Source organism: Vibrio sp. 1CM2L, from assembly GCF_023161695.1.
GTDB lineage: Bacteria > Pseudomonadota > Gammaproteobacteria > Enterobacterales > Vibrionaceae > Vibrio > Vibrio coralliirubri.
Window position 1 is genome coordinate 115343 of record NZ_JALNTT010000001.1, and the last position, 57671, is coordinate 173013.

37 protein-coding genes and 1 pseudogene (2 of these 38 running past the window's edge) are annotated in these 57671 nt (G+C 45.0%); 13 read left to right on the top strand and 25 right to left on the bottom strand.

Annotation, left to right across the window (positions count from 1 at the left end):
* Positions 1-93, top strand: partial view of a hypothetical protein gene (locus MSG34_RS00545; protein ID WP_081230397.1) — the 3' portion only. The gene continues 165 nt to the left of window position 1, outside the view; the window shows 93 of its 258 coding nt (coding positions 166-258); its start codon lies off the left edge, out of view; it ends in the stop codon at positions 91-93.
* Positions 94-254: 161 nt separating this feature from the next.
* On the opposite strand, the gene MSG34_RS00550 is transcribed toward MSG34_RS00545, so the two are convergent.
* The 9 genes from MSG34_RS00550 to MSG34_RS00590 form a co-directional block, all read right to left on the bottom strand.
* Positions 255-740 carry a hypothetical protein gene (locus MSG34_RS00550; RefSeq protein WP_248335971.1) on the bottom strand — a complete coding sequence of 162 codons (486 nt, stop codon included), beginning with the start codon at positions 738-740 and terminating at the stop codon, positions 255-257.
* A 112-nt stretch (positions 741-852) separates the two neighbouring features.
* Complete coding sequence (locus MSG34_RS00555) at positions 853-1347, bottom strand: cupredoxin family protein (RefSeq protein WP_248335972.1); 495 nt, start codon at positions 1345-1347, stop codon at positions 853-855.
* A 106-nt stretch (positions 1348-1453) separates the two neighbouring features.
* Positions 1454-4597: an efflux RND transporter permease subunit gene (locus MSG34_RS00560; protein ID WP_248335973.1), complete on the bottom strand. Its 3144-nt coding sequence runs from the start codon at positions 4595-4597 to the stop codon at positions 1454-1456.
* Positions 4594-6318 carry an efflux RND transporter periplasmic adaptor subunit gene (locus MSG34_RS00565; RefSeq protein WP_248335974.1) on the bottom strand — a complete coding sequence of 575 codons (1725 nt, stop codon included), beginning with the start codon at positions 6316-6318 and terminating at the stop codon, positions 4594-4596. The genes MSG34_RS00560 and MSG34_RS00565 overlap by 4 nt, the downstream gene beginning before the upstream one ends.
* A 10-nt stretch (positions 6319-6328) precedes the next feature.
* Positions 6329-7756, bottom strand: coding sequence for a TolC family protein (locus MSG34_RS00570; protein WP_050620637.1), 1428 nt, complete (start codon positions 7754-7756; stop codon positions 6329-6331).
* 99 nt (positions 7757-7855) lie between these two features.
* Positions 7856-8392 (bottom strand): hypothetical protein, encoded by a 537-nt coding sequence (locus MSG34_RS00575; RefSeq protein ID WP_248335975.1) that lies wholly within the window; start codon positions 8390-8392, stop codon positions 7856-7858.
* A gap of 284 nt (positions 8393-8676) precedes the next feature.
* Positions 8677-9837, bottom strand: a complete 1161-nt coding sequence (gene fadA / locus MSG34_RS00580) for an acetyl-CoA C-acyltransferase FadA (protein WP_248335976.1) — start codon at positions 9835-9837, stop codon at positions 8677-8679.
* 15 nt (positions 9838-9852) lie between these two features.
* Positions 9853-12006 carry a fatty acid oxidation complex subunit alpha FadB gene (gene fadB, locus MSG34_RS00585; RefSeq protein WP_248335977.1) on the bottom strand — a complete coding sequence of 718 codons (2154 nt, stop codon included), beginning with the start codon at positions 12004-12006 and terminating at the stop codon, positions 9853-9855.
* A gap of 9 nt (positions 12007-12015) precedes the next feature.
* A complete protein-coding gene (locus MSG34_RS00590) occupies positions 12016-13323 on the bottom strand; it encodes an acetyl-CoA hydrolase/transferase C-terminal domain-containing protein (RefSeq protein WP_086968245.1) in 1308 nt (435 codons plus the stop codon).
* A gap of 237 nt (positions 13324-13560) precedes the next feature.
* On the opposite strand from MSG34_RS00590, the gene MSG34_RS00595 reads away from it, so the two are divergent.
* The 3 genes from MSG34_RS00595 (at position 13561) to MSG34_RS00605 (ending at position 27190) form a co-directional block, all read left to right on the top strand.
* A complete protein-coding gene (locus MSG34_RS00595; protein ID WP_248335978.1) occupies positions 13561-14589 on the top strand; it encodes an AraC family transcriptional regulator in 1029 nt (342 codons plus the stop codon).
* A 153-nt stretch (positions 14590-14742) separates the two neighbouring features.
* The gene (locus MSG34_RS00600) at positions 14743-16764 is read left to right on the top strand and encodes an FAD-dependent oxidoreductase (RefSeq protein ID WP_248335979.1); all 2022 of its coding nucleotides are present in this window, start codon (positions 14743-14745) and stop codon (positions 16762-16764) included.
* 280 nt (positions 16765-17044) lie between these two features.
* Entirely contained in the window at positions 17045-27190 is a 10146-nt protein-coding gene (locus MSG34_RS00605; RefSeq protein WP_248335980.1) for a VCBS domain-containing protein, read from the top strand.
* 96 nt (positions 27191-27286) lie between these two features.
* On the opposite strand, the gene MSG34_RS00610 is transcribed toward MSG34_RS00605, so the two are convergent.
* The 6 genes from MSG34_RS00610 to MSG34_RS00635 all read right to left on the bottom strand — a co-directional run bounded on the left by MSG34_RS00610 (position 27287) and on the right by MSG34_RS00635 (position 35640).
* Complete coding sequence (locus tag MSG34_RS00610) at positions 27287-28600, bottom strand: HlyD family type I secretion periplasmic adaptor subunit (protein WP_048615391.1); 1314 nt, start codon at positions 28598-28600, stop codon at positions 27287-27289.
* Entirely contained in the window at positions 28593-30758 is a 2166-nt protein-coding gene (locus tag MSG34_RS00615; protein ID WP_248335981.1) for an ABC transporter transmembrane domain-containing protein, read from the bottom strand. Before MSG34_RS00615 ends, MSG34_RS00610 begins: the two co-directional genes overlap by 8 nt.
* Complete coding sequence (locus MSG34_RS00620) at positions 30755-32401, bottom strand: ABC transporter transmembrane domain-containing protein (protein WP_248335982.1); 1647 nt, start codon at positions 32399-32401, stop codon at positions 30755-30757. The genes MSG34_RS00615 and MSG34_RS00620 overlap by 4 nt, the downstream gene beginning before the upstream one ends.
* A 165-nt stretch (positions 32402-32566) precedes the next feature.
* The gene (locus tag MSG34_RS00625) at positions 32567-33202 is read right to left on the bottom strand and encodes a CatB-related O-acetyltransferase (protein ID WP_086774807.1); all 636 of its coding nucleotides are present in this window, start codon (positions 33200-33202) and stop codon (positions 32567-32569) included.
* A 421-nt stretch (positions 33203-33623) separates the two neighbouring features.
* Positions 33624-34736 (bottom strand): NADH:flavin oxidoreductase, encoded by a 1113-nt coding sequence (locus tag MSG34_RS00630; protein WP_050620719.1) that lies wholly within the window; start codon positions 34734-34736, stop codon positions 33624-33626.
* Positions 34737-35004: 268 nt separating this feature from the next.
* On the bottom strand, positions 35005-35640 hold the full coding sequence (locus MSG34_RS00635; protein ID WP_248335983.1) for an SDR family oxidoreductase: 636 nt from the start codon (positions 35638-35640) through the stop codon (positions 35005-35007).
* Positions 35641-35871: 231 nt separating this feature from the next.
* Between MSG34_RS00635 and MSG34_RS00640 the strand changes: the two genes are divergently transcribed.
* Positions 35872-37707 (top strand): winged helix-turn-helix domain-containing protein, encoded by a 1836-nt coding sequence (locus MSG34_RS00640; protein WP_248335984.1) that lies wholly within the window; start codon positions 35872-35874, stop codon positions 37705-37707.
* A gap of 105 nt (positions 37708-37812) precedes the next feature.
* Here MSG34_RS00640 and MSG34_RS00645 read toward each other — a convergent pair whose 3' ends face one another.
* The 4 genes from MSG34_RS00645 to MSG34_RS00660 all read right to left on the bottom strand — a co-directional run bounded on the left by MSG34_RS00645 (position 37813) and on the right by MSG34_RS00660 (position 43954).
* Positions 37813-38934: a phospholipase A gene (locus MSG34_RS00645; RefSeq protein WP_248335985.1), complete on the bottom strand. Its 1122-nt coding sequence runs from the start codon at positions 38932-38934 to the stop codon at positions 37813-37815.
* Between the two features lie 4 nt (positions 38935-38938).
* Complete coding sequence (locus tag MSG34_RS00650) at positions 38939-39619, bottom strand: DUF3313 family protein (protein WP_248335986.1); 681 nt, start codon at positions 39617-39619, stop codon at positions 38939-38941.
* 126 nt (positions 39620-39745) lie between these two features.
* Positions 39746-42793, bottom strand: a complete 3048-nt coding sequence (locus MSG34_RS00655; protein ID WP_248335987.1) for an efflux RND transporter permease subunit — start codon at positions 42791-42793, stop codon at positions 39746-39748.
* A 9-nt stretch (positions 42794-42802) separates the two neighbouring features.
* The gene (locus tag MSG34_RS00660; RefSeq protein WP_248335988.1) at positions 42803-43954 is read right to left on the bottom strand and encodes an efflux RND transporter periplasmic adaptor subunit; all 1152 of its coding nucleotides are present in this window, start codon (positions 43952-43954) and stop codon (positions 42803-42805) included.
* A gap of 243 nt (positions 43955-44197) precedes the next feature.
* Between MSG34_RS00660 and MSG34_RS00665 the strand changes: the two genes are divergently transcribed.
* The 3 genes from MSG34_RS00665 to MSG34_RS00675 all read left to right on the top strand — a co-directional run bounded on the left by MSG34_RS00665 (position 44198) and on the right by MSG34_RS00675 (position 48070).
* Positions 44198-44458 (top strand): hypothetical protein, encoded by a 261-nt coding sequence (locus MSG34_RS00665; RefSeq protein WP_050645612.1) that lies wholly within the window; start codon positions 44198-44200, stop codon positions 44456-44458.
* A gap of 146 nt (positions 44459-44604) precedes the next feature.
* Positions 44605-46323 (top strand): aspartate-alanine antiporter, encoded by a 1719-nt coding sequence (gene aspT, locus MSG34_RS00670; protein ID WP_248335989.1) that lies wholly within the window; start codon positions 44605-44607, stop codon positions 46321-46323.
* A 148-nt stretch (positions 46324-46471) separates the two neighbouring features.
* The gene (locus MSG34_RS00675; RefSeq protein WP_017091283.1) at positions 46472-48070 is read left to right on the top strand and encodes a bifunctional aspartate transaminase/aspartate 4-decarboxylase; all 1599 of its coding nucleotides are present in this window, start codon (positions 46472-46474) and stop codon (positions 48068-48070) included.
* A gap of 113 nt (positions 48071-48183) precedes the next feature.
* On the opposite strand, the gene MSG34_RS00680 is transcribed toward MSG34_RS00675, so the two are convergent.
* The 5 genes and pseudogenes from MSG34_RS00680 to MSG34_RS00695 form a co-directional block, all read right to left on the bottom strand.
* Positions 48184-48873 (bottom strand): hypothetical protein, encoded by a 690-nt coding sequence (locus tag MSG34_RS00680; RefSeq protein ID WP_248335990.1) that lies wholly within the window; start codon positions 48871-48873, stop codon positions 48184-48186.
* Positions 48873-50063 (bottom strand): outer membrane protein transport protein, encoded by a 1191-nt coding sequence (locus tag MSG34_RS00685; protein ID WP_248335991.1) that lies wholly within the window; start codon positions 50061-50063, stop codon positions 48873-48875. The genes MSG34_RS00680 and MSG34_RS00685 overlap by 1 nt, the downstream gene beginning before the upstream one ends.
* A 93-nt stretch (positions 50064-50156) precedes the next feature.
* A complete protein-coding gene (locus MSG34_RS00690) occupies positions 50157-50969 on the bottom strand; it encodes a crotonase/enoyl-CoA hydratase family protein (RefSeq protein WP_048615406.1) in 813 nt (270 codons plus the stop codon).
* Between the two features lie 238 nt (positions 50970-51207).
* Positions 51208-51333, bottom strand: a pseudogene (locus MSG34_RS24150) (hypothetical protein); the annotation flags it as partial.
* Positions 51334-51448: 115 nt separating this feature from the next.
* Positions 51449-52642, bottom strand: a complete 1194-nt coding sequence (locus tag MSG34_RS00695; protein WP_248335992.1) for a multidrug effflux MFS transporter — start codon at positions 52640-52642, stop codon at positions 51449-51451.
* Positions 52643-52912: 270 nt separating this feature from the next.
* Here MSG34_RS00695 and MSG34_RS00700 point away from each other — a divergent pair, with 270 nt between their 5' ends.
* From MSG34_RS00700 to MSG34_RS00715, 4 genes are all read left to right on the top strand, one after another.
* The gene (locus tag MSG34_RS00700) at positions 52913-53998 is read left to right on the top strand and encodes a PQQ-dependent sugar dehydrogenase (RefSeq protein WP_248335993.1); all 1086 of its coding nucleotides are present in this window, start codon (positions 52913-52915) and stop codon (positions 53996-53998) included.
* A 448-nt stretch (positions 53999-54446) separates the two neighbouring features.
* On the top strand, positions 54447-54656 hold the full coding sequence (locus MSG34_RS00705; protein WP_010430417.1) for a cold-shock protein: 210 nt from the start codon (positions 54447-54449) through the stop codon (positions 54654-54656).
* Between the two features lie 117 nt (positions 54657-54773).
* Entirely contained in the window at positions 54774-55313 is a 540-nt protein-coding gene (locus tag MSG34_RS00710; protein ID WP_017061727.1) for a YaeQ family protein, read from the top strand.
* Positions 55306-55959: a hypothetical protein gene (locus MSG34_RS00715; RefSeq protein WP_248335994.1), complete on the top strand. Its 654-nt coding sequence runs from the start codon at positions 55306-55308 to the stop codon at positions 55957-55959. Before MSG34_RS00710 ends, MSG34_RS00715 begins: the two co-directional genes overlap by 8 nt.
* Before the next feature lie 446 nt (positions 55960-56405).
* On the opposite strand, the gene folE is transcribed toward MSG34_RS00715, so the two are convergent.
* Positions 56406-57059: a GTP cyclohydrolase I FolE gene (gene folE, locus MSG34_RS00720; protein WP_017061725.1), complete on the bottom strand. Its 654-nt coding sequence runs from the start codon at positions 57057-57059 to the stop codon at positions 56406-56408.
* 216 nt (positions 57060-57275) lie between these two features.
* On the opposite strand from folE, the gene moeA reads away from it, so the two are divergent.
* Positions 57276-57671 carry the beginning of a molybdopterin molybdotransferase MoeA gene (gene moeA / locus MSG34_RS00725; RefSeq protein WP_102571377.1) on the top strand. Its footprint extends 840 nt past the window's final position, so the window shows 396 of its 1236 coding nt (coding positions 1-396); its start codon is at positions 57276-57278; its stop codon lies beyond the right edge, outside the window.

Below are 57671 nucleotides of genomic sequence, written 5' to 3' on the forward strand. Positions count from 1 at the left end.
ATCGACGACAAGTTTAAAAAGATCATGTCAGAGCTACCGCACCTAAGCGGCGAGGCACACCACCTGCTTGAAACTTCTATCTTACTACAGTGATTCTAACTACAGATAAGCCTCAGCCAATACAAGTTAGTTCATGTATTCCTGAACAGGTTGAGACTTATCTTTAACTGGTCACAATGTTTAACCAATGACTTAGCTGCCACACAAAGCTGTGCTGATAGGTTGAAATGAGTTGGTGATGTAACGCCCTCGTATTACTCCCAGAAGTTCCACCACTTTTTGCTGTTTTCTTCACGCTGCTGTTGGCCTTTCTCTGACCCTTTTCCTTCTTCTGTACGCTCTTGTTCCGCTTTCTTGTCTTTCTGCTTTTCTAATCCCGACTTTTCTTCGTCATTATCCATACCATCTTCAAGCTTTTCTTTCTTATCTTTGAGCTTCTCTTTACTCTCTTCGAGGGCTTCTTTCTCGTCTTCCAAATCGTCGAGTTCTTTATCTAGTTTCTGCTTATCTTTTTTGTTCTTACTTTTTTTCGCTTTCTTATTTTTCTCTTCGATCATTGAATCAAGCTGCTTCTCACGATCATCAATTTCGCCTTCAACTTTTTTAGCCTCAGCGAGCGTTTTCACTTCTTCTAAATCGGGCTTACCTTTACCAGCCCACTCAGGTTTAGCAGCAATGCTGTGGGTCGACCACGTTATTAAAGCACCCGTTACTGCAAGTACTAGAACTGTCTTATTCATCCTTAAGCTCCTATTCCTATAGTCTTTTAAAGCTAATACCTAAATAGCACTAAAACAAGGTAGCCATACCTAGCACTCATCCCTTTGAACTAGATATGGCTTGTGTATCACCTTATAGCGTTAACGACTTCACCATACCCGCTTCAGCGTGACCAGGAATATTGCACGCGAACTCTACGTTATTATCACCATGGAAATGCCAAAGCATCTGTTTCGCTTTGCCCGGCTTAACTGTAACTGTGCTGCCCGAGTCATGAGCGTGATTACCCATGTTTTTCATCATTTCACGGTGCTCTAACTGCTCTGAAGCAGAACCAATCGAGAATTCGTGATCAATCTTGCCTGTGTTCATCACAACAAACTGCACCACGTCGTTCGGCTCAATATCAACCTTGTTCTTAAATGTGATTTTCATATCGTCACTTAACAGAACATGAACCACTTTATCCGGCTTTGCGCCTGTCGCAGGCATACCCACTTCAGACATGCCTTCCATATTCATCATCGAATGGTCCATCTTTCCATCCTTCATCATGCTGTGGTCCATTTCAGCAAAAGCCGTTGCGGTAGTTAACGTCAGTGCAATCGCAATAAGTGTCTTTTTCATGATAGTTCCTTAGATAAATTCAGTTATTTATTTGTTAGTTTCACATGTTCATGTGGTACTCCCTTACCCACTCTGTTTTGGTCAGTAAGGGCTAATAATCAATACGTTATTTGTTTGTCTCGTTTTGGCTATGCGTAATCTCACGCTGTTTCCAGAGCTTAAAGATTGCAGGCAAAACCAGTAGGGTAAGCAACAGTGCCGACGCCATTCCGCCTATCATCGGCGCGGCAATTCGCTGCATCACTTCAGAACCCGTTCCCTCGCCATACATAATTGGAATGAGGCCAATGATCACCGTAAGTACCGTCATCATCACTGGGCGAACACGCAGTCCTGCGCCCTCACGAATCGCATCCGTTAAGTCTTCACTCTGAAGTGCTTGCTGGTTCTGCTCCGCATCCAATTTCTTGTAGTGCCATGCTTGGTTTAGGTAGACCAACATGATTACACCTATCTCAACAGCAACCCCGGCAAGGGCGATAAAGCCCACCCCCACCGCAATGGAGAAGTTGTAATTGAGGACATGCATCAGCCATAGGCCACCAACCATTGCGAGTGGCAATGTCAGCATGATCATCATCACCTCACCGACGCGGCGGAAGCTGAGGTAGAGCAACAACATGATGATGGCGATGGTGATTGGCACTACGACACTCAAACGCTCTTTCGCACGCTCCATGTATTCGTATTGACCAGACCACGCCAGTGAATAACCCGCAGGTAAGACGATTTGATCGGTAACGACTTTTTGCGCCTCTGCCACATAAGAACCAAGGTCGCGACCTTCGATATCAACAAACACCCAACCATTAGGACGCGCGTTCTCCGTCTTAATCATTGGTGGTCCATCTTCATAGCGAATGTCTGCAACATCAGACAAAGCAATTCGCGCTCCATTTGGTGTCACTAACGGCAGGTTCTGCAGCTTAACTACAGAATCACGATAGCTTTGTGGGTAACGGACATTGATTGGGTAACGCTCTAGCCCCTCAACGGTTTCACCCACGTTCATGCCACCAACCGCAGTCGAGATAACCTGTTGCACTTCTTTAATGCTCAAGCCATATCGCGCAGCAGAGCGGCGTTTAATGTCTATCGTCACGTAACGACCGCCCGCAACACGCTCGGCGTAGACAGAAGCCGTACCGCTCACGCTGTTGAGAATGGGTTCAAGTTGCGAACCAATATCTTCAATCACGCTCAGCTCTGGGCCAGCGATTTTGATACCGATTGGAGTTTTGATACCGGTCGCTAACATATCGATACGAGTTTTAATTGGCATAACCCACGCATTGGTTAAACCTGGGAATTGAATCAGATCATCAAACTCTTTACGCAGAGACTCAGTGGTGACACCGTCACGCCACTCATCTCGCGGTTTAAGCTGAATCACGGTTTCAATCATGGTTAACGGTGCAGGATCGGTTGCTGTCTCTGCTCGACCAATTTTGCCCCATGTAGTTTCGACTTCTGGAATGGTTTTGATGAGTTTGTTGGTTTGTTGCAACAACTCACGAGCTTTACCTATTGAGATGCCCGGATACGTGGTTGGCATGTACATCAAATCCCCTTCGTCCAAAGGAGGGATGAACTCGCTGCCAAGTTTACTGGTTGGGTAATAAGCAGACGCCATTAAGCCAAGTGCGATAACAATCATCACCTTTGGATATTTTAGGCTGAGGTTCAGAAGCGGCTTGTACATCGCCACTAGGCTGCGGTTGACTGGGTTTTTGTGTTCAGGTAGCACGTTGCCGCGAATGAAGTAACCCATTAGCACAGGTACAAGCGTGATAGCCAAACCAGCGGCTGCGGCCATCGCATACGTCTTGGTAAACGCAAGTGGCGAGAACATCTTGCCCTCTTGCCCTTCTAGCGCGAACACAGGCACAAAACTCAAGGTAATGATAATCAGAGAGAAGAACAGCGGTGCGCCGACTTCTTCTGCTGCCTTACCAATCACTTGCCAACGGTTTTTATCAGTGAGCGGAGTCCGTTCAATGTGTTTATGAACATTCTCGATCATCACGATGGCACCATCCACCATGGCGCCAATCGCAATCGCGATCCCGCCAAGAGACATGATGTTGGCGTTAATACCCTGCCAATGCATCACAATGAATGCGCCTAAGATACCAACAGGCAGACTTAGCGCGATAACCAGTGATGATCGGATATGGAACAAGAACAGCGCACACACTACGGCGACCACGATGAACTCTTCAGCCAGCTTCTTCCAAAGGTTTTCAACGGCTGAATCTATCAAAGTAGAGCGGTCATAAGTCGCGACAATCTCGACACCATCAGGTAAGCCGGCTTGCAACTCAGCGAGTTTGGATTTCACTGAGTCGATCACTTCACTGGCATTTTCACCAAAGCGCATCACGATAACGCCGCCAACCGCTTCCCCCTCACCATTGAATTCCGAGATACCACGACGCATTTGCGGTCCAAGGTTAATATCGGCAATGTCGCCCAATAACAAAGGAGTACCCTTGTCGGTCACTTTTAGCGGCAGAGATTGAATGTCTTCGATGCTTGTCAGGTAACCGGTGGTACGAACCATATGTTCGGCTTCCGCAATTTCGACAACAGACGCACCGGTTTCTTGGTTACCATCTTGGATTGCCTTGTTGACTTGCTGAAGCGTTAGGTCATATGCACGTAACTTGGCAGGATCAATCTGTACTTGATACTGCTTCACCATGCCGCCAACGGTCGCCACTTCAGACACGCCTTCTACGGTTTGCAATTCATACTTCAAGAACCAATCTTGCAAACTACGAAGTTCCGCTAAGTCGTGCTGACCGGTTTTATCTTGCAACACGTAGCTGTAAACCCAGCCCACACCGGTTGCATCAGGTCCTAGTGTTGGCTTAGCACTCGAAGGCAAGTTAGGTGCAACTTGGCTTAAGTACTCCAACACTCGTGAACGTGCCCAGTACATATCAGTATCGTCATTGAAGATGATATAGACATAGGAATCACCAAAGAACGAGTAGCCACGAACCGTTTCAGCACCCGGTACAGCTAACATGGCGGTGGTCAATGGATAAGTCACCTGATCCTCAACCACTTGTGGCGCTTGTCCCGGATAACTGGTTTTGATAATTACCTGAACATCTGATAAATCTGGAATGGCATCGACCGGTGTATTTTTAACGCTGTATAAGCCGCCAAATACGATGGCTACAGTGGCAACCAGCACTAAGAAGCGGTTGCTAATAGACCAGCGAATGATTGCATTGATCATAGTTCGCCCTCACCCGTGCTATTCGTCGGTTCGAGAGATTTGAGCACATAATCAGAACCCTGCTTCGCCACTAGAAACCGAATGGTTTGACCCTCGGCAAACTCAGATAAATCAAGGTCATCACTGGCTTGGAAATTCATTTCACCCGCTTTCCAATTCCACTCAGGGACAGGCTGATGTTTTACGGTGATCATGCCAAAATCTGCCATCAACATGGTGATGTCACCCGTCACCCAAACTTCGCCAGCCATCTTGTGTTTGTTGACCTTGTAATCAACAACCTCGTACTGCCCTGACTCTGTCTTTCGCATCTCAAAGTCAATTGCCTTACCACGTTGAACGTCACTCATGTCCAAGCCTTCCGCAAAGGTGAAATTCATCACCATGCCCGGCCAATCCCATTCAGGAACTGGCTGATGGTTGATCGTCACCATGCGACTGCCTTGCATAACATCGGAAATTTCGCCGTTTGCCCATACAGTTTCAGCTTCTTCTTCAACACCATTGATGCGTGACAGATCAGCAGATTGGCTCGATTCAGAATCCAACATGAAGTGCGCAGAAGTGACAATGTTCTCACCTTGCTCTAGCCCTTGAAGCACCTCTATTTTTTCGCCAGCTTCACGACCAACCTCTATACGAGCAGAGCGATACTTGCCAGAACCTTCTGACATCACCACTCGAGTCATGCCACCGGAATGAATCACCGAAGATCTTGGGATAGTAAGAACGGCTTCATCGCTGATGGGTTTCAGCGCAATATTGGCGAACATATTTGGCTTAAGCTCGCCATTTGGATTGGAGAACTTCAAACGAACGCGCAAGGTTCGAGTTTTTGGGTCAAGGATTGGGTAAACGTAATCGACATTACCCAACCACTCTTTGCCGGGAATGGCATCTAGCGTCATCACCGCATTGCTGCCTGATGAGATCCAGTGCGCTTGACGCTCAAACACCTCAGCATCAACCCATACTTCACCTAATGGGCCTGCACTGATCACCGCTTGTGCAGGTGAAAGGTAACCACCTTCTCGGATATTCAGGCTTGCGATGACACCATCGGCTGGCGCTTTGACTTCAATGGTTTGCGAGGCTTTACCTTGGCGCGTAATAGCGCGGATTTGCGTCTTATCAACACCCAAGGTAATCAAGCGTTCAGTCGAGCCCTTGATCAAACCTTTACGACCCGTTTTATAAGCACTGATCAACTCTTCTTGTGCTTTAACAAGCTCTGGAGAATAGAGTGTGAAAAGCACATCACCTTTGTTTACCTTCTCACCCACTGCGTTGATGGAGAGTTTTTCCACCCAACCAGAAACACGGACGTTGGTTTGCCATAGCGCACTTTCATCAAATGCCACGTAGCCAACCGTTTCAATGCGCGGTGACAGCGGTTCTCGTGTGACTTGTGCGGTTTTCACGCCAAGGTTATTTTCCACAGAAGAATCAATAAACACGGTTCCGGGCTTATCTTTGGCTCCGCCGTTCACATCGTCTGCATACACAGGGATAAGATCCATCCCCATTGGCGACTGGCCCGGCTTATCACGCTGATAATTTGGATCCATCGGAGCTACCCAATACAGAGGCTCATCGCTGGCTTCTGTACTCGTTGTCATTGCTGACATGTCGTGTGCTGGATTAATTAGAAAATGGTTCACACCAAAACCCAATGCACCACCGACCAATAAAGCGATTGTTGCTACTTTTACTGAACTCATTATGTATCCCTTACTGATTCTCTGTGGTTGCAAGTTGTGGTTGGTTTACTTGGTATTCAAAGCCACTGACTAACGCCGCCAGTTTGCTATTAACGATGTTGAGATCGGTGATCAAACGTTGTTGCTCTAACTGAAGCGCCAGCTCATCGGTCGTTGCTGAAATGACATCGTTAAACTGGGCGGTGTTGTTTTGATAGCCCCTCTCAACCGCGCTGATTCGTGCTGCGGTTTGAGGAAGCAAGGACGTTTGATAGCGATCTAATCGCTGGATCAGATTTGATCTGTCCACCAGCAATGCATTCACTTGCGCGTTCATTTGGGAAAGTAAGGTGTCTTTTTGAGATTTAGCCGCACCAACTTGATACTGAGCAGCCGATAAGTTCTTATCTTGTCGATTCCCCGTAAACAGGGGGATGTCGACAGTCAGATAGGCACTCACCAGATCAGAAGCAGGTTCACCTGCCATGTTATTGGCTTGACGGTGTGCATACATCACTTCCACCCCAAACTGCGGGGTATAAGCTTGCTCGGCTAACTCAACCTGAGTTTGATTGGAGGAAATACTGACATCGGAGATCTTAACCAAAGGATGGTCAGTCAGTAGCTGGTAGTGCTTGGTTGAATCGATATTGGTCGCTAATTTGCTTTCCAACAACGACCAATCGATTTGGTTAGTTGCATTCAGTGTGCCCTGAGAATCAAGAACCTGAGAGCCTAGCCAATCAGAACCCAACCATTCAGAAAGCTGAGAGATTAAGCGGCGCTGAACCTGCTGGTTTGCCTGAAGTTTCTCATCAAGCTTGCTCACTTGAAGCTGAGCATTAAGCAGATCTTGCGCTTCACTTTTACCAATTGAGTAATTGGTTTGTACATAGTTTTCAAGCTCAACCAACAAGCGACGATTTTGACGAATCACCGACTCAGCCTTTTGCTGATAACCTAACTCAAGCCAAAGCTGCGTCATGCTATTCGCAACCGTCAATTCTCTTGCTTGCACCTGCAAAGCTAAAGCATCAGCCTGCTGGCCTGCCTTTTTCTGTTGAAGGTTAAGCGTATCGCCACGCTCAAACTGCTGCATCAGCCCTACCGATATATTGGTCATCGGGTCTTCGTCGAATTGAAAGCTATCGACAGGCAAACCGCCAAATCCAACTTTTAATTTAGGATCCATTAAGGTCGAGCTGGCAATGCCCGTTTCTCGCATCGCTTGAGACTGAGCAAAGTACTGTTTGCGATTTCCATCTTCGCTTAACGCAATCTCAATCAGTGTATTGAGTTGCTGCGTCGAGCTTGCTTGGTCATGTGCTGAAATGTGTTGAGCATTTGAAGCTGACGCCGTGGTAGCTGCGAGCGTAGCACTTGAAAACAAGGCCATAGGCAAGGTAGCAGCAACCACTAAGCTCGTGTTCATGACAAACACAGAGGTTGTTGGTTTCATATTCACAATGAATGTCCATATCTAGCGCTAATTAGCGCATAAAAAAGAATGGCTTATCAGATTTATCTAACTGATATAGCAGTATTTTTAGATATAGATTTATGCGGAAGGTGGGCGTAGCAAAGATTGTGCACGAGTCACTTTTTGACCGATAGTCACAGAGTAATGAGGTGCGAATGAAGAGGAAATTTGGTAGTTGGCTTGAAGCGCCTGAATTGTGTGTGATGCTGTAGAACAAACAGAATAGCAACAGATATGAGCAGAATCCGAACCGCCACAACAGTTGTTGCCCATCACATGCTCACCGTGAGCATCCATTGATTCTTGATGCGAAGCCATCTTGTCATCAGCAGACAGCTCAACATAAATAGCGTGGTCATCATGGACAGAGTGATCACCATGAACATGATCGCTCATGTCTGAATCGGTAACGGTCACATGGCAACCGGCAGCAAATTGATTTGCGGCATCAGGATCGCTCGGCGAATCGTTGTGCTGGCAGATAGACTTATTCGACATCATCTGCGTTGCCATGATATTAGCCATCATGGCTGAAGAGCTTGAGGCAAAGCTAGACATCAACATCGCAATGATGCTGAAAACAATAATCCAAGTTTTTCGGAATGTGTTTGTCATAGCTTACCTTTGAATTTACACCGCAACTATAAACGTTACCCTTAGGGTAAGGTCAATGCCATTGTGCCGATATTTGCCTGACCGTTGAAAAAACATTCATTCATAACCATGGTTTGTCGATTATTTGAACTTAAGGCATGTGTGTCCTTCAATGATAGTTCTGGATAAGCAAAAAGTGCAACTCACTAAAAAAGCCTTCAACACAGGTTGAAGGCTTGAATCGTTACCCTAATTTATTGTCTTGGTCACCTAGATGACGAGCTCATCTCGAACCATTAAGTGACTCACTCCACTCTTTCGATAATCGTCGCAATACCTTGCCCCATACCAATACACATAGTTGCTAGCCCGTATTGACCACCACGCTGTTCCATAATATTGATAAGGCTACCGACGATGCGAGCACCCGAACATCCTAAAGGATGACCCAGTGAAATCGCACCACCGTGCAGGTTCACTTTGTCTTCACGCTGCTCCCACAATCCTAAATCTTTTAAACACGGGATTGCTTGCGCTGCAAAGGCTTCATTCACTTCAGCAAAATCGATATCGGCGATCGTTAGGTCAGTCTTCGCTAACGCTTTTTGGGTTGCCGGTACGGGTCCATAACCCATAAGCGCCGCTGGCACTCCCGCAGAGGCAGACGAGATAACCCTAGCTCTCGGTTTGATGCCAAGCTCGATAGCTTTATCTTCACTCATCACCAGCAAACAAGATGCGCCATCAGACAAGGCTGAAGACGTACCTGCCGTTACGGTTCCTCGCGGGTCAAACGCAGGGCGAAGCTTAGACAAAGATTCAGCGGTGGTTTCAGGACGAATCACCTCATCGTGCTTAACCAAGGTTGGCGCACCGTTTTCGTCATGGCCCATGGTTGGGGCAATCTCGTTATCAAAGCGACCTTCAAGTGTCGCTTCGTGCGCGAGTCGGTGTGAACGAGCGCCCAATTCATCTTGCTCTTCACGAGACACGTTATAAAGTTGACCAAGTGCTTCCGCCGTTAACCCCATCATCGCAGAAGCTTGTGCCATATTGCGGTTGTATGGGTTTAGGTTGATGCCTTTTGTCATCGGGATATGACCCATATGCTCAACACCACCAACGAGGACAACATCGGCATCACCCGCTTTTATCGAACGCGTTGCCATGTGCAAAGCATCCATCGACGATCCACACAAACGGTTCACCGTTGTTGCTGGTACTTCTTCAGATAGCCCAGCTTGCAGTGCTGCGACCTTTGCAAGGTTAACGCCCTGCTCTTCTGTTTGCTGCACACAACCCCAGATCACATCATCAATCAGAGTGGATTCAACCTTTGGCTGACGCTTTAGCATGGCACTCATTAAATGAGACGAAAGATCATCGGCTCGAACATGTCGAAATACACCATTTTTTGAACGCCCCATTGGAGTTCGAATCGCATCTACAATCACTACGTTTTTCATATTTCTTGCTCCAAGTTACGCGTAAAAATTACGGTTCAGTTCAACACGGTCACGAAGACCTTGAGGGATAGCATATAAAGAACCTAAGTCTTCATATTGTTGGGCAATCTCTAACAACTTATCTAGACCCATGCTATCCATGTAGTAGAAGATTCCGCCACGGAATGCCGGGAATCCAGTGCCGTAGATAAACGCAATATCACCCTCAGCAGCTGAAGAAATAATGCCGTCATCTAAACAGCGAATCGCTTCATACATCATCGGTAACATCATTCGCATTGTGATGTCTTGAGGCTCCATTGAGATTGGTGCATCACAAAGGCGTTCAATAAGCGCAGTGGTTTCCAAGTGGCTTTCTGGCAGCAAGCGACCTTTGCGATCCGCTTTATACAGATAGAAACCCTCTTTTGTTTTTTGTCCTAAACGTCCTTTCGCCACAGATTCCGCAATCAGATTCGCTTCAGGCTTGGCTAAACGCGTTGGGAACGCTTCGCTCATCACATCAATGCAGTGGTCTGCGGTATCGAGTCCAATCACATCAAGCAGATGCGCTGGCCCCATTGGCCAACCAAACCCTTTGCTCATCACTTTGTCGATTTGAGCAATATCACCGCCCGCAACCAACAGTTGGTTGAACGCCAAGAAGTAAGGCGTTAAACAGCGATTAACCAAGAAGCCAGCACAGTCGTTCACCACGATAGGCGTCTTGCCAAGTGCCAGAACGTAGTTGACTGCGGTTGCAATGGTTTCTGGTGATGTTTGTTCACCTTTAATCACTTCAACCAACGGCATGCGATGCACCGGGTTAAAGAAGTGAATGCCACAGAAGTTCTCTGGGTTCTTTAATGAGTGCGCTAAGCCACTGATCATCAAAGTAGAGGTATTGGAGGCAATCATTGCATTTGGCGCAACCTGTTCAAGCTCAGCTAGCACCTTTTCTTTTACGATTGGATTCTCAACGACCGCTTCTATCACCAAATCACAGCTGTCTAACGCTGCATTGTGCAAAGTCGGCACGATACGATTGAGCACTTCACCCATCGCCTCTGGGCTCTTACGACCGCGAGTCACTTGCTTTGAAAGCAGTTGATTGGCTTCATTTAGCCCTAACGCTAAGCCCTGTTTGTTGATGTCTTTGAGTACCACATCCAGCTTTTTATCCGCGGTAACATAAGCGATACCACCGCCCATAATACCCGCGCCGACCACACCCACTTCTTCGGTTTTCTTGCCGCCTTTAGCGTGTTTCTTTGCTGTCGCTTTTACTGCCATGTCGCTCAGGAAAACATTCACCAAAGCGTCTGCTACACCACTTGCGACACATTTGATGATTCCCGCTTGCTCTAGCTTTAAGGCTTCATCGCGAGAACAACGAGCGCTTTTAGAAATCGTGTTCAGAATAACGCCCGGTGCCGGATAATGCGGACCAGCTGCTTTCGCGACCATGCCTTTAGCCACATTAATCGACATCGCCAGTTCCGCGTCATTCAGAGTCAGTGGCGCTTGTTTTTCTGCATAACGCTGCTGCCAATCAAAGTCACCAGAGATGCACGACTCAAGCATGGTTAACGCGCTTTCGATTGGGTTTGTCTTACTCGCATCGATCACACCGTCAACAACGTGATGTTCTAACGCTTGCTGCGCCTTAAAAGTTTTACCCGTTGTTAGCCATTGCAGAGCCGTATCCACACCTGTGATGCGCGGTAATCGAGTCACCCCACCCCATGCTGGCATAATGCCAAGCTTAACTTCAGGCAGGCTCATTTTTAGATCAGTCGTCGCAATACGATAATCCGCAAGCAGTGAAAGCTCGACTCCACCACCAGCCGCGACACCATTAACGATCGCGACTTTAGGAAGGTTAAGATCTTCGATTCGGTTATAAATGGAGTGCGCCCATGATAAGTAATCGGTAATGGCCGCATCACCGTCACTAAACAGAGAGCGAAAGGCTTTTACATCCGCACCCGCGCTAAATAACGCTTTGCCTGAACGGATGATCAGACCGGCAGCATCACTGTTTTCAAGTTGCTCGACACAGCTTTCAAGTTCAATTAATGCCGACTTAGTGAGTGTGTTTACTGAATCAGATTCTGAGTTGAAAACTAATTCAACAATACGGTTAGAATCTTCGATAAATGCGAGTTTGAAAAATTGTCCTGTAAACATAATTATCTCCTACTTCACTAAGCCATGTTGTTTTGCTTCAGCCAGTAACGACTCACGAAAGTCTGGGTGTGCGATGTTCGCTAACGCATGAACGCGTTCAGAGACCGTCATACCACGCAGGTTTACTGAGCCGTATTCCGTCGCCACGATATGTACATCGTTACGAGGTGTGGTAATCGGCGTGCCCACTGGCAATGACAAACGAATATTCGACTCTAAGCCATCTTTGCCTTCACGCGTTGCTGCCAAGGCTAAGATGCTGACGCCGTTTTTCGCCATGTTCGCTGCTCGTACAAAATCTAACTGACCACCCGATCCTGAAATCTGGCTAAAACCCGCGCCTTCAGATGCAACTTGACCCACAAGGTCGATCATCAAACACGTATTAATGGAGACAAAATTATCGTTCTTAGCGACTTCATACGGGTCAACGACTTCGCTCATTGAGCCCATCTCGATGTCTGGGTTGTTGTGCAGAAAGTCCATCACTTCTTGAGGACCCGCCGCGAATGCCGCGACGATCTTGTTTGGCATGTGATTCTTTTTAGTGCCAGACACCGCACCGGCTTTACACATCTCCATGAGAGATTCCGTAAACATCTCTGTATGAACACCTAGATCTTTACGGTCTCGAAGCGCCATACCCATCGCATTTGAGATGGTTCCAATACCAATTTGTACCGTCATTCCATCCTTAATGTATGGGCTAACGTGTTTTGCAATTTCGGTCTCTAGCTCTGAAGGCTGGCCAGCTTTAGGTGACGCGATACTATGATGGCCTTCGACTAATGCGTCCGCACAATCAACATGCACGATATTGTCTTCATTGCCGATAAAAGGTTGCTGTTCATTAACAACAAAAATTACTTTAGAAGCATGTTTCAGCGCCACCTTCGTTGCTACGCCGCCACACGCGCCTAAGCTCACAAAACCGTCTGCATTCGGTGGTGTCACTTCAACGACAACCGTATTCGGCTGCAGTTTTTCAAAAATATTTTCGAAATTAGAGAAATGAAAGTTCGTCACTTCTACGTTGCCTGTGCTTTGCAGCTTTCTTTCAATTGGCCCCATGAAGAGACTGATATGCTTGAAGTTATCTCTATATTGAGGCTTCAAAAATTCGAAGGGAGTCGTCATCAAACCTGTGTAGATTTCACAATCACTGAATAGGTCGAGGTGTTTATCCAACTCCTTTAGAAAAACAACTGGAATGGACAGTAAGCCACCTGCCCAGATTTTGTCACCTGATGCGAGTTTGCCTACCGCAGACTCTAACGAGAGTAGTTTTTCGCTATGGATCTCTTGCCAATTATTCATTATGTAGTTCTCATTATACTTTGCATAACAGGCTAAATTTTGAATATTACTTTTCCATTAAAACCAAAACTTGTATGTTATGCATGAACGTAGGGTACAGGTAAATATCCTTTTCACGGCATTCAGAATACAATTTCCCTAGGCTTTAACTTTGCAATTCAGGACAAGAAATTCACTATTCTGGACAATTAATCACTTTGTGTTTTTGATCACATCTCCGATTTATAAGGTCATAAAATGGCATTGGAACAACGCTTTCATAACTCCCTTTCGGTTCACGCAGGCTGGCAAGCCTTGCTCGCTTTAACAGCAAAAGAGCATCAAGTGGAAAGCCAATTGTTTCCGCCAAAGCGTAAGAATTCAGATGGCCGATTGCATTTCCACGACCTTCGTGAAGAGTTAGTAAAACTGTGTGAATATACCGATGATGAGCTGATCCCCGTAAGAGCCGCGAAGCACGTTACTCCCTTAACCTTTGGTAGTTACTCCTTAGCACTATGGACCGCTCCAAACCTCGAGGCGATGCTAAAAACTGCGGCTGAATTCTCGTTCATTATTGCGTCACCTATCCGGCTTCAATATCGAGAAAATAAGCAAGGTAGCGCCGAGTTATGGGTACTCAACAGCGAACCTTTTAGCCAAGAAAGCCACGTCACCTACCTTGGCGTAACAATGCTGATCGCCACACTCATTTACATCATCAAGCATGTGATCCTCAGCGAAGACATCGAAGTGAGCGTCAAACTGATTGAGCACAAATTCTCTCCAGAGCGCACCGAACAACTCGAGCAGTTAACGGGAACAAAAATTACCGCCGGACACCCTATAAGAAAGATCGCTATCGACAAAAAGCATCTTCATAAACCTTTAGATAATTACGATGAAGGGATCTATTTTTCGGCACTGAACCTACTGAGAAAAGACGCAGAGTCCCTAAAGAAAGGCGACCTAATTCTCCAGATCTACAATTCGCTCAATCAAGCGAATAACTTGGAGAATGTTTCGGGTGAGAGCCTTGCTCAGTCGCTCAACATGAACATCCGAACGTTGAATAGAAGGCTTGCTGAACTCAACACAAACTATCGAGGCGTAGTCGAAAAATACAAGCTAGAAAAAGCACTGCACTTGTTAGAAGACCAACACATCAACATGACCGAGATTGCCTACCAACTCGGCTTTGCTGACTTGAGCACTTTCTCACGTGCTTTTAAGAGATGGACAGGGCTAAGTCCAATAAAATTAAGGCGAAGTCAGAATATCACCTAGGTAAAGACTGATCTAAATCAACGTTACTTTCGATGGCATATTCGGCAAAACTTTTGTCCTAAAATGCAAAGTTAGCACGTTCGTCCCTTGTTTTAATATCACCAGTACTTGCTTGGTTAACACCCAATGCATTCAATTATTGGAGATTAGATTATGTTAAAACAAGAGCATAACGTGCTTTTTGAACCGATGAAGATCGGCTCTTTAGAGCTAAAGAATCGTTACTCTATGGCCCCGATGGGTACCTTAGGTTGTGTCGATGGCGATGGTGCGTATAACAGCCGTGGCGTTGAGTATTACGTTGCTCGTGCACGTGGTGGTGTTGGCCTGATCATTACCGGTGTGCAAATGGTAGAAAATGAACTTGAACAGTTCCCTATGCCTTCCCTTCCATGCCCAACCAACCATCCAACCGCTTATATACGCAGCGCAAAAGAGATGACCGAACGTGTTCATACCTACGGTACTAAAATATTCGCACAGCTTACCGCTGGTTGGGGACGCTCTTGCATTCCGGGCTTCACTCCTGAAGACAAATCCATTGCGCCTTCTGAAGCGCCGAACCGCTTCGACCCTTCAATCACACACCGTGAACTGACCACTGAAGAAGTAAAATACTTCATCTCTAAGTTTGTTGAGTCGGCTGCTATTGCTCAAAAATCAGGTTTTGATGGTGTAGAAATACACGCGGTTCATGAAGGCTACTTGCTTGACCAATTCACAATGGAATTTTTCAACCAACGTACAGACCAATACGGTGGCAGCTTCGAAAATCGTTATCGCTTTGCGGTAGAGATTGTTGAAGGTATCAAAGCTGTTTGTGGCAAAGACTTCCCAGTATCACTGCGCTACTCCGTAAAAGGCAACATGAAAGGTTTCGGCCAAGGTATCCTTCCGGGCGAACGCGCTGAAGAAGTGGGTCGCGATATGGAAGAAGGCCTCAAAGCGGCTGAATACCTGCAAAGTGCAGGGTTCGATGCCTTGAACGTTGATGCCGGCACCTATGATTCATGGTACTGGAATCACCCGCCAAACTACTTCCAACCGGGCATGTACAAACCCTACTGCAAAGCCGTTTCAGAAGTGGTCGATATTCCCGTATTAATGGCTGGCCGTATGGAGAACCCAGACCTCGCTTCGCATGCTGTTCAAAATGGCATTTGTGATGGCGTGTCACTGGGTAGACCCCTGCTCGCCGATCCAGACACGGTGAATAAGATCCGAAGAGGTCGTTTTGAAGAAGTTCGTCCTTGCTTATCTTGTCACCTTGGTTGCCTAGGTCGTATGGCTGAAGTGGGTAACCTATCTTGCGCGGTTAACCCAAGCTGTGGACGAGAAGAAGAGTTCAGATTACTACCAACGCACAAAACCAAAAAGGTCGTCGTTGTCGGTGGTGGTGTTGCGGGAATGGAAGCCGCTAGAATTGCTTCTGAGCGCGGACATGATGTAGTCCTTTTCGAAAAAGGCAGCCAACTGGGTGGCAATGTCATCCCGGGAAGCCAACCTCCATTCAAGCATGATGATAAAGCCTTGATTGCGTGGTTCAGCGGTGAAATGACTCGACACAAGGTAGACGTAAAACTCAATTCAGCGGCAGACAAAGCATCGATTGAAAGCGAAAAGCCAGACAGTGTTATTTTCGCTACCGGCTCTCGCCCAACTCAACCTAACTGGTTGGAAGGAAAAGATAAGCCGCACGTTTTAGTTGCCGAAAATATGTTGATGAACCCTGAACTAATTACAGGCGACAAAGTCTGTGTAATTGGCGCGGGTTTAGTTGGCGCAGAAGCGGCTCTATGGATGGCTCAACAAGGCAAAGCAGTCACATTAGTTGAAGCATCAGACGATATCATTGGCGGCCCTCACGGCACGTGTTTTGCTAACTACCAGATGTTGAAAGAGCTTCTAGCCAAAGAACAAGTGAACGTTCTTACTTCAACACGATTAGAGCGAATCACCGATACGGGCGTTTGTCTAAACATTGAAAACAGCAGTGTTGAAATGCTTTCCGACCACGTTGTGCTAGCGCTTGGCTACAAGGCTGAAGATCACTTGCATGAAGAACTGGCGAATCAACTGGACGTTGATGAAGTATTCAATATCGGTGACAGCCAAAAAGCGAGAACGATCATGGCCGCTATCTGGGATGGCTTTGAAGTAGGTCGTACACTTTAAGATAATCTTACGCTTTAAGTTAGCTGTACGCTTTTAGTTAGTTGTACTAGGTAATTTAGTCCCGTTCAGTTAAAACACCGAAACCAAACATGGACGTTTGGTTCCTGCCTCTCACTGTATCTTTCCTTAAGTGCCCTCCCCACTTTCGTCTCGTTACATCAAAACGAGATAATTCTTCGACTTTACAGTTTTTTCTTTAAAAATTATCCAATTAGCTAGCGAAACCTCTATCTGTGTATTTTACTTAAAATAGTGCAACCACGATTCACGGATGAGAAAAATGGCTAACAAAAAAAACGTCGAAGCAAACAAGAAAAATACAGAAATCAAAAATAAGAAAAGTAACGAGCTAGAACAAAAGAAGCCAACCAAAAAAAAGAAGCTCAGACTGCATTCACACCTAAAAGTTAATATCCCGCTTTTTCAATCACTCATGATGATACTGCCATCATTGGCTAAACACGCGGCTGCCGAGGATATAGACAGCTCCGGTGATACCGCAGATCAACTAGCCGCAAATAGCGTGACAGAAAAAGATGTCAGCGACGACCATGGAAGAACGGACTCATCAGCGGTTACTCATCAAGAGGCTCAAACGAGCGACAGCGACGTAAACTCGACCTTAAGTGCAAGTCATGCCGCCCATGGTTCGAGCTCTCACTTGGTTCCTTCTCATCATTTATCGACGCTTTCTCACCCGCAAGTCCATTACATTCCTTCGGTATCGATGCCGACTATCTCATCAGGAAGTAACGGTCAGCCGACTCATTCGAATGCGCCTACAACGCCCGCTTTACCCGTCACTTTCATGCCAGAAGTCATAAAAGGTACCTACGGAGAGCTTCATGTCGATGCAAATGGTCAATACACATTTGTATTAAACCCAAAATCGCCTCAATACATCCTGTTGAATCAGCACCAACAAGGCACTGATCATTTCTTGTTGCATCTATCTAACGGCTCGAGTGTCATTGTTCAAGTTCCGGTCACAGGTAAACAAGATACGCCAAGTATTTCAGGAGACTTAACTGGTGTCGTCACAGAAGATCATAATATTGATTCACAAGGCTTGTTACATGCCAACGGTAAAATTGATGTCATAGACCCTGATCAAAATGAAAGTTCGGTGAAGCCGGAAGTTATCTCTGGGAAGTATGGTTCATTAACTATCGATGCTGATGGACACTGGCAGTATCAAGTTGATAACTCTCTTTCTAACGTTCAAGCGTTAACCGCAGCCACTTCACTTCACGAAAGTTTCACTATTCACACCAAAGATGGCACACCGCAAACGATCGATATGACGATAGGTGGCAACGATGACAATGCTGTTATCACAGGCGTGGATGCTGGCACGTTAACTGAAGATTTAACGACACAAGTCCAAGGACAGCTTTCAGTAACGGACTCTGATCTTGGGGAGGACCACTTTCAAGCCTCACAAGTGACTAGTAATTTCGGTACGCTCAGCATCACCAAAGACGGTGCGTGGACATACAGTTTAGACAACAATAACCCAGTAGTTCAAAGGCTTGGCCAAGGTTCAACTGCGACAGACACCGTCACTGTTCACTCAGCTGATGGTACAGCGCATCAAGTTATGGTTACGATAAATGGCACTAACGACAAAGCAATTATTGGTGGAACAAGCTCAGGATCTGTCACCGAAGAATCTCAGCTTCAAACATCCGGTACGTTGACTGTCACTGACGTAGATACTGGCGAGGCACATTTCTCCAACACAGATATCGTAGGCAACTTAGGGACTCTACATCTGACCGACTCAGGTGCTTGGACTTACGACCTCGATAACACAAATCCTATCGTTCAAGCGTTAGGCGTGAATAAAACAGCCACTGATATTATTGCTGTCCATTCTGCTGACGGCACGCCGCATCAAGTTACGATCACGGTGAATGGCACTAACGACAAAGCAATTATTGGTGGAACAAGCTCAGGATCTGTCACCGAAGAATCTCAGCTTCAAACCTCTGGTACGTTGACTGTCACTGACGTAGATACTGGCGAAGCACACTTTTCCAACACAGATGTTGCAGGCAGCTTAGGGACTCTACATCTGACCGATTCTGGTACTTGGACGTACGACCTCGATAACACAAACCCTACAGTTCAAGCATTAAGAAAAGGAGTAACCGCCACCGATACTATTACGATTCATTCTGCTGATGGCACGCCTCATCAAGTGACTATCACGGTGAATGGCACCAATGATGCTGCTTTAATCGGTGGGACAAACTCAGGTGCGGTGACTGAAGAATCTCAATTACAAACATCCGGTACGTTGACTGTCACTGATATCGATACTGGCGAGGCACATTTCTCCAACACAGATATAGTAGGCAACTTGGGGACTCTACATCTGACCGACTCAGGTGCTTGGACTTACGACCTCGATAACACAAATCCTATCGTTCAAGCGTTAGGCGTGAATAAAACAGCCACTGATACTATTACTGTCCATTCTGCTGACGGCACGCCGCATCAAGTTACGATTACGGTAAATGGCACCAATGATACTGCTGTGATTGGTGGCACCAACTCAGGTGCGGTAACCGAAGAATCTCAATTGCAAACATCCGGTACGTTGACTGTCACTGATGTAGATACTGGCGAGGCACACTTCTCAAACACAGATGTTGCAGGCAGCTTAGGGACTCTACATCTGACCGATTCTGGTGCTTGGACTTACGACCTCGATAACACAAATCCTACAGTTCAAGCGTTAGGAAAAGGAGCAACCGCCACCGATACTATTACCGTTCATTCTGCTGATGGGACGTCACATCAAGTAACGATCACAGTGAATGGCACCAATGATACTGCGGTGATAATGGGGACATCGACAGGCGATGTCCATGAAGGACACACTTTTACCGCGCCAGACGGCAGTATGACTGGCGGTTATGTTGATGACCGTTCACCTGATCATCAGCACGGAAACATAGGGAAATTGTGGAACGATGAAATCCATACCGATGGCCACCTATCGGTAGTGGATGCTGATGCCGGTGAAAGCTATGCCCAAACAGGCACTTATTACGGCACTCATGGTCGTGTCATACTTCAAACTAACGGGGACTGGACCTACTATGCTTCCATCGGCCAAGATGCAACCGGCAGAGCTATTGATCATCTGGGTAAAGGTGAATCACTAACCGATACTGTCACCGTTAGATCTGCAGATGGCACCACACACGATATCGTTGTCACCATTCATGGCGATAACGACCGCCCATACTGTTCTTCAGAAGTGCAGCTCAACAGCGGAAAAGAAGATCTTGCCCAAACCCTCACTGCAACTGAGCTATTGGCAAACACCATAGATGTAGATACCAATGACCTAGGCAAACTGACGATTACGAATCTTCATGCCGATCATGGATCTATTCTAGATAATCAAGACGGTACCTTCACTTTCACACCAACCAAAGACTACAACGGCCAAGTGCACTTCACTTATGACGTGACAGATGCGCATGGTGGTATCACTGCAACAGGCGCGAATTTACACTTACAAGCAACTGGCGATGCTGCGACTATTACTGGAATTGATCAAGGGAATGTGACAGAAGATCGTGGTTATATTGATACACAATATAATCTTCATTTTGATGGAAAATTAGATATTGTTGACCCCGACCAAGGTGAAGCTCAGTTTGATATTCAAAGAGGCCACACCTATCACGGAATTGGCTATGATACAAAAATGGGTGGGTGGGTACTTTTACAACAAGATGGCACTTATACTTATACAATTGATAATCGTAAACCAGAAATTCAAAATCTTGGGTCAACAGAGACTCTTGTCGATAAGGTGACAATCCACAGTGTCGATGGAACAAGTCATGAAATTCAGATCACAATCCACGGTACAAATGATGACCCTAAGGTTTCTTCGGTAACAACTCTTCCTGCAGGAACTGAAGATACAGATGTCGTTCTACACGCTTCTGATTTACTCGCCAACGCTACAGACATCGACCACAATGATGCAGGGCAACTCTCAGTGGCCAACCTCACCGCCGACCATGGTAAAATCACCGATAATCATGACGGTACTTTTACCTTTCATCCTGCCCGAGATTATAATGGCAAAGTCTCTTTTACCTATGATGTAAAAGATGCACATGCTGGCAGTACAGCGACTTCAGCGAGTATGACGTTAGCACCAACCAGTGATGCGGCGGTTATTACAGGCTCAGGTTCTGGGGTTAAAGAGGATATCAATGTGGATATCTCAGGAGGGTATCTCCTTGGAGCTTCTGGTGTATTCCATGTTGTTGACCCTGATGGTCCTGCACAGTCGCAATTCCCAGATGTGCTCTATGGTGGTATTTATCAAGGGTCTCATGGGGGAGATCTTCAGGTGAATAGTAATGGTAACTATTACTACCATATAAGTAATTATTTAGTACAACATCTCTCAGAGGGTGAAACACTCAAAGAGGAGTATACCATTCACAGCGTTGATGGAACTCAACACAAAGTGGAGTTTACCGTTGAGGGGACCAATGATAAACCAGTCCTCTCTGCCCAATCACAATCGGTAACTGAAGGTGGAACTCTTTTATCTGGTCAGATGCATGCCACGGATGTGGATACAAAAGACACGCATACCTTCACTATCAATAAACCTGTAGATGGCTTAACCTTTAACAATGATGGTAGTTACACTTTTGACCCCTCCCATGCCAGTTATCAAAACTTGGGAGCAAACAATGACCAAGTTATACATGTTCAGGTAAAAGTGGATGACCATAATGGTGGTACGGATACGAAGACTCTAATGTTAGTTGTACACGGAACGAATGACGGTGCAACAATTGGCGGACAAGACACCTTTACTGTTCAAGAGGATCATAACCTTACCCTAAACTCCGGTAATACGATCATATACAACGGCCAATTGACCATTACTGACGCCGATGCTGGAGAAGATCATTTTGATGGGAATCTTCATCAAAACCAACAAACAGGCACATGGAATACCGGATATACGACTCAGGAAGGTGGAAAACTCATTCTTCAATCCAATGGTTCATATCGCTATGAGATTGATAATAGCCTCGCAAAGATTCAATCTCTCGGTAGTAATGAAACGTTAATTGATACTGTTACTGTGCGTTCTGCTGATGGTACACCTCATCAAATTCAAGTCACTATCCAAGGTGACAATGATGCTCCCGTTGTTAGCTCCGCAATTACACTTGCGGCTGGTACTGAAGATACGGATGTTGTACTACACGCGTCTGATTTGTTAGCCAATGCGACAGATATTGATCATAATGATGCAGGGCAACTCTCTGTGGCCAATCTCACCGCCGACCATGGCAATATCACCGATAACCATGACGGAACCTTCAGCTTTCATCCTACACAAGATTACAACGGCAAAGTCTCCTTTACCTATGATGTGCAGGATACACATGGTGGAAGTGTCGCTACATCAGCCTCAATAACTCTCACTCCCACCCGTGATTCTGCTGTGATTTCTGGCAATGATGCAGGAACGATTATTGAAGATCATAATGTCGGGCACAGCTCAGCTCAAAAGATTGCAATATCAGGCTCTTTGTCTGTAACTGATCCTGACACAGGCGAAGATCATTTCCGGTTTAACCAATTTGGTGAGAAAGCGATACATGACCCCTTTGGTGGAGATCTAAGAATAACTCCAGCTGGAAGTTGGGGGTATGAGGTTTCAAACAGTCGCTTGCAATCATTAGCTGAAGGTGAAGTAGAAAAGGTTGTATATCGTGTTTATTCTGCAGACCACACTGCCCACGATATAACAATAACGGTGACAGGCACCAATGATCAGCCGACCATCATTGCGACAACACTTGCACATGGCACTGAAGACACGCACTACCAAATGCAAGCCAGCCAATTTGGATTCAATGATATCGACTCCGGCGATACGCTACATTCCATAGCAATCACAGATCTTCCGCCAGCAACACAAGGTAAGTTTTTACTTGATGGACACGATGTTACAGCGGGACAACAGATCCCTACAGCTGACATCAGTAAACTTCAGTTAGTCCCTGCGCAAGATTTCAATGGCGATGTTCAGTTTAAATATACTGTTAACGATGGGCATACCGACTCTCAAGAGGCTACTAACACACTTCATATTGATGCGGTGGGAGATAAAGCCGTTATATCAGGTGTGGATACTGGCGATGTTTATGAAAACAGAAACCCTGATATGTCGCCAGACTTTGCCCAGCCAGGTATGGCACATTTAACTAATAGTATGATTCATGTTGAGGGGCAACTAACAATCATCGATCCAGATACCGGCGAGAATAGTTTTGATTCTAAAGGTATTGGTTATACCTATCATGGAAAATATGGCCATTTGATTCTTAATACAGATGGTAAATGGTTTTATGGTGTTGCAACCGGCACTGCTGATGTAAATGGTGGATTAACAACAAATGTAGGATCGACGATTGATCAACTTGGTGCAAATGAGACACTCACTGATACGATAACGATACAAAGTAAAGACGGTACTACTCATGATATTGTTATCACGATACATGGTGACAACGATAGGCCTTATTGCAATAGTGAAGTACAACTTAATAGTGGTAAAGAAGACACGCAAGTATCGTTGACTACTCAAGAGCTTCTTGCCAATACTGTCGACGTAGATGCGAATGACTTAGGCAAGCTGACGATTGCGAACCTTCATGCCGATCATGGTTCTATTCAAGATAACAAAGACGGCACCTACACTTTTACCCCAACCAAAGACTATAACGGCCAAGTTCATTTTAGTTACGATGTAAAAGATGCGCATGGTGGTGTTGCGCATACTGGAGCGAGTACGACACTTGCTGCTGTCGATGACAAAACCATTATTTCTGGCATTGATCATGGTGTTGCAACTGAAGATATCGCCACTCATATGTCTACGAATGCCAATATTATGGATGCTGTAGATTGGCAAGCGCTACAAGTTACTGATGTAGACAGCCCTAACACTCAAGTCACGGTTAAATTTGCAGGCAAACAATACACATGGAATATAGGCAGTGACCTAGATGTTACGACTCCTTATGGCAAATTCCAGTTCCACACTATCGCAAGTGGATCTCACAAAGGTGAGCATTCTTGGAGTTATATTGGCGACAATAATAATGTTCATGTTCAAGAATTAAAGCATGGCGAATCATTAACCGAATCTATAAAACTAATAGCAACCGATGGTACTGAATTTCCTATTACGGTTAAGGTTAACGGCACAGAGGATGGGGTCGTCATCGATTCCAATTCAGAACTCGGTCATGTCGTAGAAAATGCCCAAATAGGTGCTTCAGTTTCCGGCAATGTAGTCGCACACGATGTTGATCTCCACGATACGGTGAGCTGGACACAAACACCAACAGGTGGCATTAGCGGTCAGTATGGAACGTTCCATCTAAGTGCAGATGGGCAATGGCATTATGACGTTGATCAGAGCAAAGCGACAAAACTAGGAGACGGCGACGAATATTGGGAGCACTTTACGGTTGAGGCCGTGTCTACTGATGGTAGCCACGTTTCGAAAAGTGTATCGGTTGTTGTGCATGGCAATAATGATGTACCAACAGTTAGCGGTGAGGTCACTTTACCTTCAGGTAAGGAAGATACTTCAATACATATTACCCAAGCTGAATTAATCGCCAATGCTACCGATGTTGATGCAAACGATAGAGGTTGGTTACACGTTCAAAACTTGACGGCCGACCACGGTAGTTTGGTATCAAATTCAGATGGCAGTTTCACCTTTAATCCCAACCCTAATTACAACGGGGCAGTCCACTTCACTTATGATGTTGCTGATAGACACTGTGGTATTGCTCATACAGGAGCAAACACAACGCTTGCTGCTGTTAATGATGCTGCTGTTTTTGGTGGTGTCGATACAGGAAATGTCACCGAAGATCACAACGCCCATGTTTCCGTACAAGGAAACTATGCTTATATGCTCGAGGCACGCGGAACACTAGCTGCAACAGATACGGATGCCGGTGAATCAGGCTTCGATTTTAAAACATTAATGACGGCTTCGGCTCATCCTGAATGGGCACCTTACCAATCAACATTGGGGGGCCAGCTGGAAATAGATCAGCATGGCAACTGGAACTATTACATTGATAACCGCAAACCTGAAGTTCAGAGCTTAGGCGTAAGTGAAACTCTAACTGACACTGTTACTGTTAATTCTAAAGATGGGACTTCACATATTATTACGGTCACCATTCATGGTACCAACGATGCACCAATTTTAAATGTGCAGCAATCGAGTAATGTATCTGGCACCTTGATAGAAACAGATTTAGACACTAATGACACTCATACCTTCTCTATTGTCAGTTCAATAGGGCAATTCGGTTCATTGTCGGTAGATCCAAACACTGGTGACTACGTCTACACACCAAATACGTCTATCACAGGGATGAGTTATAACTCTGCCACCAACTCCTATCATGGTGTCGATGTATTCGAAGTAAAAGTCAGTGACGGCCATACGGATGATTCGAAATTCATCACCTTTGATGCCTCGGGGCATGTCACCATGTCACCAACGGGTGGCCTAGTCATATCAACCACAGTGCCTCAACAACCTACGGTTACAACGACACTACCAACTGTGCAAATGGTCACCAACGTAGCGACAACAAACTCGGTGACATTGGATTTGGCATCAACGAGTGACTCGGGTTCGTCGAACACTGACAACCTTACCAACGACACTACGCCAACGATTACCGGACACACTGATATTCCATTCTCGAAAGTCACGATTTACGATGGTTCCACACCCGTTGGACACGTGGTATCTGATGCCTCTGGCCAATATAGTGTTTCAGTAAGCAGCTTGTCGAATGGCGATCATAATCTATCCGCCAAAGCATTGGCTCCTTCATCAGTGATGCCTGCAACTTCTTCGCTTCTGTCTGTCCATATAGATACGCAAGTACACGTCGGTATTCAATCAGACCCGATTACCGCCGACAATGTGATTAATGCTCAAGAATCCAACAGCTCCATTGACATCACCGGATCCGTTTCTGGCGATTTTAATACAGGCGACATTGTGACTTTAGATGTAAATGGGACACAGCATACTGGCGTGGTCGATGCAAAAGGACACTATTCAATTGCCGTACCTGGCAGTGAACTCATCGCTGATGCTGACCAAAAAATAGAGGCATCAGTAGCGGTAACAGATACCGCAGGTAATAGCGCTCATGCCACTGCAGATGTTACTTACCAAGTCGATACACAGGTTAGCGTTCCTACGATTACTTTTGAAAACGCAGGGGCAGACAACTTATACAGTAAAGCTGAAATCGCCCGAGGACAGGCAAACACGATCACAGCAACCGTTACGCCTCCCGGTGATGCAAAAATCGGTGAGCATCTTGTCGTTAACGGTCAGGATCATGTATTAGATGCTCATACTCTTCAGCATGGAATACAAATTGAAGTTCATCCCGGTTCTAATGTACAAGCAACAATGACTGACGAACACGGTAATACCGCAGGTAGCCAAGGTTTCGCTGCAAGCGCTATTCCTGAACCTATCATTGTCAGACCACCATCCGGAAGCCACCAAGTATCTGGCACGCTTGGGGTTCCACCACTATTACCTTCATTAACTCCGGTACCAACAGCACAAAGCGGTTGGCGAATCCATTTACCTAACGGACAGTACGTCACTAGCCATCATGGCCAATACGGTACATTAACCATTGACCCTCAGACTGGTCATTTACATTATCAAGAGCAAGCCCAAGTTCACACGGGCCCTCATGGCAGCGCTTCTGGTATAGGTCAACATGAAGATAAATTTGAAGTAGCATTGCAAGGGACAAATCAAGATGAAGTTGTCGCCCATGTGAATATCCAGATACTCAGTCATGGACCTGGACATAGTGGAAAGCTGACAGTTGGAACTGAAGTGGTTGATATGACAATCACACCTTTGGTCCATACATCACACCCAGCTCCCCCACCACCGCCTCCTGTACAACATGACGAGCCAGACATGGCTTCGCAAGCCGACTTTACGGTCACACTAAGCGATGATAGTAATCTAGATTTAACCCAGCAGATCCATCAAGAACCCGATCAGAAAACCAGTCACCATGGTGCAGCCGCTTATCTGGATGCATTGGGCATTAAACCCGATGCGACATCGACAACGGTTCATGATCAACCTGCGGATATGGATATCGTACTTGCACAAGTCGACCAACCAGATGCAGTAACACATGACCAAGCGCACTTGGATATGTCAGACGCGCTGGAACACCATGATGCAAACATCAACCATAACCAAGATGATGAGCACCATCATCACAACGACGTAGACGGGCTACCAGACATTGATCCAAATAGTTAACCGATAACGAGACTAAACAGAAGGGAGCACATAATGTGCTCCCTTTTTATTATTTGCTGTTGTTATTCGTTTACTCTCAGCGACTCTATATAACGATCACCTTTCACCAAATGCGACACTCACATTGGTGTAGATCGGTTTCCATAAATACTGGAACACAGATTTTTCACCGGTTGTGATGTCTACCTCACCCGTCATACCTGGCAAAATAGAAAAGCTCTCTGGGTTATCGCGGAAGTATGGCGTATCAACCGACACGACGACTTCATAATAGATCTCGCCACGCTCGCTTTGACTGGTGGTCGGTGAAATACTCTCAACCGCCCCTTTTAGTGCACCAAAGCGGCTGTAATCAAACGCATCAATCTTGATACGAGTCGGCTGCCCTACACTCACAAAACCAATATCTCTTGGCGACAAACGAGCTTTAAAGTCGGCTTTCCCGCCAACAGGAACGATTTCGACCACAGTGCCACCCGGCTGAATAACACCACCGTTTTGCGTGCTTGGCAGGCTTTGCACCAAGCCTTGTAGCGGTGACACTAACATAGTGTTCGTCAATTTAGCTTGGCTTGAACGAACTCTGGCATTCAGTGCTGATAAGTCAGATACGGCTTTAGAACGATCGTCACTGACCTTCGCCTTTGCCTCTGCTAAAAGCTGTTCAATTTTTTGCTCTGTGCTGTCTGCTTGCTTGATTAACACAGCTTTCTTACCACGAGCTTCTTCGATTTTCTGTTCGATACTGGCCAGTTTTTGTCGCATTTCAAGCACACGTAAACGTGAAATGTTACCCGCTTTATAACCCTTCTCCAGTATGTTCAACTCTTGCTTGGTCGCATTCAGCTCTTTCTCGTAGCTAGGCAATGACTTGTCTACACTGCGAAGCTGCTCTGCAATCTGCTCGCTCTCTTTCTCAAGTACCACACGCTTTTGAAAATAGAGGGCTTTTTGTGCGTTCAGCTGCGCTTTTTGTTGGCTAACGATCTCTGGGTAATCGACCTCGAACTCAGCAAGGTTTGGCTCACGCTGTTCTAGCAGAGCATTCATACGCTCTACACTGGCTAGAAGCGTCACTTGTTGGGATTTCAATTCTTCAAGAGCGGTACGTTGGAAGGTCGCATCAAACTCAACAAGCGGCTGGCCTTTCTCGACCAGCTGACCTTCTTTAACCAGAATTTGCTTTAATTTACCGCCAATCGCGCTTTGAAGTACCTGCTTCTCGCCTTCTGGAATAACTGCGCCTTTGGCTTTAGCAATTTCATCAACTTGGGTGACGACAGACCAAGTGGCAAAAGCGATAACACACAAAGCAACTGACCACGTCGCCAATGCCAATGTACGAGCCGTATTTTGTGATTCAACAAGTTCACCGTAGCGCTTGCCCTTCTCGATAGATTGTTTAGCCATTAGCGACTCCTTGCTTAGACTCTGATTGTTCTTGGGAAGCTTGAGGCTCTGAAGGCTGTTCCTGCTTCGAAGACTGCTCCGGCTCTAATGGACCGGCATAAACCACTGTACCTTCATTTAATACCACCACTTTATCGGCAAGCTTGATTAAATCCGGATCGTGGGACGTGTAAATCACCGTTGCTTTTCCTTTTTTCGACTGCACAAACTCACCAAATATACGTTTAGCATTTGGGTGAGCATCAGGCACAGGATTATCCATTAAGAACATTGGGTAGTCATAAACCAGCGCTTTTGCATCAATGAGGATCTGCGCGACGCTGCCAGACAACATGTCAAAAAGGCTGTCCGGCTGAATACTGCTGATGGAAGTATCGAGCCCACCTGATAATGTCTCGAACCAACGCTTTCCGCCGACCATTTCAATTGCAGAGATCATTTTCTGATCTTCGACTTTGTGACCGTCGTTTAGCCACTCTCGAATACTCAGCGTAAGCAAATCAGGATATGCAGCTCGAATGAAACACCAGTGGCGATAAAGCTGCGGATCATATTGAACGAGGTTAACGCCTTCAAGCTCGACCATCCCGTTTTGGATAGGCTGCAAGCCAGACAGCACTTCAATTAATGTTGATTTACCGCTCCCAGAAGGGCCGGTAATCGCGACAATTTCACCGGCTTCAATATCAAAACTCACACCATTCAAGGCAGGGCGACTCTGTTTGGGATAGCGCAGTGTCACTTGATCTAATTTCAAGTTAGGCGCTACCACAGGTAACGGGTGATGCTGGTAACTGAATTCACGCTCAGACGGCTGAGACAAAATACGGTTCACTTGCAGCTTGGATTGATTAAAGCTATTAAAACGCATCGCACTGTTTGCCAACACCTGAGCAGGACCCGTTACTTTAGATATCAACATCATTGAAGCAATCAAACCACCAGGGGTCATCACTTGTTCAAAAATAAGTCCTATTCCTAACCCCATCACGGCGAGTGTCGAACCCACACCAATGAAATAGTAAATCGAGGTGTACCGGCTCTGGAGAACCGATTGATTAAAGGTCACTGTTGAAGCAAGAAGATTGGCCTTTTTGAAACGTTGAATCCAGTGCTCTGAGAATCCAGCACTGCGAATAAAGGCAAGCTTGGATGACAGCTCATTAGTCATGTTTTGACGATTCGTACCTGCCACTGTCGATTGCATCGAGCGCTTGCTGCTAGAGCGTATCGAACGTTTTGCTAGCAAGTAATAAAGGATTAAAGAGACGACTGGAACCAGTACCAACCATCCACCTAAAACACCTATCGCAAGTACAAAAATAAGAATGAATGGTAAGTCAAACAGAGCATTTCCTAATGGCCCCGATAGCACACCTGAAATACGTTCTGACAGCATCACTTGGTTTTGCTGACTAGAAGAAGCTGTTTGCTGATTTTGAGCATAGCTATTACGAAGCAGACGCTGCACGAGGGATTGAGAAATCTCACGACTTACTCGGTTCGAAACTGAAGCAAACACTCGGCTACGTAATGTTCTCAACCAACCCATCATCACAAACAACAACGCCGCGCCAATGGCGATACCTTGCAGCTCATGTCCTGCGTCACCGCCAATCACATGGTCATAAATCGACATCGTGATGAAGGGGACAGCAAGTGCAAACAAGTTGGTGATAAAACTGACCAACAACAATTTAGGAATGATGGAACGAAACGCATGTAACCTTTCGCCAACCCAATCAGGAGAAGCCTTCTCCAATGGTGGACCTTCGATAACGATGCAAAACTGCGGGACATCGGTGATGTCGTCATTGGCGTTAAAAGCAACAAATTGTTTGGATTCTAAATGACCAGAGACCAGCTCATTTTCACCAAGCACCAGTAAGACTAATTTATGCTCGCCAACTTCATCTAGGTTGGCAACCAAGCGATAGGGCAATGCAAGCCTATCGAACAAGGCAAACATATCGTCGATTAATTCAATCCCATTTTCATCGACCCATTGATGTGCGAACAACTGGATATTCGCATTCACTTCCAACTGTTTAAGAACCGAAAGGCTTTCATGTTCTAAATGATTCATCACCTCTTGTCGACCATTCGTATCTGTACGGTTGTTCGTATCTGAAGGGTTACCAGTATCTAAACGATTCATACGACGGCCTCCTGGTTGTTCTCGCTGTCGACAGCAATAGTTCGACTTTCCACTGTAATGATTCGATTAGCCAATTCGCGAAGTTTAGAATGGTAGCTCACCATCAGTATCGTCCGTCCTGCCGCCACTTCTTCTTCCAACACCTTCGCTAGGTTTCCAAGGGCATCTAAATCAAGCGAGGAATCTGGCCTTTCTAACATGATAATGGGCTTATCACTTGCCAATTGAGCCGCGATATTGAGCATTTTCACGTTACCCATACTCAACAAAGAAGCACTCGTATGGCCAATTTGTGTCTCTAGCCCATCGGGTAATCGAGTGATTTCCTTGGTTAAACCCAAACGCTTAGCATAGTCACTGGCGCTATGTGTTCTCTCAGGATCAAACCCGCACAAGTTGTCGAGAATAGTACCTGACACCAACTGCCCTTTAACGCCACAGTAGGCCGCAATATTGGTTACGGATGCGATTGAAACTGCAGCTCCGTTAATGAAGCACTCACCCGCTTTCAGATCATCAATACCTGCAATCGACGACAATAAATGACTGTTGGTGTGGCGGTCTTCACTCTCTAACAATACCAACTCACCTTTATTCAATGTGACATCTGCATGAGCGAGTTCACCGTATCTTTCAACGGTCGCTTGCTTGATTTCCAACGTCTCAAAGTCAGATAAGTGGTTCTCAACTTGCTCAGAATCTGAAGATTCCGATAATGATAAGTCACTCAATTTTTCTATTGCCTGATTGGCACTGTGTATTGAATTAAGCTTGATTCGAACTCCCACTAAAGCACTCAACGGCGCAACTGCTCGACCAGATAAGATAGAACATGCCGCCAATCCACCTGTGGTTAACTGGCCATCCAACACCCACAAACTGCCAGTAATCACGAGTAAAACTGACGTCGCTAATGCTGCAAGCTGAATACACTCTTGGGCAAAGGCATTCTGTTCCTCTTCTCTCGCTTTAGACTGAGAACGGACGTTGTTGAGGGATTTAAACTGATTGAAGATTCGAGACTCAACAGCCTGACGTTTGATTCCTTGAATGGTTTGGCTTAGCAAAATCAAAAACGCTTTTCGCTCCTGCTCATCTTGGGAAGCTTCTTCACTTAGGCTTTTAACGCGAATAGAAGATAACCAGACAATTCCGAGAGTAATCAGCCAAACTGCCAAAGGTATCGCCACCAGCTCACCGCCGATGTAAGCCACCAAACCCAAGAAGATCAATGCGAAAGGCAAATCAATAAAGCCTGCAATCACACCACCGGAATACCAATCTTTGACTTTGGATACAGAGCCGAGTCCTTCTTCTACACCGCCAACACCTAAATGACGAAGATGACTTGATGAAGCATTAGTCACCCTTTCAACCATAGTTTGATAGGTCGCTTTCTCGGTGTTACTGGCCGCAGCAGACAAAAGCCAAGTTCGCACAAAGCGGATTAGCGCTTCCATAGCGACAGCCAACGTCGCACCCGCTAATAGCAGAGTAGCAGTCCCATAACTCTGGTTAGGTAAGATACGATCGTAAATTTGTAAAACCGTTAGCGGAACGGCGAGAGAAAGAAGATTTATGAGCAAAGAAGGCAGTAGGACTTTCCCTACCACCCCTTTGTTTTTTATTGAACTTGCGGGCATACACAATCCTTATCCATGCTTATGAAATAAGATTGGTACACCATATTGGGTATTGCAAGGTAACGAACTGATTTAACGTGTTTTTCAAGATAAATATGACACAGGTCTTTTTACACAAATCTGTGGCTATACCCGTACCTTAAAAACGCTCGTTACAAACGCTCCTTACAAACAGTTATCGTAATCCGTTATCGCCTGCTTTAACTTTGAAAAATCTGAGTCACATAAATGCTTCCTCAACGCTTCAAACTTCGCTTCTGGCCACTCGTATATTTTGAATGAAATGAGCTCATCAATAACGGACTTATCAAAGCGGTATTTGACGACTTTAGCTGGAGAGCCACCGACGATGCTGTAGGGAGCGACGTCTTTAGTCACCACACTATTCGCTGCAACTACGGCGCCTTCGCCAATCGTCACACCGGGCATCACCATCGCTCGCATGCCTAACCACACCCCATCTTCAATGTGAGTGTCGCCTTTGCCAATGTAGGCGTCATCGATGACATCCATAAATGGATACAGTGAAAACCAATCTACTCTGTGGGTATGGTTGCCGCCCATTAAAATCACAACCTCTGCGCCTATACAGACATAATCGCCGATATAGAGTTCGTCGATTTTCCATCTAGGCTGCCACTGGCGGCTGACTTCGTCACCGTGTAAATAGCGAACTACCGATTGTTCAAAACCGTTGTCCCAGCAATCGCTGTAATAACTGTGTTGACCTTTTACGTGAATATTGGGGTTAGTTACGACTTCATGCAGCAACTCGAATTTGGACCAATGCTTCTTTTGCATTTTTACCTCTGAATGATCTATTTAGTTTTATTCGTTTCAATATCAAAGTGTTCGACGATGCAAATCCAAGGTGCGCGAACTAACGCCCTATCAACACAGGGTTCACTGGGATGAATAGTGAGTATCACGCTTAAATCATAGCAAAGTCGCTAAAACTAAAGAGTCGTCAGTGGATTCGAGGTTGCTTAAGAAGAGGAAGTAATTTCACAGTTTGCTCAGTTTGTTATCGATAACTTGGTTGGATAATTTACAGGCATAGTGTATCTGTTTAATCGCGCCAATTTGACAGGAAGATGTGATTAATAAGGTTTCAAATTTCGTTTCGTGGAATACGGAATAAACAAGAGCCTGCGCGATTACACAGGCTCAAACTTAGACTCGGCTATAAACTTCGGCTCTCGCTTGAAGCTGGGTTCAGCGACTACATGCGAGCAAGCTGTACTTTTCTGTCTTTATTCACCACGCAGAAGTTACCGCGCTTAGTGCGACATTTAGAGCATCGTTCGCATTCAACTGGGCTTCGGTCACCCTCTTTCCAACGCTTCACTAAATGCGGTTCAGACAGCAGCGGTCTTGAAAGCGCGAAGTATTCAATGCCTGTGTTGTTTGCAATCGCTTCGATAGCATCAAAATCTGTCAGGCCACCAACCGTGATCACAGGGATATTAACGTCTTGGCTGATCGCGTGACCATACTCATGGAAGTAGCCTTCAGCTTGAATGGTAAAACCATCGTGCGACTCGCCAATCATAGTGTCTGCTTTGCCATGAATATTACCTGACACGACAATACCATCCACGCCCACTTGTTCAAGCTTTTTACACACAATACGTGTTTCGTCGAAGGTCACGCCACCTTCAAAAAACTCCGAAGCTGTAAGCTTAACCAAGATAGGGAAATCATCACCCACCAGCTTACGCGTTGCGGTATAGATCTCTAACAAGAATCTCATACGGTTTTCTAAGCTACCGCCGTATTCATCTTCACGTTGGTTGTAGTAAGGGCTTAAGAACTGATTAATCAGGTAAGTGTGAGCGGCATGAATTTCAACGCCATCAAAGCCTGACTTTTGCGCTCTCAAAGACGCTTGAGCAAACGCATCAACAATGTAGTCGATCTCGTCTTTAGTCATCGCTTTGCCTAGTGTTTGAGTTCCTTTTTCTGGAACCTCACTTGGTGCGTAGATCACTCGTTCGCCAAGATCATGCGTGGTTTTCGTGCCACCATAAGCCAATTGCATCACGATTTTAGAGTCGTTGTCATGAACAAGTTGAGTCAGCTTTTGATACTCTTCAATGAATGAGTCGTTATACATCCCCATCATGCCCGCATTCGGCTTTTCTTCTTCAACGATGTTCGCGTAACCCGTCACGATCAGGCCAACTTCACCTTGAGCCAACTCTTCGTAGATAGCGTAAAGTTTATCTGTCATATGCCCATCTTCGGTGGCCATATTTTCCCACGTTGCACTTCTCATGAAGCGGTTCTTTAGTGTCATCTTGCCAATGTGGGTTTCTGTAAACAAAGTGCTCAAGTGTCTTCCTCTCAAAATCGTATTACGCGAGTTACCCATTAAGCATGGGCACTGATTCAGGCGGATACTACAGAGAATAAGACAGGGAAAACTTAATCTAGATTAAGAGAGCGGCACTCTCATATGGAAAAAGACAGAAAGAGACAGCAAAAGATGAGAAAAGAGAAATTAGAGGAAGTAAACAGAAGCCGCTTAATTTCACTAAACGGCTTCACAGATTTATAGGCTTATCGCTTGAAGGCTTTACTAAAAATTAGACTTAACAGCGTTATCCATATTTAACCGTAGGATCAACACACTGATAGATCTGCCCAATGCTCGCTTCATTGGTTAACAAGGCTTCGATAAGGCGCGCCACTTCTTGTCTGTAAATCACACCATGAACTTCGACCTGCTGGGACAGCTCACCATTGCCAGTTACCTCGCCGTCTAACAAGCCACCCGGGCGTAAGATGGTGTAATCCAGAGAACTCGAGGCTAACCAAGCTTCAGCCAACGACTTTTCACGAACCGCTGCGCCAAACCCTTTTCTAGATCGCTCCGACAAATACTGCCAAGAGTCACCACAACCCAACGACGTTACCAGTACAAATCGAGCGATACCATTGGCTTCAAGCGCATCTGTTAGATGTCGGTGCCCAATGTAATCAACAGGAATGTCAGCTCTGAAGCTGCCCATGCTAGAAACGATAAGTGCCGATTTAGGTAACTGAGCGACCACAGATTCAACTTGTTCTTTTTCGGTAGCATCACAGCGTAGTGTGGTGATACCAAGTTCAGCTAAACGCGTGTTCTTCTCTGGGTTTCTCGCAACGGCTATCACTTGATAATCTTGTTTGTGAAAATGCTCAACGATTGCAGCACCTAGACCACTTCCTGCTCCCCATACAACGACCGTACTCATAAAAAACCTCATAATATTCATGTTGTAGTGATACTAACCAGACAATCTAAACCGTTCCTTTATTGAGATCAATAAATGAGAATAAGTCTCAATATTATTTTTAAGTTTTTGCTGGTTCTCACTAATCTACTCAAAAGCACGACCACGTATCATAATTAGACATTGGTTAATTGAATTGCCCCAACATGTCTACTAAAGTAATTTTAATACAATGACTTAGTCTCGGTGGTTATGAAAAAAGAACGCATTCAATATTCTTTCGACGTGTGGTTGTTTATTCCTGATGAAGACAAACTCATCATGAACGAAGAAGACGTGATTATCGACAATCGCTTGTCTAAGTTACTCAACTTTTTCTGCCAAAATCCTAAGATCGTATTCTCACGAGATGAGCTCATTAATGAAGTCTGGAATGGCTCAATCTTGACGGATCAGGTGATCACGCAAGCCATTTTTGAACTGCGAAAAATACTCAAAGCGGCTGAACGACACTCCATGGGACACATCATCACCGTGCCCAAACGCGGTTATAAATTGGATGTTGATGTTCACAAAACCATCTTGGTGCCAGCAAGTGTCACCACAAATACCGTGTCCGTTGCAGATGCAGAGCCCTCTCCTTCAATTCAGTCAGACGCACCAGATACGTCGCCAGTTTTGGATGAGGATAAAAAACAACAAGTCGAAGAATCTAAAGAGAGTTCAGTCGAACCCACCTCAGAACAACCTGCTTCGCAAGAGTCAACTCAGCCTGTTGATTCGAAATCTAGCGATTCGAACCAAGGTGCCTCGAGCCATGTCCATTCAAGCCATACCGATTCGAGTACAGTTCCGCCCATTCAACAATCCCCTGTAAATAAAACTGCTAACCACAAACAAGCGCCTATCGCAGCAAATAAACCTCAGAAAACACCTTCACGTGCATTAATCCTCGGGGGCGTTTTAGTTATCGCGCTTGGACTTATTTGGGGGATGTTAAAGCCGTCCAGCTTTACATCAAACGACTTGAATTTAAGTAGTTTAAATACCGCAGCTAATGAATCAAACCAACCACTCGCTGGCTCAAATCAGTTAACTGAACAAAGCCGATCTAACAAGACTGCAAGCAGTCAAAATATAGAAGCCCATAAAGCTCACGAATCTGTTCACTACTTGTCTTTAGAACCTAGATATATCTACGTAAGTATCGATGACAGCTTGAAGACGGATGCCTTTAAGCGTGGGATTATCCATAAATTAATGAGCTACTTGACCACCTATCGCGATTTTCGTGTCGTAGTCGATGAAACCTTGGTGCCGAATTCAGCCAATGTGATCAGTTTCAAGAGTGAAATTGATGGTGACAGAGAATACCTTGATATCACCTACTTCAACCGAATTTCTAACTTCAGACACCTAGGTCGAGATTACCTGATTGACCCAGCTTCACTCCACACGACCATGCGCTCAATGCTTGATGACCTGTTGGATTCATTTAATTTGGATATTCAAAAATCGATATTGAAGCAGCAAATCTCTGAGTTACCCAAACAAGAAGAAGCCTTAACACTCACTCTTGAAGCGCTCGGGCTCACCTTCATGACGTTAGACAGAACCGACACCTTATCTAAGATCGCCCAAGCCAATGAGCTAGAACCCGATAACCATTTTGTTATGTCGAGTCGCTACATGTATGAGCTTGCTGATATTTTTATATTGAGATCGAAACATAAGAATAAGCAGGTTGAAGCGCTCAACAAGAAATTTAAAAAACAGTTACTAAACGCTCAGAACAATGCCAACTCCTACCGAGTCTATGACGCGTTAGCTGCCTACTTTCTCACTGAAGATGATCCAGACCAAGCCGATTACTACCTGAACTTGATACCGAGAAATGAGTACAGTGTGATGTCTATGATTATCTTGGCAAAAATTGAAGAGTCTCAAGGTAACCCTTCAATGGCGGAAGAGTACTACTATGAAGCGATATTGGAATCTGGTCACTCTGTGGTTTTGAAAGTCGCCCAAACCATGTTTTTCAAAAGTAACGTCACCGAGATTGAATCCAAATTGGGTATCAACCAATAACTATTAATACGGCAAACACACCGCATACTCAGGCGGTGTGTTTTTTGCTCTCACAGAAATCAGTAATCGTTAATCGCTAAATCTTTGATAAAAAGCCGATAACAGCTACAACGCATTGGTTAGCAGAATACCCAGACCAATCCTTTCACTGTTGTAGTCATAATCAATCAAGCTCTCTCCATAGCCTTTGTAGTACTGGACATACCCTTGTAACCGACCATACAGAGGAAAGCTGAGTGATGTCTGTATTCCACCATAACCAGTTTGAAAGTTATAACGACCCAATGCTGAAACCTCAAAACCATCCCACTTGTAAGCGCCAGACAATTCGTAGTGACCGAGATAATCTTGAATATCAGGGTTGTCATCGCTACTGCTCGACTCAGGAATTCTGTACCAAGGCTGGAAATAAACCGCAAAGTCATCTTCAGTATACCCTAGCCCAACATAAGCGCGGTTCCAGCTACGACTAAGCTCTGCCGTTCGTCCGTTAGATTCATGCTCTAAACCCAAACGCGAAAACCAAACACCATCAGCTGACTCGATGTTCAAAGGCGTTTCGTAAAAGATCTCTGGGCGATAGTTAGTCTCTCTAAATGGTGCTGAGATATCAGAAGAGTACGCCTGCCAAAATGATTTGAGCGTAAAACCAAAATAGATTTTGTCCGCTTGATTAAACACACCATCATCAACCACTGGAATTTTTAAACTTAACTGCAGTTTGATCTCTTCATCGCTGAGGTCATCCGCTTTACCTCCGAATCGCTCATCCCCATAGGGCTGTGTATTCACGTTAGTCATGTGAGTCACTGGCAAAATGTAGTTCAAGCGATAAGGCGTTATTACAAACGGATTATCTTCGGTTGTGTACTCCATCTTCAATCGCGGGACTTTAGACTCAAGTGCACTTTCGCTGATTGAGTCTAAACCGTCTTCGCTGGTTTCACCCGAGAACTTATTTTTGGGTGTTTTGTTTGATGCAACAGCTTCTTGGGATGAACATTGCTGCTTTAACCACTCGATACTTTGTTGATTGGTCGCTTTGGCCAATGAAGACAAGATACATTGCTCATAGCTTGCTCGTTCATCAACACCGCCAGTATTGGCATACGCTGAAGCATTCACAGCGAGGCCAATAGCCAGTAGAGCAAGCGTGTTTTTGTGTCTAGCTAGACTTTCACCAATCCCGATGCGTTGACTAGCGCTGTTCTGTTTACGAGCTTGCATCACACTACCCTTGTTTTTTATCGAGATAAGTCACTTCAAAAGCAAAGTCGACCGCTTGTTGGGTAATTTGATCCAGGTTTTTATCGAGCATATCTATGGTGATTTCTGATTTTTCATTCTCAAGTACGCCATTATCGTTCACAACGAAAATACGGCGACCAATGAGCTGAGATGAATCATGATCTTTCAAATCCACACTCGCCAATATACGAATCGAACGGTCACGAGTACCTGCCGCATATTTAATGGCGCCGATAACAGAACCCACAGGTATAAACTCAGTCACACGCATGTCTTCAGGGATATCATTAATGTCATAGAGCATCACGCTAATATCGAGCTCCTTATTCTCCAACAATACGTTCTTGTAGCCCTGTAATTTAGTCGCCAGCTTCTCGTCCATTTTCTTGTGGAGCTGTGTTTTGAATTGAGACTGAACCTGCTTTGATACTCGCTTGTCAATCCCCGAACTTTTTATGCCAACGGTCGTAAATTCAAACTCATTGAAGTGAAGTGAATGGCTGTCTTTGGCTATCCACGATACCCCTTTCATGTCGTCATCAAACTGGCTATCAATGAAGTAATGGTTTGAGTCGACACTTTGGATTTCTTGTTTATCTGGCATGTTGCTTGAACAGCCAGCAGTGAATAAAACGATCAATGGGAATAGGTAATGTAGTTTCATGTGAACCTCTAATTTTCTAAATTTTGAGTGCACGAATCCCTAAGCGATAAGGCTCATAAATTGGGATTCGTGTTGATTAAGCTTCTATGTGTATTGGCCGACTAAAGTAACCAGCCAGATAACGGACTAAACTTCTTGTTCTTGCCCGCGGTGATCCGCCGCCAAGTAGGTGTATATCGTTGGTACAACGAACAGGGTGAATAATGTACCCACCGACATACCCACCGTGATGACCAAACCAATCGAGAAACGGCTTTGAGCACCGGCTCCGCTTGCAATCAGGAGCGGTACAACACCGACAACCATTGCTGCTGTGGTCATCAATACTGGTCTCATTCGAACGGTCGCAGAACGAATAGCTGCTTCACGTCGGCTGCATTTCAATTCCTGTTGCATTTGGTTGGCAAACTCCACAATCAAAATACCGTGCTTACTGATCAAGCCTATCAAGGTCACCAGCCCCACTTCGGTGTATATGTTGAGCGTATCAATGCCCAAATACAGTGGCATCAGAGCACCAAAGATAGACAGTGGCACACTAGTTAATACCACTAGTGGGTCTCGCAAGCTTTCGAACTGCGCTGCCAATACCAAGTAGATAATCACAAGCGCTAGGAAGAATGTCGTAACCAGTGAAGAGCCTTCTTGTAGGAACTGTCTCAGTTGGCCTGAAGTATCCGTCGTATAAGACTTAGGCAATATCTTCGCCGCCCCTTCTTCCATCACTTTATAGGCTTCCCCGATACTGATTCCCGGTATCATTTTCGCTTCAATCATGGCGCTATTAAGCTGTTGAAACTGATCCACTTTCGATGGCTGTACTGATTGGCTAATTTCAATCAATGACGCCAGCGGTACCATCTCATTGGTGTTAGAGCGTACGTGGTAGTTCTTCAAATCATCCCAAGAGTTACGGTTCTCATTAGGTACCTGAGTGATAACTTGGTAACTGCGCTGATCCATCGAGAAGTAGTTCACGAAGCCTTCACTGATAAAGCGAGACAACACAGTACCGATGTCTTGTGCGTTCACATTCATCTGAGCGGCTTTATCGCGGTCGATGCGAATCTCTACCTGTGGTTTATTAAAATTCAGGTCGTTTTGTACATAGATGAATTTGCCACTCTTTTGCGCGTACTCTTTCAGTTTTTCAGCGTACTGATAGAGATCCTGATAAGAACCCGTTGGCGTTTTCAGAACCATTTGGAATGGCAGACCTTGCGGCGTGCCTGGTAAATCTGGTGGAGAGAAGGTATACACCTGCAAACCCGGTAATACAGAACTCTCTTTTTCGAAACGTTGCATTACCTCTTTCGCCGTTGCTTCGCGCGAATCCCAATCTTTCAAAACACCCAAACCAAAGAACGCATTGTTGTTCATGTAACCGTTATCTAGCATGGTCATTTCGACTTCATCGTTCTTACTGATGGAGTCAATCAGAGCCGGAGTAAAGTGGCGAATGTAATCGGTATTCGCTTGAGCGGGACCTTGCCCCATCACAATCATCACGCCCTGATCTTCTTCAGGTGCCAGTTCAGATGAAGTATTCATAAACATGAACACCAAACTGATCAGTAACGTTCCTACCACTGGCCAAATATAAACACGGTTGTTCAACACATGTTCGAGCACTTTTCGGTAGCGCTCTGTTACGCCTTCAATCACAGCATCGATTTTCTTAACCAACTTTCCATCGAGAACCGATTTGTTAAGCAGTTTTGAACACATCATCGGCGTTAGCGTTAAGGCGATGAAACCCGAAATTAATACTGACCCCGCCAACGTGAATGCGAACTCCGTAAACAACTTACCGGTGAGCCCTCCCATGAAACCAATAGGCGCGTACACTGCGGCCAATGTAATGGTCATCGCAATAACCGAGCCTGCAATTTCACGTGCACTGTCTATTGCGGCCTTAATTGGGCTGGTGCCATCTTCTAAGTGGCGAAATGTGTTTTCTACAACAACGATGGCATCATCAACCACCAGCGATATCGCCAATACCATGGCAAGCAGCGTCAACAGGTTAATACTGAAACCCATGCTCAACATGAAGAACATAGAGCCAATCAATGACAAAGGAATCGTGACAAGTGGTATCAACATTGCTCGCATCGAGCCCAAAAAGGCGAAGATAACGATGACAACGATCAGCGCAGCTTCCATTAAGGTTTTCGCTACTTCATCAATTGAGGTTTCGATAAACTTAGTTGAGTCATAGATTACGTCCGCTTTAATGCCGTCAGGTAGGCCAGCTTGGATCTGCGGAAGCAATTCGTAAATGCCTTCAACAACGGTTAACGGGTTCGACGTTGTCGTATTGCTGATCGCCGTTGATACGGTAGTCACACCATTGAACTCAACGTCTGAGTCATAGTTTGCTGCGCCTAATTCAACCGTCGCCACATCTTTCAAGTGCACCAGTTGCCCATCATGCGTTTTCAAAGACATGTTCTTGAAATCGTCTACTGAACTTGAATCGGTATGAGCGTTAATATCAACTTCGATATAAGGATTTTGCAGCTTGCCCGCCGCACTCACAATGTTATTTGCACGAAGCGCGTTTTGAACATCTTCAGCCGTCAAACCATATGAAGCCAGTCGTTGAGGGTTCAGCCAGATTCGCATCGCAAAATCTTCTTGCCCCAACATGTCGACCTTTGACACCCCCTCAACAGTAGAGAAAGTCGGCTTAACCACACGGCTCACATAGTCCGAGACTTGCTCCGTCTTCAATGTATCACTCGAAAATGAAACATATAAGATCGGAGATTGAGACGTCGACTTAAGAATACTTGGATCCAATACGCCCGATGGCAGCTTATATTTTACTTGCTGCACGAGAGACAAAATCTCAGTCAAAGCACTGTCCGATGGATACCCTAGCTTCAAATAAACCGTAATAACCGACTTACCCAGAGCACTATCCGATGTCATGTAATCAATGCCCGCTGTTTGGGCAATTTCTGCCTGCAGTGGTTGCGTCACATACCCTTGAACGCTGGATGCACTGGCACCTGGATAACTCGTTGTAATGGTAATAACGCCCGTTTCAATTTCTGGATATTGACGCACTTGCAATGAGGTAAAGGCTTTAAGACCTAACACCAATAGCACAAGGCTTAATACCGTAGCCAAAACTGGACGTTTGATAAATACATCAGTAAATGTCATGGGAGTTTCCTAGTTGCTTTGCTTAGTGCTTTTGTCAGTGATCAGCGGATGTTGGTTGTTAACCAGAACCCATCCACCATTCTTAAGTTGGTGTTGGTTTGAAGTCACAACCACATCTCCTGCTTTCAAGCCCGAAACCACACCAACATAGCCACCTTGTTTAGGGCCGACTTCGACAGTGCGTTGCACAACCTTGTATTCATAGAAGGGTGATGCATCTTTGCTTGTGTGTTCGCTGGCCTTTTTGGTCGACGTATCCAACACAAACACGGTATTCCCGTATAAGGTGTAACTGATCGCAACAGAAGGCACCGCCACGATGGTGTCCGATTCCGATGTGATTAACGTAGCGTCGACATACATACCCGCTTCTAACGGCACAGCTTGGTTAGCCATGGCTCTCAATTCGATATTGTGCGTATTGCTGTCTGAACTCGGTTCAATGGCAGAAATAGTGCCGTGAAAGACTTCGTCGTTGGTTGCTTCTGAATAAAACTGTAAATCCTGCCCTACCTTCACATCGTGTAAGTAAAGCTCTGGAATAGAGAAATCGACATACTGCTTTGATTTGTCTTCCAGCTCGACAATCGCGGTGCTCGAATTAATAAAATCACCCACATCGATATTACGAATCCCAACGCTGCCAGAAAATGGCGCTTTCACTTTCATGTAGTCAATTTGCGTAGCAATATATTCCAGCTTTGCACCTTCAGCATTAAATTGAGCTTGTAGCTTATCAACCGAATTTTTTGAAACGCTGTTATTTCTAAGGAGCAATTTATTTCTCATCAATTCGACTCTTGCCAATTCAACTTTGGATTGCTGGCTCTTATAGTTGGACTTCAATAAAGCGTCATCCAATTTAACAAGAACATCACCCTTATTTACTTGCTGACCTGAAGTAAAGAGAATATCTTTTACTTGGCCTGACATTTGGCTCGTCACATCAATAGATTGATTAGAGTGAATGTTACCAATGACTTTTAAACTTTTGTCCCAAGTATCTTGATTTACTTTTTCCGTTGTTACAGATATGGCTGGCATTTTAAAATTAGCGACCTTCTCTTTGATCATTTCACCTTTTACATAATGAAATCCAAATACAAAAGACAGTAATATAAAAAGAGCTGACCCGACGATAACGCCTTTATACTTACTCATGTGTTCACCTTTTTTTTAAGTCTGGTCATTCTATCCATCGACACCACCAATAAATAAAACTCATATAACATCCACTTCATCTTATATAAAATAAAAATCAAACAATAAAAATCAACAACTTAAACGAGAAACACCAATCCACACTAAATTTTTGTTTTATTGCTATTTTATTTGAAAATGATTTATCTATTTTCTCGATCGATATAATTCTCATCGTTCCTTAAACAATTAAACGAGTTAACTATGTCGAATCAAATTAATCACACTAAAGTCGCTATTAAAGAAAAGATGAAACGTATATATGGGGAAGATGTTGTCCATAAACATAATAAAGACCATTTAGAATATAGAGAGCATCAACCCTCTCATTCTGGTCAACACGGTGGCGACCCAGAAGGTCATAAGCATTTAGTCAATCACCATTCTGATGGTCATCATAATAAGCATCACAAAGATAAAATGCATGACCACAAAAAGTCATCGCGACTGCATCATAAAAAGTAGAAACCTGGGGCAATTCCAGATCATTAAAAATAAGCATTAGATCAATTCATCAACCAAATATGGATTAATGCTTAATCAAACGTTAAACCAAATTAAAAAATGAAATAGCGAGTCAGTGATGATTGCTATTTCATTCAAGGATTATTATGTCATTTATTATTGAACAACTTAGAGACTATCCGTTTATAGCGCTCTTTTTATCACTCGGTCTCGGTTACTTAATCGGTAAAATTAAAATCGGTAAGTTTGAATTAGGTGGAATCGCAGGTTCACTGCTTGTTGCTGTAGCACTTGGTCAGATCGGCGGTATCGCGATCTCTAACGAAGTAAAAAGCATCTTCTTTGCTTTATTCATTTTTATGGTGGGTTACAACGGCGGTCCTCAGTTTTTCTCGTCATTCCGCCTCTCATCACTCACACGCTTATTCGCTTCGTTTGTGATGACGTTTGTAGGATTAATCACGGTTGTGTTGCTCTCTAAATGGGCAGGACTAGATAAAGGTTTAGCGGCGGGCCTTGCGGCTGGTGGCTTAACACAATCGGCAATCATAGGTACTGCAGGTAATGCTATCGATCAGCTGAACCTAGCGCCAGATGTCACCTCAACACTTAAAACAAACGTGGCTGTGGGTTACTCGATCACCTACATCTTCGGCTCTCTTGGTCCAATTCTAATGATGTCACTCATTCCAATGGTAATGGGTTGGAACATAACCAAAGAAGCGAAGAAGCTTGCGGAAAAAATGGGCTCTGGAAGCAAACAGTTAAATGAAGGGGAATTCTCAGCATTAAGCCGAGTGTCATCACGTGCTTATCAAGTAGGTAGCAATTCAATATTTGTTGGCAAAAGCGTGCTTGAGATTGAAGAAGCGTTCAATGCAGACCTAACAATTGAAGCAATTCACCGAGGAAATGAAGACAAAGACACAAGCTTAGATCTGACCAAAAACCCAATCCTAGCAGCCAACGACAAAGTCTACCTTACAGGGTTAACTCAAGCATTCCCTAAAGTGACCTCGCTGGGTATTGAGATCGGTGAATTTAGCGAAGAAAACAATGTGGTTCACACACGACAAAAAATCGTACTGACCAACAAAAAACTCGCTGGAGTTACTCTGCGTAAACTGCGTGACGAAACCAATGCGAACGTACGTCGAGGCGTATACGTAACACAGGTTTCTCGTATGGGGCACGACATCTCAACACTACCAGAAACCGAACTTCACCTTGGTGATGAAGTCACTCTTGTCGGCCAAAAAGAAGACCTAGCAAAAGTAGCCAAAAAAGTCGGCTACAACAGCCCGCTTCCAAGCGTAACTGACTTCGTAACAATGTCTTTCGGCATGGTGCTTGGCTATCTGATTGGCGAGATTGGTTTCACTATCGGTGGTTCTCATATCGCTCTGGGTTCAGGTTTAGGTTGTCTGGTTTCCGGCCTACTTGTGGGCTACCTAAGAATGCGTACACCTCGTTTAGGCAGTGTAAACCACGGCGCAGCCAACTTTATGCAGACATTCGGCCTTGCAGTATTTGTTGCGGTTGTTGGTATTAATGCAGGCGCTCCAGCGCTGACGGCAATCAAAGAGAATGGCGTAACACTCTTACTGCTAGGTGTTTTGGTCACTCTAATTCCTCAAGTACTGACGTTCCTATTCAACTACTACGTACTCAAAATCAAAAACCCAGTAGAAGCGCTAGCGGTTATCGCGGGTAGCCGCAGTGCAAACCCTGCATTCGCATCGCTACTAGAAAAAACACAAAACAGCACGCCAGTACCGAGTTTCACGATGACTTATGCGGTTGCCAATATCTTCCTCACCTTATGGGGTCCGATCATCATCAACCTAATTACCAAAATTTCGTAATCAACACCGAATCAGCCAATTGATGATTCAACTTATTAATTAACGAGTTAACACAGTAGCTAGCCAAGCAGGCTAGCTGCTCAAAGAAATTAACTTACTTATCTATCCAACAAACTTGAATCTTAAACAAATTTAAAGAGAAACGACTATGAAACGCACAGATGAAAAACGCCTAGAAACACTAAGCCCATTCGAAGTAAAAAACACACTGATCGACCTTGCGCAGCATTCACATGAGAAAACCATGATCAACGCTGGTCGTGGTAACCCAAACTGGGTCGCAACTGCGCCACGTGAAGCCTTTTTCCAGTTAGGTATGTTTGCACTAGAAGAATCAAAATCGAATTTCTCAGGGTATGAAGGCTTTGGTGGTATGGGAGTTCAACAAGATATTAGCCTGCGCTTTCTTCAGTTTTGTGAAAAATACGAAGACCAAGAAGGTGTACAATTCCTCATTGAAGCCTTCCAGTTTATTACGGATCAATATCAGGTAGACGGTGATGCGCTTATTTATGAATGGGTTGAGGGGATTCTAGGTAACAACTACCCTGTGCCTGATCGCATGCTCAAATATTCGGAACTCATTGCTCGTAAATACATTGAGCAAGAAATGGCGGGGTCGCAGCCATTACCTGCTGGGAAGTTTGACCTATTTGCTGTTGAGGGTGGCACAGCGGCCATGGTTTACATATTCAACACGCTAAAGAGTAACCGACTATTGAACCCTGGTGACACCATCGCGATTGGCGCGCCGATTTTCACTCCGTATATTGAAATGCCAGAGCTAGAAGATTACGCGCTCAACAAAGTAGAAATCATGGCGGATGAAGCGTCTGCGTGGCAAATTCCAGACTCTGAGTTAGAAAAGCTGAACGATCCAAGTGTTAAAGCTTTCTTCCTGGTTAACCCAAGCAACCCAGCTTCGGTTCGATTGAGCGATGAAACACTCTATAAGATTGCAGAGGTTGCTAACCGTCGTCCTGACCTCATCCTTCTTACTGATGATGTTTATGGCACTTTCGCTGATAACTTCACATCACTGGCAATGCTGGCTCCGAAGAACACTATTTTGGTGTATTCCTACTCTAAGTACTTTGGTGCAACAGGCTGGCGTTTAGGCGTGATTGGCGTACACGAAGACAATAATTTCGACCGCATGATTCGAGATCTTCCTGAAGACACTCGAAGCACGTTATCTCAGCGATACCAAGGAATTGCACTTGAGCCGAGTAAGATTAAGTTCATTGACCGTTTGGTGGCGGACAGCCGTGCGGTCGCACTGAACCATACCGCCGGTCTTTCAACACCTCAGCAGATTCAAATGACGATGTTCTCGCTACTGTCTTTGATGAAGGATGGCGAAGAGTACAAACGACTCGCAAAACAAATTGTGCGTCGTCGCTACCACACTCTAATGCAGAAGAACTTAGCCGCGCCAATCGTTGCTGAAGGTGATCAAACCGGAGCGTTCTATTACGTGGAGATTGATCTAAAAGAGATTGCTCAAACGATTCACAGCAACGACTTTTTCGCATGGTTAGAAGAAACGTATGAGCCGCTGGATTTCTTGGTTCGCCTTGCCGAAGAACATGGCGTGATTGTGATGCCGGGGGCGGGTTTTGATGCGCCAACGTGGTCTCTGCGTGTGTCTCTCGCGAATCTAGAGGAAGCACAATACGCAAATATCACCAAAGCGATGAACGCGGTAATGCAGAGCTATGTTGAACGTTACGAAGCGGCTTGCTAGCACGGCTTCAACGCTAAAAAGATCATAGAAAAGCGATAAGTTCTGAGTGTAGATTCACTAAATTGGTGACCCTACACTCAGTTCTTTTTATCTAAGACGATCTATGAGAATAACTATTTGAATTCATAGGTATAAGAAGCGCCAACACTGTTATTCTCACCGAAGTCATCCTCAGCAAAGATAGTGAAGACGTTGAATGATTGAGCATCACTCAACTTGTAGCTTGTACCGACGCCAGCCCAATACCCTGAATAATCATCAGAGCCCATTGAACCACCACCGAAGCCCATGATAGACCATTCATCAGTGATCGTTTTTAAGCCAAACGCACCAATGTAGCCACCGTGTGTTGCACTCGGCATCAATACATAGTCAGAGCCAACGTTATCATCATCGAAAACCGCTACTTCGCCATCATTATAACTGTAGCCAGCCATCGGGAAGATTTGCCAACCGAACGGCTCAATGTCGAAATAACTCAGTGGGATAAACGTACCAATACTGTAGTTGTTCTTATAAGCATCGTTGTCATACTCAGAGCGGCTAAAGTTGAAGTTCACGATCCCCATAGGCAACAGCCATGAACCGCCTAATCGCCACTCTTCGCCGTCTGCATTGACACGAGCATTGATCATTCGCGCTTCATCTAAACCAATAGACCCTGAGAACTGCAAATCTTCGTTATAAGCAACGCCAGCTTTGGTTACGATTTTAGTCGGGTCGTCAGGGTGCTTCTCTTCAGCAAAAGCACCCATCGAACCAAGCATTGCCGCAGCAACAAGTAATAGATTACGTAATGTCATTAGAAGGTCGCGCTAACGCCAACAAAGTGGATACGGCCATCGAAAGAACCGTTTAGCAAATTGATATCGCTACCAGCAAGATTACGGTCCATATCAACAGAACCTAAATCTGCGTATTCGTAGAACACGTCGATTAAGATATCATCCCAATACGTTGAAGCACCTATCGAGTAGCGGTACTGCTCACCGACTGGAAGGTCAACCCACTGCATTGCAGGATCATCTTGTGGCGAGGTCTCATAAGAGAAGCCGGCTTTTAAACGCCAGTCTGAGTTAAGTTGATAATCAGCACCAACCGCAAATTTCCAAACATCATCCCAGTCGCGCTCAATCGGAACACCATTAATTGGACTTCCTGCTATTCCAAAATCAAGAACGGTTGTATCCCATTCACTCCAACGGTGGAACTGAACGCTCGCAAGTAGATCAAGTTGAGAGTTCAAAGCATAGCTCGCACTGACATCGATGATTTCAGGTAGAGCAATATCAGTTGATAATGAATTCAATACGCCTTGGTTAATAACGCCATTTACATCATTGTTAAACTCATGCTCTAGCTTAGAACGGTAACTTGCGCCCAGCTTAAGTTTATCTGTCGGTGTGTACATTACGCCAAGGTTATAACCGTATGCCCAGTCAGTATCTTGTTTAGCAGTAAGCATTGATGTAGTTTGTTGAAATGCAGCCCAACTGAATTGAACACCCGCGCCTACTGACCATTGGTCATTCAGCTTATAACTCAGTGATGGGTTCACTTGCATTGCAGTGAGAGTGATATCTTCTAGAAGTGCAGCACCCGCCCATTCACTGCCGTAATCAAGGCTTGAACCACCAACAGCACCAAGCGCAATACCAAGGTGTAATTTGTCTGTGACTTGATGCGCGTGGAAGGCACCAAATGAAGGCATGACTGTATGCGCTTTACCGTCTTGCTTGTCGCCGTTGTCTTGATATTGCATCTCAAGATCAAATGCCATGGTATTGATAGTCGTTTTGCTTTCGCCCATGTGAGACATAGTGGCAGGGTTAGTCCACATCGCCGCTGCAGATCGAGTGTAAACACCATCACCAGCGCCAGTAGTACCCGCGTTGGCAACGACAGCTTCTTGCAAAAACAGGCCACTTGCGAATGCATTTAAGCTAGTAAAAATTGCAGTGGCAGCTAGAGAGTAAGTAAAAGTTTTGTTCATCAGAGCGCTCATTTAGCCTTAGACATTAAATTGCTCTAAGGTTACCGCAAAGCCCTATAAACAAAGGGAATATCCATTATTCCTGTACAAACGCTATTTAAACTTTCTGGCGACGTAAGGGCGTGGTTTGTCTCGATGAATTTCACGTTGAGCTGCAATCGCCCTGTTCTTACCTAACCCAACCTTTATCTGATACCAAGTCTCGTAGAACACAGCCATACCAGGGCTTGACCACCAAGTCTTGTTGTAGAGTTTCTTGTTAGCAGCGACAACATCTGGCGACCGATTCGCGCACTCAAGTGCCAACGCATAGGCTTCAGCGTAAGGGTCTTCGGCAATCTTGGTCACCAATCCATATTCTTTCGCGGTTTCGCAGTCGATCACTTTAGCCGTCATCGCCATTTCTAGAGTGTGATCTTTACGCATCAGCTCTCTAAAGGCGATAGCGCCTCCCATGTCTGGAATCAAACCCCACTTTGCTTCCAATATTGAGAAGTTCGCATCCGGGCTAGCAATTCTAAAATCACCACCACTGACCAATTGCAGACCGCCCCCCCAACAACGACCATGAATCGCAAAAATTACTGGGCATGGAATATCTCGCCAACCCAATGAAAAGCGTTGTGCTGCGTTAGGCAATGTCGGTAGCCATTTAAACAACAGCTTCATCGCCCCAGATTTACTGGTCAAAAGAGACTTAACATCAAGCCCTGAACAAAAATCAGAGCCCTCGCCCTTCACTATTACAGCTCGAATCTCGGTGTTCTTTTTCAGCTGAGTCACCATGTTATTCACGCCTTGGAACATTGCCATATCAATAGCATTGAGCTTATCGGGTCGATTCAACACTACCGTCGCAATTTGGTTTTCATCGATAGAACAAGTAATACGATCGAGGTTTGGCATGGTGGCTACCTTATAAGTGGTCAGACCTTTAGGTTATACATTTTATTAACATATGCCAAACTTGCACATTAAGAAGCGAGACCTGTGTTGCTTAACGATTCTCCCTTACATAAACGACACCAACAAAAAAGCAGTGATGGATCGCTCCATTCACTGCTTTTCATTCGTAGCTTTTATTATCAATAGTTTTGATTGCCAGTAGCGTCGATTACCAATGGCTTTAGGTCATGCTCAGAAACTATGTTCTTCGAGATTTCAGTAACAAGAAGATGAAGTAGCTGCCACCAATAATGGAAACTAACGTCCCTGCCGCAAGCTGCGCTGGAAAAACCACCAATTGCCCTAGCCAGTTAGCAAATAGCATGTATTCTGGCAACTTAAACCAAAGCGCTGAACATTAAAAAGGCCATTGAAATTGTAGAACTTCAATGGCCTTTTCGTTTTCCACTAGCCAGACAGCTAGATAATTAACTAAACAACTAACTGAGCCGAGACTCTCTCGCTTCTTGGCTACTGAAACCACGTAAAATGTTAAACAGGGTAATCAATGTGAACAGCATGATCACGAGCGATAAATGCCACGCTTCCCCTAACCCTAACTGAACCAGCCCCATACTCACAATTGAAGACACCACCATCTGCCCGCCACCAGACATCGCAGCCGCCGCGCCAGCGTTCTTCTTATAAGGCAACATCACTAACGCCTGAGCACAAGGTAACGCAATACCATTACCAAGAATCATCAAAAACTGGCCAAGCATGAGATACAAAGGCTCGAGTGGACAAAAGAACAGCCACAAAGCCGCAGCAACGTGTAACACAGGAGTACATAACAGAGTTTTCTTGTTACCCAGCATAGGGCGAATGCGGTTACATAAGCTTGTTCCACCAAGCATGCCTAATGCAGGAATCACCGCCCACATCGCGTATTCATCTGACGTCATACCAATCTGGTTTTGCATGATAAACGGCATCACTGATACGGTGGTGATCATCAAGCTAAAGTTAAGCCACCCGATACTCGCAAAGCTCATAAAATAACGAGAAGTGAGTAACTCTTTATATTGAGAAACCATTTTCTTCGGCAAAGGGATCGCCGAAACCTGAGTCACGGTTTCCTTAAATTTGAACGCCAATACCACCCAAGCCAAAGAGACATAGCCAAGTAGCGAGATAAACACCATGCTCCAACCGAAGTGGAAGTTAATGAATCCACCGATAACCGGCGCAATCAAAGGTGTAATAGACGCAACCATTGCAATGTAAGACATCGCGAGCGGCAAATCTGCCCCACTGAATCTGTCTCGCGTGGACGCACGGGCAAGTACCGCGCAACAACCAGTTCCTAAACCTTGCAGGAATCGCCCCATCACCATACTGGTAAATGAGTGGCTGAAGAAGATGATCATCAAGAGGCCCAGCATCGCAATCAATAAACCGCTTAACAGCACCTTCTTACGCCCAAGAGCATCGGAAATAGGGCCATAAATAAACTGGGAAGGGCCAAAGCCTAATAAATACACACTCACCAAAAGCTGAGCTTGCTCTAGCGAGACATTAAAATCTTTTGCGATCCAAGGTAAAGAAGGAAACACCAAGCCCATACTGAGCTGGCCGATACTGATGACCAAACACGCAAGTAAGATCGATTTAAAATCAAATCCACGACTCATCGTTTAAGACGTCCGTTCGAAGAAAAATCGTGCGTATCTAACTCACAACATAAAACCTGAGAAAATAGCAAAAATGCTGCTGGTGAGTTGTTCATAATGCTCCGACGGGATCAAATAGAGAAAGGCACAGTAAACATACGTGAGCTTGTATAATCATACAATAGGCGTTCAACTAAATATGTGAATAGTCACTTTTCAGCAACCTCGGCTTTCCGCCTATTGGCTACAAGCGCTAGACTAACACTAGATGCTCATAATCAAGGGACTTCAATGAACACTCATCACCGTATTTTTTCATATGCTTTGGCGCTGCTTGCCTCAGGTCCTGTAACGTCAGCCTTTGCTTGGCAGGCAGAGAAGATCACCGACGGACTCGTGATCCCTTGGGGGCTAGCGTATGTCAACGATAAGTCCATGCTAGTAACAGAAAAATCAGGCGTCATTAAACATGTCGATTTAAAAACAGGCGATCAAAAAACACTGTTCAGGTTACCCAATGTATGGGCGAAAGGCCAAGGTGGATTATTGGATATCGCACTCTCCCCTTTTGAAAACAGAAAGCTCTACGTCACTTACAGTAAGGACGTCGATGGTGAAGGTGTAACAACACTGGCTTCTGCTAATTACAGCAATAATGAAGTTACCAATTGGACAGACGTGTTTGTGTCGAAATCCAGAACGGACACCGGACGTCACTTTGGTAGCCGTATCACCTTTGATGATAGCCACCTGTATTTTTCAATCGGTGATCGAGGTGATCGAGACAACGGCCAAGACACTATGACTCATGCTGGCTCAATATTACGACTGAATGCCGATGGAAGCACACCAAGCGATAATCCATTCACGGATAACAACAAGGTGCTCAATGAAATTTGGAGCTTTGGTCATCGCAATCCACAAGGTCTGTATTACGATTTCCCGACTCAAAAGCTTTGGTCAATTGAACACGGCCCTCGCGGTGGTGATGAAATCAACCTTATAAAAGCAGGTGCCAACTACGGGTGGCCAATCACATCACACGGAAAAGAGTATTGGGGCCCTATCAGCGTTGGCGAATCGGAAACCAAAGATGGTATTGAAGCGCCTAAAAAAGTCTATGTTCCTTCAATCGCTCCGGGCAGCTTGATTGTTTACCAAGGAGACAAATACCCAGAGCTGAAAGGCAAGCTGCTGGCTGGCGCACTAAAACTTACTCACATCAATATTGTGACAGTCAATGAACAAGGTGAGGCAATCGAGGAAGAACGCATTTTAGAGGACTTAGGCGAAAGGATAAGAGACATCGAAACTTCACCAAACGGAGACATCTTCTTCAGCACTGATAATGGCAACCTGTACCGCTTGAAAAAATAGCCGAGACCTCGTTCAAGTAAAGGCATTTACCTTACAACGACATTTATAAATATAAGCCGTTAAAAGTGGGTTCAACGCCCAGTTAGCGGCTTTAAATTTGCAAAAATTAATGCGCTAAAACAGTGCATTTACTCCAAATTCGTCATCAATTTCGACCACCTTTTTCACAAAAACTACAACAAACCACCATACAACTGTAACTCCATGATATTTAAGGAATGCAAAGTTTGACTACCCCCAAGTTTCTGCAACCTTTCCCTATGTATTCGATTGACTATCCCCTGATTTGATTTAGACTCGTTCCCGGCTAGAAAGAAAGTTCTTTGTATATAAACATTTCGTTGGATTACTAGTAACCCCGTTGTGTTGTACGCAATAGCAATAAACTTTTCCGCGCTATCAGTGCCACAATTGGCTCAAAATAAAAATTTAATTTTAGGATATCATCATGTCTAACACAGTTACTGGTACAGTAAAATGGTTCAACGAAACTAAAGGCTTCGGCTTCATTCAACAAGAAAACGGCCCAGACGTATTCGCACACTTCTCTGCTATCACTGGCGACGGTTTCAAAACTCTTGCTGAAGGCCAAAAAGTTGAGTTCGTAGTATCTCAAGGTCAAAAAGGCCCACAAGCTGACAGCATCAAAGTACTTTAATTTAGTATTTTAAAGCTTTCTAAAAATAGCCAGCCTTTGCTGGCTATTTTTTTACCCGCTATTCAGAGATATAAGGTAATATTCCCCTTCACTATTTCTACCTAAGACACCCTCTCAATGGCTCTTAAACCGACAATCTACAAGTTTCGTATCTCTTTAACCGATATGAATCGCGACTATTACGACTCTTTTAATCTAACGGTTGCACAACACCCTTCTGAAACAGAACAGCGAATGATGGCTCGAATCATGGCTTTCTGTATCAATGCATCTCCTGAACTTGAGTTCACTAAAGGGTTGTCTAGCATTGAAGAACCCGATTTATGGCAGAAGTCGTTAGATGATCAAATCCTAGAATGGGTTGATGTGGGCGAACCTGACCCAGAGCGTGTTAAGAAGGCAACTCGCCTATCTAAATCCGTGCGTGTATTCAGCTTCAACACTAAATCAAACGTTTGGTGGGAGCAGAACAAAGGGAAATTCGGTTACCTAAAAGCTCAGATCGTTCGTCTAGACAACGATGGTATTGAGCAGCTAGCAGCGATGACACAACGCACGATGGATCTTTCAGTCATGCTGACGGGTAACTCTGCTTTCATTAACAGCGATACTCAATCGGCAGAAGTAACGTGGGAAGAGCTACAGAGTAATGACTGAGCGTCCAACCCCGAATAATTCGCAAACAGAAGCTAGCCTGCAAGAAGAAGCCAAGCAGCAAGCCGACACGCAGCAAGAAATCAAAGCTAAACAACAAGCTAGAACCAAGCTTCACCAATGTTTAAAAGAAGCAGGTTTAGATTCAGTCAAAGCGCTTTCGACAGGCTATGAGAAAGAGCTGTCGTCATTTATTGATGAAAACCATGCTCTGTTCAAACACGCTTGCGAGAACAAGCCTGACAACTCTGCACGTCAGACGTTGCTTGGTCTGCTAACCAAAGTACATATCGATGCAAGCTATCGCTTTGAAAGTAATAAAGAAGCGAATGAAGCGATGCAAAATGTATTCGACAATACAGTGGGCACTGAACACAGCGACAAGTTTCAAAACTCTAACGCTCAACAGTTAAAACTAGTCACGCATTTGTGGTTGTTCATTCAAGGACGACTAGGAATGGATTACAGCCTAGCCAATGATCACGCAGCTGTAGCCGCTACGCTACTGTCTCGCATATCGAGAAGCAGTGGTGATGAGATTCGCGTAGAGTTCATGGCGAGTTTTTATGATGGCTTGAACCTCTATCAAGCTGAGAACAAGCCATCAGGTATTGTTCACCACTTAAAGCGTTTGTTTAACCTTTCTTAAGCACCCCACCAGCGATCGACTCTAGTTACGCTCTATATTTTTATAGAGCGTGCTTTTTCTGCTTGGTCGCCAGAGATTCCCTATTACGTTCGTTCCTCACTTTAGGGAATGACGGACTCGTTTTACTGAGATTCAACGTTTCGGTTTGCCTAGACAGAAACAGAAACAAAAACCGCTTTAGGTGAAATACTATTGAGCTAATTCCCCCACACTCGCCGTCATCCTCGAGAAGGAGGAACGACTGAGTCGGGGATCTCATACCAACCACACTAATAAACGCCTAATCAAAACAGATTCCCTATTACGTCCATTCCTTACTTTAGGGAGTGACGACATTCGTAGTCATTTCAGGCGTAAAAAAGCCCCGCAGAAAGCGAGGCTTAGAATATTTTCAACGAACATTGATTTACTGAGGCTAAATCGCGTTCATCAAATAACGAAACGTATTAACGCAGGCCGTGTAAGAATTCGTGACGCGTTGCTGGGTTTGATCTGAAAATACCACCCAGAGCTGTGGTTGTCGTTTCGCTGGTTGCATCCATCACACCACGAGACTTCACGCAGTAGTGAACGGCATCCATGGTGACAGCAACATCATCGGTTTCGAGTAGCGTTTGTAATGCAACAAGAATCTGCTGAGTCATACGCTCTTGAACTTGTGGGCGCTGAGCAAAGAATCGAACAATACGGTTAATCTTTGAAAGGCCGATGATTTTCCCACGAGGGATATAAGCGACCGCAGTCTTACCATCAATCGTCACTAAGTGGTGCTCACAAGTACTGGTCACAGTAATGTCTTTTACTCGTACCATCTCACGAACGCCCATCTTGTTTTCGATTACAGTAATTTTAGGGAAATTAGCGTAATCCAAACCAGAAAAAATCTCATCCACGTACATTTTAGCAATACGTTGCGGTGTTTCTTCCAGACTGTCGTCCGTAAGATCAAGTTCAAGGAGAGTGAGAATCTCACGCATATGGTGTTCGATTCGTTCCTTTTTCTCTTCTCGGCTAACCTGGTTAGGACTCATTGGTGTCTCTAATCCGCGGCTTGCTAGCGCATCTTTAACCAACTTCGCTGATTCGCTAAGACCTGACATTGAACTTCCTCTTTTATTACCCCTTCTGGATGGCAAACAAGGATACTCGGAATTTTGAATAAATACACCCATATTTTAAGGGAGGTCATTATTTACGGGGCTTAAACTATGCTAAAGTGGCTGCAATTTCGTTGGCGACCAACCGTGATTTGATAATTATTGAGCCACCATTGCCAACCACTAAATCAAAATAATAACGACCAAAGGATTTCAATTATGGGCTGTTGCGACGCTCCGGGCTTGATGCCAATTGAAGAAGCACTAGATAAGCTACTATCGCCAATTAAACCTATTCAAACGACCTTATCATTGCCATTAGCAGAAGCATTGGGTTATGTACTTGCTGAAGATATTCTGTCCCCTATTTTCGTCCCTCCTTTTGATAACTCAGCAATGGACGGCTATGCACTGCGCTTAGCAGACTTAGAGAACGGTAAAGTTCTTCCATTAGCAGGCAAGTCTTTTGCTGGCCAACCGTTCGAAGGTGAATGGCCAGCAAACACCTGTATTCGCATTATGACAGGCGCAAAGATCCCGGAAGGTTGTGACGCCGTAATCATGCAAGAAAATACGGCCGAAACTGAGGCTGGTATTGAGATTCAACAAGACGAC

What these genes read in the sequence shown, in the direction of transcription:
- MSG34_RS00550 (WP_248335971.1), bottom strand. Translation starts at nt 740, where the DNA reads ATGAATAAGACAGTTCTAGTACTTGCAGTAACGGGTGCTTTAATAACG.
- MSG34_RS00685 (WP_248335991.1), bottom strand. Translation starts at nt 50,063, where the DNA reads ATGAACAAAACTTTTACTTACTCTCTAGCTGCCACTGCAATTTTTACT.
- MSG34_RS00700 (WP_248335993.1), top strand. Translation starts at nt 52,913, where the DNA reads ATGAACACTCATCACCGTATTTTTTCATATGCTTTGGCGCTGCTTGCC.
- MSG34_RS00635 (WP_248335983.1), bottom strand. Translation starts at nt 35,640, where the DNA reads ATGAGTACGGTCGTTGTATGGGGAGCAGGAAGTGGTCTAGGTGCTGCA.
- MSG34_RS00560 (WP_248335973.1), bottom strand. Translation starts at nt 4,597, where the DNA reads ATGATCAATGCAATCATTCGCTGGTCTATTAGCAACCGCTTCTTAGTG.
- MSG34_RS00650 (WP_248335986.1), bottom strand. Translation starts at nt 39,619, where the DNA reads ATGAAACTACATTACCTATTCCCATTGATCGTTTTATTCACTGCTGGC.
- MSG34_RS00570 (WP_050620637.1), bottom strand. Translation starts at nt 7,756, where the DNA reads ATGAAACCAACAACCTCTGTGTTTGTCATGAACACGAGCTTAGTGGTT.
- MSG34_RS00625 (WP_086774807.1), bottom strand. Translation starts at nt 33,202, where the DNA reads ATGCAAAAGAAGCATTGGTCCAAATTCGAGTTGCTGCATGAAGTCGTA.
- MSG34_RS00565 (WP_248335974.1), bottom strand. Translation starts at nt 6,318, where the DNA reads ATGAGTTCAGTAAAAGTAGCAACAATCGCTTTATTGGTCGGTGGTGCA.
- folE (WP_017061725.1), bottom strand. Translation starts at nt 57,059, where the DNA reads ATGTCAGGTCTTAGCGAATCAGCGAAGTTGGTTAAAGATGCGCTAGCA.
- MSG34_RS00665 (WP_050645612.1), top strand. Translation starts at nt 44,198, where the DNA reads ATGTCGAATCAAATTAATCACACTAAAGTCGCTATTAAAGAAAAGATG.
- MSG34_RS00620 (WP_248335982.1), bottom strand. Translation starts at nt 32,401, where the DNA reads ATGCCCGCAAGTTCAATAAAAAACAAAGGGGTGGTAGGGAAAGTCCTA.
- MSG34_RS00680 (WP_248335990.1), bottom strand. Translation starts at nt 48,873, where the DNA reads ATGACATTACGTAATCTATTACTTGTTGCTGCGGCAATGCTTGGTTCG.
- MSG34_RS00590 (WP_086968245.1), bottom strand. Translation starts at nt 13,323, where the DNA reads ATGAATAATTGGCAAGAGATCCATAGCGAAAAACTACTCTCGTTAGAG.
- MSG34_RS00600 (WP_248335979.1), top strand. Translation starts at nt 14,743, where the DNA reads ATGTTAAAACAAGAGCATAACGTGCTTTTTGAACCGATGAAGATCGGC.
- MSG34_RS00645 (WP_248335985.1), bottom strand. Translation starts at nt 38,934, where the DNA reads ATGCAAGCTCGTAAACAGAACAGCGCTAGTCAACGCATCGGGATTGGT.
- MSG34_RS00615 (WP_248335981.1), bottom strand. Translation starts at nt 30,758, where the DNA reads ATGAATCGTTTAGATACTGGTAACCCTTCAGATACGAACAACCGTACA.
- MSG34_RS00640 (WP_248335984.1), top strand. Translation starts at nt 35,872, where the DNA reads ATGAAAAAAGAACGCATTCAATATTCTTTCGACGTGTGGTTGTTTATT.
- MSG34_RS00575 (WP_248335975.1), bottom strand. Translation starts at nt 8,392, where the DNA reads ATGACAAACACATTCCGAAAAACTTGGATTATTGTTTTCAGCATCATT.
- MSG34_RS00705 (WP_010430417.1), top strand. Translation starts at nt 54,447, where the DNA reads ATGTCTAACACAGTTACTGGTACAGTAAAATGGTTCAACGAAACTAAA.
- MSG34_RS00690 (WP_048615406.1), bottom strand. Translation starts at nt 50,969, where the DNA reads ATGCCAAACCTCGATCGTATTACTTGTTCTATCGATGAAAACCAAATT.
- fadA (WP_248335976.1), bottom strand. Translation starts at nt 9,837, where the DNA reads ATGAAAAACGTAGTGATTGTAGATGCGATTCGAACTCCAATGGGGCGT.
- MSG34_RS00555 (WP_248335972.1), bottom strand. Translation starts at nt 1,347, where the DNA reads ATGAAAAAGACACTTATTGCGATTGCACTGACGTTAACTACCGCAACG.
- aspT (WP_248335989.1), top strand. Translation starts at nt 44,605, where the DNA reads ATGTCATTTATTATTGAACAACTTAGAGACTATCCGTTTATAGCGCTC.
- MSG34_RS00610 (WP_048615391.1), bottom strand. Translation starts at nt 28,600, where the DNA reads ATGGCTAAACAATCTATCGAGAAGGGCAAGCGCTACGGTGAACTTGTT.
- MSG34_RS00710 (WP_017061727.1), top strand. Translation starts at nt 54,774, where the DNA reads ATGGCTCTTAAACCGACAATCTACAAGTTTCGTATCTCTTTAACCGAT.
- MSG34_RS00605 (WP_248335980.1), top strand. Translation starts at nt 17,045, where the DNA reads ATGGCTAACAAAAAAAACGTCGAAGCAAACAAGAAAAATACAGAAATC.
- MSG34_RS00715 (WP_248335994.1), top strand. Translation starts at nt 55,306, where the DNA reads ATGACTGAGCGTCCAACCCCGAATAATTCGCAAACAGAAGCTAGCCTG.
- fadB (WP_248335977.1), bottom strand. Translation starts at nt 12,006, where the DNA reads ATGTTTACAGGACAATTTTTCAAACTCGCATTTATCGAAGATTCTAAC.
- MSG34_RS00595 (WP_248335978.1), top strand. Translation starts at nt 13,561, where the DNA reads ATGGCATTGGAACAACGCTTTCATAACTCCCTTTCGGTTCACGCAGGC.
- MSG34_RS00695 (WP_248335992.1), bottom strand. Translation starts at nt 52,642, where the DNA reads ATGAGTCGTGGATTTGATTTTAAATCGATCTTACTTGCGTGTTTGGTC.
- MSG34_RS00675 (WP_017091283.1), top strand. Translation starts at nt 46,472, where the DNA reads ATGAAACGCACAGATGAAAAACGCCTAGAAACACTAAGCCCATTCGAA.
- MSG34_RS00660 (WP_248335988.1), bottom strand. Translation starts at nt 43,954, where the DNA reads ATGAGTAAGTATAAAGGCGTTATCGTCGGGTCAGCTCTTTTTATATTA.
- MSG34_RS00655 (WP_248335987.1), bottom strand. Translation starts at nt 42,793, where the DNA reads ATGACATTTACTGATGTATTTATCAAACGTCCAGTTTTGGCTACGGTA.